Here is a 57,282-nt window from a genome sequence, read left to right as displayed (position 1 = left end):
GGGGCCGGGTTCCTTTCCGGCCTGCTGGGTGTGGGCGGGGGCTTCGTCATCGTGCCGGCGCTTCGCCGCGCGACCGATCTGCCGATGCAGACCATCGTCGCCACGTCGCTTGCCGTCATCGCGCTGGTGTCGACGGGGGGCGTGGTTGCCGCGGCGATCGGTGGGCATGTCGATTGGTCTGTCGCGCTGCCGTTTGCCGCCGGTGCGTTGACCGGCATGCTTGTCGGCCGGCGCTTTGCGCGCCATCTGGCCGGGCCCGCACTGCAGCGCGGGTTCGCCGCATTTGCGGGCGTGGTCGCGCTCGGATTGATCGCCAGGGCCTTTATTTGACCGGATTGTTGCGAAAGCGGTACAATCGCCGGTTCCGGAGCGTAGCGCAGCCTGGTAGCGCATCTGATTTGGGATCAGAGGGTCGTAGGTTCGAATCCTATCGCTCCGACCACAATAAGCAGTCAAGCAAAACGGCTTACGTTCATCGCGTAAGCCGTTTTGCTTCGTGCACGACAAGCCGTGTCATATGCGGGTGCTATAACGACAGCATCGCTGCACTGCCTGACACCTGCTCATGAACCTCATCCTGTGGCGCCACGCCGAAGCCGAAGACGTGGCCGCACCGCTGCGCATCCAGCGCAGCACCGATCTCCAGCGTGAACTCACCAAGCGCGGCCACAAGCAGGCCGAGAAAGTGGCCGCATGGCTGCGTCCTCGCCTGCCCGAAGACACGCTGGTGCTCGCCAGCCCCGCAGTGCGCACGCAGCAGACAGCGCGCGCGCTGACCGAGCACTACCAGGCCCTGCCCGCGCTTTCGCCGGGCGCGGACGTCAGCGCCATCCTCGACGCACTGGACTGGCCGTCGAATACGAATCTGCTGCTGGTCGGCCACCAACCGTGGATCGGGCGGCTGGCGAGCCTCCTCATCGCCGGCAACGAGATGGACTGGAGCGTCAAGAAGGCGGCCGTGTGGTGGCTATGCCGGCGCGTGCGCGAAGGCGAGGCGCAGACCGTGCTGCGCGCCGTGGTGAACCCCGATCTTGTGTGACACGACGTGCCTGTCACGCCAACGCCACGCAAAATTCACGCAACCGTCACGATTGACACCCTTTTGTCGCTGATCTGTCACGCAGCGTCTCTAGAATCGCCCCGAAATTCACCCATGGGGATGATGAATGCGAGACCTGCCGACGCCCACCCAGCCGTTGATCGACGCACTGCCGAGCCTGAGCCTGGCGAATATCGGGCAAGCCAACGCACGGAGGGGTCTTCCTCGCACACCGGACGCTGTTCCGACGCGTGACAAGCCTGTTCTGGCCGTTTCGTGGGCGCGCCACCAGGATGAAGTGACCGAGGCGCAGCGCCTGCGCTACAAGGTCTTTGCCGAAGAGATGGGCGCCCGCCTGGCCTCGGCCCACGCCGAGCTGGACGTCGACATGTTCGACGCCGTGTGCGACCACCTGATCGTGCGTGACCAGAAGACGCTGCGCGTGGTCGGCACCTACCGCGTGCTGCGCCCGGACGCCGCAAAGCAGATCGGCTGCCTGTACTCGGAGTCCGAGTTCGACCTCGTGCGCCTGGCTCACCTGCGCCCGAAGATGGTCGAGCTGGGTCGCTCGTGCGTGCACCGCGACTACCGTTCGGGCAGCGTCATCATGGCGCTGTGGGCGGGACTTGGCGAATACATGCAGCGCTACGGCTTTGAATCGATGCTGGGCTGCGCGAGCGTGTCGATGGGCGATGGCGGGCACTTTGCAGCAAGCCTGTACCGCAGCTTCGTGGAAGACGGCTCGCTCGCGCCCATCGAATACCACGCGTTTCCGCGTGTGGCGCTGCCCGTTGAGGAGCTGAACCAGACGCTTGAAGTAGAGCCGCCCGCGCTGGTGAAGGGGTACCTGCGCCTGGGTGCACGCATCTGCGGCGCACCGGCTTGGGATCCGGACTTCAACGTCGCCGATTTCCTCACCCTGCTGCGCCTGTCCGACATCAACCCGCGCTACGCACGGCATTTCCTGCGCGCCTGAGGCGCGTTCCCCATACAAGCAAAACGGCCCGGAGTCTTCCGGGCCGTTTGCATTGGGCCGCTGCCACCGCGCGGCGCTACACGTACACCACCTTGTATCGGCGGCCGATGCGCTGCCATTCGTCGGCCTCTTTCGCCAGGCTGTATTCGACCAGTGGATTCTGCTCGATCCAGCTCTTGGGCAGTTCCACCTCGAAGCCGCCTTCGTTGAGCTCGCCTTCGCTGTGGCGCACACGCAGGTCCGGCAACTGGATCGCCCCGCGGCGGCGGCACAGCACGAACGCCAGGCGCAGGCTGAACAGCATCCGCCAATCCAGGAACTTGCCGCCGCCCGACAGCTTGCCCAGCTTGCCCGCATGCCCGAGCAGCAGCGTCGCCAGGCGTGCCTGGTCGGTCTTGGAAAAGCCCGGCATATCCGCATGACTGGCGATGTATGCCGAGTGCTTGTGGTAGCCGCTGTGCGAGATGCTCATGCCGATCTCGTGCAGGCTCGCGGCCCAGCCCAGCAGGGCGAGGTTGTCTTCGCGGCGCTCGTCGGGCGGATCCGGGAACTGCGAGAGCAGCGCCGTCGCCGCATCCCGCACGCGTTGCGCCTGCGCGCGATCGACGTTGTAGCGGCGCATGAACTGCTCGATCGTCACCGTGCGCATGTCTTCATGGTGCGTGCGACCGAGCAGGTCGTACAGCACGCCCAGGCGCAGCGCGCCATCCGTCACGTCCATGCGATCGATGTCGAGCTCGGCAAACACGCCCAGCATGATCGACAGGCCGCCCGGCAACACCGGAATGCGGTCGGGCTTGAGGCCATTGAGCTTCAGGCGATTGGTGTTCTCGGCTTTCACGAGCGCGCGCTTGAGCCGCTCCAGCCCCTCGCGCGTGATGCCGTGCTCGGTGCTTTTCTCGTTGAAGCCGTTCAGCTCGATCAGCTCGGCCAGTGCGCGGGCGGTGCCCGACGAGCCCACCGCCTGGTTCCAGCCCGCGGTACGGTACTGCTGCACGAGCACCTGGATCTCGCGGCGCGCGGCCAGCTCGGCCTGCTTCATCGCGTACTCGTCGACATTGCCATTCGGAAAGAAATGGCGGCTGTGCGACACGCAGCCGATATACAGCGACTCCATCAGCCTGGGCTTGTATCCGTTGCCGATGATGAATTCGGTCGAGCCGCCGCCGATGTCGACGACAAGACGGTTGCCCTGGCACGCCGGCGCATCGTGCGACGCCCCGAGATAGATCAGGCGAGCCTCTTCGCGGCCTGCAATCACTTCAATGGGGAAGCCGAGCGCCGCCTCCGCTTCGATCAGGAATTCCTGCGCGTTCTTGGCCACGCGCAGTGTGTTGGTGGCCACAGCACGTACGTGGTCGGGCGCGAAATCGCGCAGGCGGTCGCCAAAGCGGCGCAGGGCGTCCACACCGCGCCGGCGCGCCGGCTGGTCGAGGTACTTGTCCTGCGTCAGGCCGGCAGCCAGACGCACCGGCTCGCGCAGCGCGTCAACCTGAAAGATCTGGGTGCTGCTGGCACCGTTGGGACCGATCGTTTCGTCGACGCGGCCGATCATCAGCCGAAAGCTGTTGGAGCCCATGTCGACAGCGGCCAGCAGACGGGGGGTGGGACTCATGAATGGGAACGGGTGAGGCGCGCCTTCGAAACGCGGAGTATTGTGGTTCGCAACGTCGGCCAACAAAATATGTCTTTATTGTGTCCCGAACGTGACAATTCCAATGTGTCACAAATTTGACACTTAACTATGAAAAAGTGGCTGGATCGTCATCCGTCTGAACGCAACATGTCGACTCTGCCCGCGGGCGACCTGCTCAATCGCGAACTGGGCATCCTGGAATTCAACGCCCGCGTGCTGGCCCAGGCGGCAGACCCCGGTGTGCCGCTGATGGAGCGGCTGAAGTTCATCTGCATCGTATCGAGCAATCTCGATGAGTTCTTTGAAATCCGCATTGCCGGGTTGAAGGAGCAGATGCGCGACAACCCGTCGTCGGTGACGCCCGACGGGCTGTCGGTGCAGCAGGCGTTTGGCGTGGTCACGGAGCGCGTGCGACAACTGGTCGCGCAACAGTATGCCATGTTGCAGGACGAGATCCTGCCACTGCTGGAGAAGGAAGGCGTCTTCTTCCACATGACCACCAACTGGAACGAGGCGCAGCGCGCGTGGTGCCGCAGCTTCTTCCAGCGCGAGCTGGTGCCGATCCTCACGCCGATGGCGCTGGACCCGGCGCACCCGTTCCCGCGGGTACTCAACAAGAGCCTGAACTTCATCATCGAGCTGTCCGGCAAGGACGCCTTTGGCCGCGAGGCCGAACTCGCCATCGTGCAGGCGCCGCGTGCCCTGCCCCGCCTCGTGCAGATGCCGCCCGAGCTGTCGGGTTACCCGTATGGGTTCGTGCTGCTGTCGTCGTTCATGCAGGGTTTCGTGCACGAGCTGTTCCCGCAGATCGATGTGCACGGCTGCTACCAGTTCCGCGTGACGCGCAATTCCGACCTGTTCGTGTCCGAAGACGAAATCACCGACTTGCGCGAAGCGCTGCAGGGTGAATTATCGACACGGCACTTTGGCGACGCGGTGCGCCTCGAACTTGCCCACGACACCTCGCCGGCACTCGTACGCCGGCTGCTGCAGGAATTTGGGCTGACCGAGGCCGACTGCTACCGCGTCAAGGGTCCCGTGAACCTGGTGCGCCTGCTGCAGGTGCCCGACATGGTCGACAAGCCGATCCTGAAATATCCCCCGCACGTGCCGGCCACCGTCAAGCAGGTGGCCAACAGCTCGAGCGTGTTCGACGCCATCCGCCAGGGCGACATCCTGCTGCACCACCCGTACGAGAGCTTCACGCCCGTGCTCGAGCTGCTGCAGCAGGCCGCGCGCGATCCGGATGTGGTGGCCATCAAGCAGACGGTGTACCGCACCGGCAATGAATCGCCGGTCATGGAAGCGCTCATCAAGGCGGCGCGCAACGGCAAGGAAGTCACCGTGGTCGTCGAGTTGCTGGCGCGCTTTGATGAAGAGACCAACATCAATTGGGCTGACCAGCTCGAATCGGCGGGGGCGCATGTCGTCTACGGGGTGGTCGGCCACAAGTGCCACGCAAAGATGCTGCTCGTGGTGCGCCGCGAGGCCGCCGGCAAGGGCAAGGCCGTCAAGCTGCGCCGCTATGCGCACCTGGGCACCGGCAACTATCACCCCAAGACCGCCCGCCTCTACACCGACTTTGGCCTCATGACGGCCAATGAGCAGATCTGCGAAGACGTGCATCACGTATTCCAGCTGCTGACCGGCACCGGCGCGCAGGTCAAGCTGCATCATCTGTGGCACTCGCCGTTCACGATGCACGACAACCTGATCGAGCATATCCGCGCCGAGGCGCGAGCCGCGCGCTCAGGCAAACGTGCGCGCATCATCGGCAAGATGAATGCGCTGCTGGAGCCCACCATCATCGACGAGCTGTACAAGGCCTCGCGTGCCGGCGTGAAGATCGACCTGATCGTGCGCGGCGTGTGTGCGCTCAAGCCCGGTGTGCCGGGGCTGTCGGAGAACATCAGCGTGCGCTCGATCGTGGGGCGCTTCCTGGAACACCATCGCGTGTACTACTTCCACGCCAGCGGCGAGGAAGTCGTCTACCTCTCGAGCGCCGACTGGATGGACCGCAACCTGTTCCGCCGCGTGGAGGTGGCCTTCCCCGTTCTCGATCGCAAGCTCAAGGCACGCGTCATCAAGGAAAGCCTGCAGGTGCATCTGCGCGACAACGCATCGGCATGGGTGATGCAGCCCGATGGGGTCTACGTGCAGCGCCGCACGCGCGGCAAGCACGTGCGTGTTAGTCAGCTCGAGCTGCTGAACCACTTCTCGCCCCAGGCCGCTGCAGCTGCCGAAACCGCAGCGGCGGTGGCGGCGGCAACAGCGGCTGAGCCGACCGTGCGTGCTCCGGTGGAGATTTCCGCTGGCTGAGAGCCGGTCCACCTCAACGAAAACGCACGCTCAATGGCGTGCGTTTTTCATGGGGCGCTCCGGAAGCTCGCAGGCGTTGGATCAGGCCGCGCGTTCATCGCCGATGGCCGCGGTGCGCACCACCGTCCGCTCAGGCGGGAACACCGCGCTGAACGTGCTGCCCTTGCCGTGTTCGCTCGTCACCTGCAGCTCGCCGCCATGGCGCGAGAGCACGTGCTTGACGATGGCCAGGCCGAGCCCCGTGCCACCGGTGTCACGCGAGCGGCTGCGGTCGACGCGGTAGAAGCGCTCTGTCAGGCGCGGGATGTGTTCCGGTGCGATACCGATGCCGGTGTCCGTCACGGAGTACACCGCGTGTCCGTCCTTCACACTCCAGTCGAGGCGGATCGCACCGCCGTCCGGCGTGTAGCGCACGGCATTGGACGCCAGATTGCTGAAGGCCGACAGCAGCTCGAGCTCCGCCCCGCACACGCTCACGCCTGGGTCGCATGTCATGCTGATGGTGTGACGGCCGGCGGATAGCGCTTCAACGTCGTGCTGGAGCTGCAGCATCATCCGCTGCATCGGCACCGGCGTGACTGCCGGCGGCTCGGAGTTGCCTTCCAGCGTGGCCAGAGCCAGCAGGTCTTCCACCAGATGCTGCATGCGCATGGCCTGCACGTGCATCATGTCCAGGTAGCGCTTCTTGTCTTCTTCGGGCAGCGGAATGTCGCGCACGGTTTCGAGAAAACCCGAGAGCACCGTCAGCGGCGTCTTGAGCTCATGCGAGACGTTGGCGACGAAGTCGCGGCGCATGGCCTCGGTGTTCTCGAGCTTGGTGATGTCCTGCGACACCAGCAGCTTGCGGTCTTCGCCATACGGCAGGACCTGGACAGAGACGATGCTTTGCTTGTGCGGGCCCACGTCATGCATGGTGAGCGGCTCCTCGAACTCGCCGCGCGCCAGGTAGCGCACGAACTCCGGTCGGCGGATCAGGTGGGTAATGCGTTGGCGCAGGTCACGCCGGGCAGACAGGCCGAAGTGCTCCTCGGCCACGGCGTTGCACCATTCGATCTGGTCTTCACCATCGAGCATCAGCACGCCGTTGGGCGACGCCTGGATGGCCTGGATGAAGCGGCTGTGCTGCTGCTCGACCTGCAGCACCTGCGTGCGCCAGCCTTTCATCAGCCGGTGCAGGCGATAGTAGACCTCGCCCCACAGGCCCAGCGCGCTGGGGATCTCGCCATAGGCCGGCGAGTCCAGCACACGCCACAGCCGCTGGATCTGGTAGACGTAATACAGCAGCGTCGCCAGCAGCATCGCACTGAGCGCAGCCAGTGCAACCGCATGGCCGACGAAGACATAGAGACATGCCGTGGCGATGCCCAGCAACGCGGCAAAGACGGCAAAGCGGGTCCAGAAGACGTTCATGAAGGCATTCTAAGCGCTGGACCGCGAAGATCGCGTGAATACGCGACCAGGCAACCTGCTCGCGTATCCGGTCGGGTGACGGTGTTACTGCCCCGGATTGCGGGCCAGGCGATATCCGCTGCCGCGCACGGTTTCGATCATGTTGCTGTAACCGCCGGGCGCGAGTGCCGCGCGCAGGCGCTTGATGTGCACGTCGACCGTGCGTTCTTCCACGAACACGTGGTCGCCCCACACCTGGTCGAGCAACTGCGAGCGGCTGTGCACGCGCTCGGGGTGCGTCATCAGGAAATGCAGCAGGCGGAATTCCGTCGGCCCCAGGTCGAGCTTGATCGGATTCTCCGATTCCGGCTGCGTGGCCGTGACACGGTGCGTGGCCGGATCCAGCTTCAGGCCGTTGATGGCGACCACGTCGTCGGTCAGCTGCGGCGCGCGGCGGCGCAGCACGGCCTTGATGCGGGCCAGCAGTTCCTTGGGAGAGAACGGCTTGGTCACGTAATCGTCCGCGCCGCTGTCCAGCCCCATGATCTTGTCCTGCTCTTCGCTGCGCGCGGTCAGCATGATGATCGGGATCTGCCGCGTGCGTTCGTTGGCGCGCAGCTCCTTGGCGAACATCACGCCCGACTTGCCCGGCAGCATCCAGTCGAGCAGGACGAGGTCGGGCAGCACGTCGCTCATCAGCGACAGTGCCTGTTCAGCGTTATACGCGCGGATCGGGTAATGCCCTGCGTGCTGCAGGTTCACGGCAATCAGCTCAGCGATTGCCGGCTCATCTTCCACGACCAGAATACTGCTCGGCATACTCACGTCTCCAATCCTGCCTTTTATTCGCCCTCGCCCAGGATCTCGCGCTGCAGCGCTTCGCGCGAGGCGTGACGGACGTCGGTTCCCTTGACGATGTAAATAATAAACTCGGCGATGTTCTTGGCATGATCGCCGATGCGCTCGATAGCCTTGGCAATGAACAGCAGATCCAGCGCCACCGAGATCGTGCGCGGGTTCTCCATCATGTACGTGATGAGTTCGCGCATGAAGCCCCGGAATTCCTCGTCGATCGCCTTGTCTTCCTGCAGGATCGACACCGCAGCCGCCGTATCCAGCCGCGCGAAGGCATCCAGCGCGTGACGCAGGATCGTCGCCGCCATTTCGCCCGAGCGCTCCACGCCGGCGTAGTTCAGCGCGTGTGCCGACGGGTCCTGCATGATGCGCTTGGTGCGCTTGGCGATCTTCTCGGCTTCGTCGCCGGCGCGCTCGAGGTTGGTGATGGTCTTGGAGATGGCCATCACCAGGCGCAGGTCGCGTGCGGTCGGCTGACGGCGGGCGATGATGTTGTTGCAGTCGCCGTCGATCTCGATCTCGAGCGCGTTGATCTCCAGCTCCACGGCCAGCACCTGGTCGCACATGGCCGTGTCGAAATTCGCGAGCGCACGCATGGCACGCGCGATCTGCGCTTCGACCAGGCCGCCCATCTGCAGCACCTTCGTGCTGATGGAGGTCAGGTCGGTATCGAATTGCGTCGACAGATGTTTGTCGGACATCGTGTTCTCCGGATCAGCCAAAACGGCCGGTGATGTAGTCTTCCGTTTCCTTGCGCTGGGGCTTGATGAAGATCTTCTCGGTCTCGCCGAATTCGATCAGCTCGCCCAGGTACATGTACGCCGTGTAGTCGGAGCAACGGGCAGCCTGTTGCATGTTATGCGTGACGATGACGACCGTGTAGTCATCCTTCAGCTCGGCGATCAGCTCTTCGATCTTGCCCGTGGAGATCGGGTCCAGCGCCGAGCATGGCTCATCCAGCAGCAGCACTTCGGGGCGGATGGCAATGCCGCGCGCGATGCACAGCCGCTGCTGCTGGCCGCCCGACAGGCCATAACCGGACTGGTTGAGCTTGTCCTTCACTTCGTTCCACAGCGCGGCCTTGGTCAGCGCCCATTCCACGCGGTCGTCCATCTCGGAGCGCGACAGGCGCTCGAACAGCTTCACGCCGAAGGCGATGTTGTCGTAGATCGACATCGGGAACGGCGTCGGTTTCTGGAACACCATGCCGACCTTGGCACGCAGCAGGGCGATGTCCATGCGCGAGGTCAGCAGGTTCTCGCCGTCCATGTTGATCTCGCCTTCGGCACGCTGCTCCGGATACAGCGCATACATCTTGTTGAACGTGCGCAGCAGCGTGGACTTCCCGCAGCCCGACGGGCCGATGAAGGCCGTCACCTGCTTCTCTGGAATCTGCAGCGAGATGTTCTTCAGCGCGTGGAACTTGCCGTAGTAGAAGTTCAGGTCGCGCACATCGATCTTCGGGCTTTGCGCGCGCACTTCAAGGGACGTAGCAGTCATGGTCATTTCTTGGTGAACAAGGCACGCGCGAGGACGTTCAGCCCCAGCACACCCAGCGTAATCAGGAACACCCCGGCCCAGGCCAATTGCTGCCACTCGGGGAACGGGCTCATCGCAAAGCGGAAGATCACCACCGGCATCGTCGCCACGGGCTGGTTCAGATCCAGGCTCCAGAACTGGTTGTTCAGCGCGGTGAAGAGCAGCGGCGCGGTCTCGCCGGCAATACGGGCGATCGCGAGCAGCACGCCGGTAATCACGCCGGCATACGACGCCTTGAGCGTGATCGACAACACCATCTTCCACTTGGGCGTACCGAGCGCCATCGCGGCTTCACGCATGGCATTCGGCACCAGGTTGAGCATGTTTTCCGTGGTGCGCACCACGATCGGAATCTGCAGCAGCGCCAGAGCGATCACGCCGGCGATCCCCGAGAAGTGCTGCACACGCGCTACCACCAGTGCGTACACGAACAGGCCGATCACGATGGACGGCGCCGACAGCAGAATGTCGTTGATGAAGCGAGTGCAGCTGGCCAGCGGCGAACCCTTGCCATACTCGGCCAGATAGATGCCGGCCAGGATGCCCAGCGGCGTGCCGATCAGCGTTGCCAGGCCCACCAGCAGGAACGAACCGGCGATGGCGTTGGCGAGACCGCCTCCGGGCGTATTGGGCGGCGGCGTCATCTCGGTAAAGAGCGACAGCGACAGACCACCCACGCCCAGCGACAGCGTGGTCCACAGAATCCAGGCGAGCCACACCAGGCCGAAGGCCATGGCCGCAAGCGACAGCGTGAGCGCCACACGATTGACGTTGCGGCGGCGGGCCTGCAGGCGCGACTTGATCTTCTCGGAGTCGGCGCGGACGGCAGGGATGGAAGGGGTACGCATGGTATTCGGTCTCATGGCTGGAGTCGGCACCTGAGGCAGATCGCGTTGGTTCACTTGCGGCCCTCGCCCTTCTGCAGGCGCAGCAGCAAGACCTTGGACGCCGCCAGCACGAAGAACGTGATGACGAAGAGGATCAGGCCGAGCTCCATCAGCGCCGCCGTGTGCAGGCCCTGCCCCGCTTCCGCAAACTCGTTGGCCAGCGCCGACGTGATGCTGTTGCCCGGCGAAAACAGCGAGACGTTATCCAGCAGGTTGGTGTTGCCGATCACGAACGTCACGGCCATGGTTTCGCCCAGCGCACGCCCCAGACCCAGCATCACGCCGCCGATCACACCGGCCTTCGTGTACGGCAGCACCACGTTCCACATGACTTCCCAGGTCGTGCAACCCACCCCGTAGGCCGATTCCTTGAGCAGCGTCGGCGTGATCTCGAACACGTCGCGCATGACGGCCGAGATGTACGGGATGATCATGATCGCCAGGATCACGCCGGCGCACAGCAGGCCGATGCCGATCGGCGCACCGTGGAACAACGCACCGATGAATGGAACCTTGCCGACCGTCGCCGCCAGCGGCTTTTGAAAGTACTCGCCGAAGATCGGCGCAAATACGAGCAGGCCCCACATGCCGTAGACGATGGACGGCACGGCGGCCAGCAGTTCGATGGCAGTACCGAGCGGCCGGCGCAGCCACGCCGGAGACAGCTCGGTCAGGAACAGCGCGATACCGAAGCTCACGGGCACGGCGATGATCAGCGCAATCAGCGACGTGACCAGCGTGCCGTAGATCGGCACCAGCGCGCCGTAGATGTCGGCGGGCGGATCCCACTCCGAATTCCACAGGAACGACAGACCAAACTTCTGGATCGACGGCCAGGCGCTGACGATCAGCGAGACGATGATGCCGCCCAGCAACAGGAGCGTGACGATGGCGGCAAGGCGGGTCAGGCCGCCGAACAGCAGATCGCCGATGCGGCTCGGGGCGCGCATGCTGGAAGCGGTAGAAGAATCAGAGAGCGTGGCCATTGTGGGAACCGGTCAGCCGTGAGTGAAGCTGTTGAATTGGCGCGGGCGGCCGTCTTTGCACCGCCGCCCGCACCTTGCACGCATCGCGTGCGATGCCGGGGCAACGTTCAGTAGACCGCCTTGCCCGACGCGTCCTTCACGTTCGACTTCCAGGTCGTGCGGATCTGGTTCTTGACCGAATCCGGCAGCGGCACGTAGTCCAGCGCCTTGGCAGCGTCGTCGCCACCCTTGTAGGCCCAGTCGAAGAACTTCATCACTTCCGCGCCTTGCGCCGGCTTGTCCTGCGTCTTGTGCAGCAGGATGAAGGTTGCGCCGGCGATCGGCCATGCGTCCTTGCCGGGCTGGTTCGTCAGGATCTGGTAGAACGACTTGTTCCACTCGGCGCCTGCTGCTGCAGCCTTGAAGGCTTCGGCGGTCGGTTGCACCACGGCGCCCGAGGCGTTCTGCAGGTTCACGTGGGTCATGTGGTTCTGCTTGGCGTAGGCGTATTCGACGTAGCCGATCGCGCCACCCAGGCGCTGCACGAACGCCGCCACGCCTTCGTTACCCTTGCCGCCCGTGCCGGTCGGCCAGTTCACGGTCGTGCCTTCGCCCACCTTGCTCTTCCACTCGGCGTTCACCTTCGAGAGGTAGTTCGTGAAGATGAACGACGTGCCCGAAGCATCTGCACGGCGCACCACCAGGATGTCCTGATCCGGCAGCTTGGCCTTGGGGTTCAGCTTGGCGATGGCCGGATCATTCCACTTCTTGATCTCGCCCAGGTAAATCTTGCCCAGCACTTCACCGGTCAGCATCAGCTCGCCAGCCTTCACGCCAGGTAGGTTGATCACGGGCACCACGCCGCCGATCACGGTCGGGAACTGCAGCAGGCCATCCTTGTTCAGGTCAGCGTCCTTGAGCGGCATGTCCGACGCACCGAAATCCACGGTCTTGGCGGTGATTTGCTTGATGCCGCCGCCCGAGCCGATGGCTTGGTAGTTCACCTTCGTGCCCGTCGCCTTCTGATAGGCATCGGCCCACTTGCTGTAGACGGGAGCAGGGAACGTCGCGCCAGCGCCGGTGATGTCGGCAGCGAACGCAACACCAACGAAAGCCAGCGAAGCCACGCCCGCGATCGCGGTTTTGACCAGTTTCATGTGTCCTCCAGAGGAGCGGTTGAGCGATGACAAATTTTTGACATCCGAACTTTAGGCCGCCCAAATGACAGTTCTGTGACAACACGAAAACTTCTCACAGCTCACGGTGCGTACGTGAAAGTGGACGCGCGCGCACGAAAAAAGCGACCCGTAGGTCGCTTTTGTGGTGAGGCAGGAAAGTGCGTCAGCGGAACGTGGCAGCCAGCCGTTCGGCGTGCTGGCTGGCCATATCGGCATCTTGCGCCTCCACCATCACACGCACTACGGGTTCGGTGCCGGAGGGACGGATCAACACGCGGCCCTTGCCGTTGAGCTCGGCCTCGCTCGCCTTCAGCGCGGCCTGCAGGCCGGCGTGGGCCCGCCAGTCGAAGCCCTTCTCCACCCGGACATTGATCAGCTTTTGCGGGAAGAGACGAACGCCGTCGAGCATCTCGTCCAGCGATTGGCCGCTGCGGCGCAATGCCGCAAGCACCTGCAGCGCCGAAATGATGCCGTCGCCGGTGCTGTGCTTGTCCAGGCACAGCAGGTGGCCGGAGCCTTCGCCGCCGAGCAGCCAGCCGTTCTTCTTCAGTTCTTCAAGCACGTAGCGGTCGCCCACCTTGGCGCGGACGAACTCCACGCCTTGCGCCTTCAGAGCCAGTTCCACCGCGAGGTTGGTCATCAGCGTGCCGACGGCGCCCGGCACCGGCAGCCCCGCAGCCCGGCGCGCCTGCACCATGACGTACAGCAGCTCGTCGCCGTTATAGAGACGACCGTTGCGATCGACGACTTGCAGGCGGTCGGCGTCACCGTCAAACGCCAGGCCGATGTCGGCGCCATGCTCGCGCGTGGCTTCGACGAGCTTGCCTGGCGCCGTCGCGCCATAGCCGTCGTTGATATTGCGGCCGTTCGGCTGGTTGCCGATGGAAATGACGTCCGCGCCCAGCTCGTGGAAGACGTGCGGCGCAATGTGGTAGGCCGCGCCGTGCGCGCTATCGAGCACGATCTTCATGCCGAACAGGTTCAGATCGCTCGGGAACGTGCTCTTGCAGAACTCGATGTAGCGGCCTGCGGCATCGTCGATGCGGCGCGCACGCCCTAGGGCGTCCGACGCCGCATACTCCATCGGCTTTTCCAGCTCGGCCTCGATCTCCGCCTCGGTTTCGTCGGGCAGCTTGTCGCCCGTGGCGGAAAAGAACTTGATGCCGTTGTCGTGATACGGGTTGTGAGAGGCTGAAATCACCACGCCCGCAGACAGCCGGAGTGCGCGTGTCAGATACGCCACGCCGGGCGTCGGCAGCGGGCCGCTCATCAGCACGTCCACACCCGCGGCCGTGAAACCGGCTTCCAGGGCGGCTTCAAGCATGTAGCCCGACAAGCGCGTGTCCTTGCCGATCAGCACGGTGGGCCGGCCGTGGCCATGGGCTTCGCCTCCATGCGCCAGCACCCGGCCGGCGGCATAACCGAGACGCAGCACGAAGTCCGGCGTGATTGGGCTCTCGCCGACACGCCCGCGAATGCCGTCGGTGCCGAAATACTTCCTGGACATGGGGAATCTCTCCTAAAGTGTTTGTTTTGTTTGTAAGGCGACGGCCCTGCTCCGACAATCGTCTGTTCGCCCGACCCCGACCGTGCGAGGTGCGGTCGCTGTCATTCCAGCGGCGGATCGACGCGTTCGTGACGCATCGCCCACCATGTCTGGAGCGCCTCCACGGTGGGTCGCACGTCGTGCACGCGGACGATGAAGGCGCCCCGCTCCGCGGCCAGCAGCGCGGCCGCTACACTGGCCGTGATGCGTTGGGCGGGCGGCTTGCCACCCAACACCGCCCCCAAGGTCGACTTACGCGACAGCCCGACCAGCAGCGGCAAGCCGATCTGCTGGAACTCCGCCAGTCGGTTGAGCATCGTCAGATTGTGGGCCGGCGTCTTGCCGAAGCCAAATCCAGGGTCCAGCGAGATGCGCTCCATCGCCACGCCGGCGGCAGCCAGCGCCTCGGTCTGCACGCGCAGGAACGCGGCGACCTCGCTCATCAGGTCCGTGTAACGGGGCGCCTCCTGCATCGTCTCCGGATCGCGCTGCATGTGCATGACGCATAGGCCCGCGTTGGTGCCTGCCACGGCCTCGATCGCGCCCGGCCGCCGGAATCCCCAGATGTCGTTGATCAAGTCCGCGCCGGCATCCAGCGTGGCACGCATCACCTCCGGCTTGTACGTATCGATCGACAGCGGCTTGCCGCACGCGTGCAGCGCCTCGACGATCGGCATCACCCGGTCCAGCTCTTCCTGGAGGGCCAGCGGCGCCGCACCTGGGCGGCTCGATTCACCGCCAATGTCGATCATGTCGACACCTTCGGCGATCAGCTGCTCGGCATGGCGCAGCGCTGCATCGCGCGTGGCATGCTGCCCGCCGTCGGAAAACGAGTCAGGTGTGACATTGAGAATACCCATGACCAGCGGGCGCCGGTCACGCGGATAACGGAAACGTCCGCACTGGAAGTGCGTGATCGGGGGAACGGAGGCAGGCACGGTAGACTGGTCAGGAAGCAGCGGCGGAAGCATGCCAAAAAAGGCGCCAACAAAAAAGCCGGTGCACGTGCACCGGCTCCTTTGCGTCGCCGCCGGGGCGGCAATTATGCCGTCGCCGGCACGTTGCCCGGATTCACACCGGCCGGCGTACCACCACCCGGCGGCGTGCTGCCGCCACCCGTGGAGCCGTAGCGCGGCGGACGCGGCGGCTTGCCGGCCATGATGTCGTTGACCTGATCGGCGTCGATGGTTTCCCACTCAAGCAGCGCGGCGGTCATCGCCTCGACCTTGTCGCGGTTGGCTTCGAGCAGGCCCTTGGCCAGGGCGTACTGCTCGTCGACGATCCGGCGGATTTCCGCGTCGACCTTCTGCTGCGTTGCCTCCGACACCGTCTTCGAAGCCATCCGGCCAAAGAAGCCGTCCTGCTCGGTATCGACATAGACCATCGTGCCGAGCGTATCGCTCATGCCGTAGCGCGTCACCATGTCGCGGGCCATCTTCGTCGCACGCTCGAAGTCGTTCGAAGCACCGGTGCTCATCGCGCCCAGGAAAACCTCTTCCGCTGCACGGCCGCCGAACAGGATGGCGATCTCTTCGAGCATCGTGTCCTTGTACGCGTAGTGCTTGTCGTGCTCAGGCAGCTGCCAGGTCAGGCCGCCAGCCCAGCCGCGCGGCATGATGGTCACCTTGTGCACCGGGTCGGCCTTGGGTAGCAGCTTGGCCACCACAGCGTGACCGGATTCATGGTACGCGGTGGCGCGGCGCTCTTCTTCACGGATGACAGCTGACTTGCGCTCCGGACCCATGTAGATCTTGTCCTTCGCGTCTTCAAAGTCCTGCATGTCGACCACGCGCTTGTTGCGGCGAGCGGCAAACAGCGCAGCCTCGTTGACGAGGTTGGCCAGGTCGGCCCCCGAGAAGCCCGGCGTACCGCGTGCCAGCACCGAGGCATCCACGTCGTTGCCGATCGGCACCTTGCGCATGTGGACCTTGAGGATTTGCTCGCGGCCGCGGATGTCGGGCAGGCCCACATAGACCTGGCGGTCGAAACGGCCCGGACGCAGCAGCGCCTTGTCCAGCACGTCAGCACGGTTGGTCGCCGCGATGACGATGACACCGGAGTTGGCCTCGAAACCGTCCATCTCGACCAGCATTTGGTTCAAGGTCTGCTCGCGCTCGTCGTTACCGCCGCCCATCCCCGCGCCACGATGACGGCCCACCGCATCGATTTCGTCGATGAAGACGATGCAGGGTGCCTGCTTCTTGGCGTTTTCGAACATGTCGCGCACGCGGGCCGCGCCCACGCCGACGAACATTTCAACGAAATCCGAGCCGGAGATGCTGAAGAACGGCACCTTGGCCTCGCCGGCAATGGCGCGCGCCAGCAGCGTCTTACCGGTACCCGGAGGGCCGACCAGCAGCACCCCGCGCGGGATGCGGCCGCCCAGCTTCTGGAATTTCTGAGGATCCTTCAGGAAATCGACCAGTTCGACGACTTCCTCCTTCGATTCGTCGCAACCTGCCACGTCAGCGAACGTGACACTGTTGTTGTTCTCATCGATGAGCCGCGCCCGGGATTTGCCGAACGAGAAGGCGCCGCCTTTCCCGCCCCCCTGCATCTGCCGCATCATGTAGAACCAGAACACGATGATCAGCAGCGTGGGGCCCAGGTAGTAGAGCGCGGTGAGAAGCACGCCCTGTTCTTCTTCCGCCTTGCCGGTCACCTGCACACCGTACTTCATCAGGTCGCCAACCATCCAGATGTCGCCCGGCGAGATGAGGGAATACTTGTTGCCTTCGTTGGGCGTGACCAACAGCGTGCGGCCCTGGACTTCGACGCGCTTGATCTTGCCGCCCTTCGCGTCGTCCATGAATTGCGAATACGTCACACCCTCTTGGGCGCGCGGCTTGTCGAACTGCTTGAAGACGGTGAACAGCACCAAGGCAATCACCAGCCAGATGGCCGCCTTCTGGAACCAGTTGTTATTCAAGGCGAGACTCCTTTAGAAATGCCTTGACGGGATGCTTGGCATTGTAATGCACGGACACCGCCGCGGGTTGATTGGCGGCAAACCGGAACTCCCGCCCTGTCGCCGGATGCTACCCCGTGTATCGTCCGTCAGCCCGCATGCTTGAGCTGCCGTCCCAGCAGGAACGTTTCGGAAGACTTGTCGCGGGAAGCCTTGGGCTTGCGCGGCGCCACGATCTTGAAATGGCGCTTGAACATCTCGACGATCTGACTGTAACCGCTGCCGTGAAAACATTTGATCAGCAAGGCGCCTTCGGGTTTCAGGTGTGCCATGGCAAATTCGACAGCCAGTTCGGCAATGTGCTCCATGCGCGCGGCGTCCGCCGACGCCACGCCTGAGAGATTGGGGGCCATATCCGACAAAACAAGGTCCACTTTGCCACCGCCTGTGGCATCCAGGACGATCTTTTCGAGCTGCTGGAAGACGTCCTCCTCGCGGAAATCCCCCTGGATGAACGTGACGTCGGCAATCGGCTCCATCGGCAGGATGTCGATGGCGACGATGGCACCGTCGATCCGGCCATCCTTGGCGCGCGGCGAGGCGGCCAACTTGTTGCGCACGTACTGGCTCCAGCTGCCCGGTGCGGCGCCGAGATCCACGATGACCTGGCCAGGCTTGATCAGCTTATCCTGCTCGTCGATCTCCTTGAGCTTGTAGGCCGCGCGCGCCCGGTAACCCTCGCGCTGCGCCAGCTTCACGTACGGATCGTTGATATGGTCGTGCAGCCACGACTGGTTGAACTTGTTCTTAGCCATCGAATTGGTTGCAATATCGCCCAAACGTCGCGCCAATCATGGCGGCTTGGACTGATTTTGGCGGATAATACGCGCCGTTTGTCCATTTGCGCGATCCCGCCCTCATTTATGCCCGCCCTTACCCTCACCCCTGCCCAGCGATCGGAACTGCGCTCGGAAGCACATGCGTTGAATCCGGTCGTCATCATCGGTGCGGAGGGCCTGACCAAGGCCGTTCTGGCCGAAATCGACCGCTCTCTGGCCGCACACACGCTGATCAAGGTGCGCGTGGCAGGCGATGACCGCGAAGCGCGTATCGAAATCTACGACACCATCTGCGCCCGCCTGCAGGCAGCGCCCGTGCAGCACATCGGCAAGCTGCTGGTGATCTGGCGAGAAGGTCCGGCCTATCTGAAGGAAAACCAGCCGAAGGACCTGAAGCCGCCCCGCAAGACTTCCGTCGGCGCCGGCCCGCGTTCCGTGGTGGTGCGCAAGCCCAACCCGAACAGCACGCGCCGCCCCAAGCCGATTCGCCTGAGCGTGCTCGGCAACGAGCGCGTCACCGCCGGTGGCAATGTGAAGCGCGCCAAGCCGCGGCAGTCCAGCCAGAAGAAAAAGGCGCTTTCCTGATTCGTTTCTGGCCTGCACAAAGATCGACCGGCTTTACGCCGGTCTTTTTTTGTCAACCGCCTTGCCGGATACCTGCCGCTTTCCAGACGAGCACCAGGCCGAGCAGGCTTTCCACGAGATAGAAGATGCTCGACACACCGTGGAACATGCCAAAGCGGGCGCGGTAAGGCGAATCGCCGACGGCCACGCCCAGCGTATCGGCCTGTTCCCGCAGCGACGCCATGAACGGTTGCAGCCCGAAGTAGCCGATCAGCACGCAGAGCAGCATGGCCAGCACGAGCCAGCGCACCGCCCTGTAGCGGACCTGCCCCCGCCGCACCAACGCCGTGGCGGTCAGCAGCAACAGACAGCCCGTCGCCAGGCCGATCCACGCCTGCGCGTGAAAAAGGCGGCCCGCGATCGAGCCGGCAAGCTGGCGGTCCTCCAACATGGCAAACAGCGTCGGCGCGACGATGTAGCCGATCGTCCAGAGCGAACCGCACCACACCGTGACAAGCAACTGGAAAAAGCGCTGCGGCATGGTGTTCGACTCCGAGTGTGCGTTAGAGGTACTTGACCGCGACGACTTCGTACTCGCGCTCGCCACCCGGGGCGACGACGGTAGCGACGTCGCCTTCGTACTTGCCGATCAAGGCGCGCGCAATCGGCGAACTGATCGAGATCTTGCCGGTTTCGAGGTCCGCTTCGTCGTCCCCGACGATCTGGTAGGTCACGGCCTTGCCGGAATCGAGGTCTTCCAGATCGATCGTGGCGCCAAAAACGATGCGGCCGTCAGCATCCAGCGCGGCCGGATCGATGATCTGCGCTGCGGCCAGCTTCGATTCGATCTCCATGATGCGGCCTTCGATGAAGCCCTGGCGCTCCTTGGCGGCATCGTAGTCGGCGTTTTCAGACAGATCGCCCTGGGCGCGAGCCTCGGCGATGGCGTTGACGACGGCCGGACGCTCCTTGGTCTTCAGACGCTGCAGTTCGTCTTTCAGCATCTCGGCACCGCGTTTGGTAATCGGAATGGTGCTCATCGTAAGTAATTCGGAATCACAAAAAAATCAGCCGCTGCGAAGCGGGAGGGCGCGTAGCGCACACCCGCCTGACGGCGGCTGTCGTTGTTTTGACACGGACGCTGTAGTGTAGGCGAACCGTTCGGAGGCGGCAACTGCCCCCCCGTGGGCGGCCCGCCGCGACGCGATGCCGCGCCGCGGGTTCTGACGAACGCCTTACAGGGCGGCGTGCAAGCCCTGGAGGTCGTACACGTCTAGATTCTGCATGTGCTTCAGGCCCTCCACCGCAGCGCGGGCGCCGGCAATGGTCGTGTAGTACGTCACGCGCTGGGCCAGGGCGGCCTGGCGGATCGAACGCGAGTCGGCAATCGCCGTGCGCGTCTCATCGACGGTCGTGAACACGAGCGCGATCTCGCCGTTCTTGATCATGTCGACGATGTGCGGACGGCCGTCCTTGACCTTGTTCACCACGCGCACGGGAATGCCCGCGGCTTCGATGGCCGAGGCCGTACCGCGCGTCGCGACGATCGGGTAGCCCAGCGTATGCAGCGCGCGGGCCACTTCCACGGCCTGCGGCTTGTCGCTGTCCTTGACCGTCATCAGCACGGTGCCCTTCTCGGGCAGGCGCGAACCGGCGGCAAGCTGGCTCTTGAAGAGCGCCTCGCCGAAGGTCTTGCCCACGCCCATCACCTCACCGGTGGAGCGCATTTCCGGTCCGAGCACCGGGTCGACGCCCGGGAACTTGTTGAACGGGAACACCGCTTCCTTGACGCTGTAGTACGCCGGCACGACTTCCGTCTCGACGCCCTGCGAATCCAGCGACTGCCCCGCCATGCAGCGAGCTGCAACCTTGGCCAAAGGGACACCGGTCGCCTTCGAAACGTACGGCACCGTGCGCGAAGCACGCGGGTTCACTTCCAGCACGTAGACGATGTCTTCGCCGCCCTTCTGCTGGATGGCAAACTGGACGTTCATCAGGCCGACGACGTTCAGCGCCTTCGCCATCGCGGCGGTCTGGCGCTTCAGTTCGTCGACGGTCGCCTGCGACAGCGAGTACGGCGGCAGCGAGCAAGCCGAGTCGCCCGAGTGCACGCCGGCCTGCTCGATGTGCTCCATCACGCCGCCGATGAACACGCGCTTGCCATCGGAGAGGCAATCGACGTCGCATTCGATGGCGTCGTTCAGGAAGCGGTCGAGCAGCACGGGGCTGTCGTTCGACACCTTCACGGCTTCGCGCATGTAGCGCTCGAGGTCGCGCGGCTCGTGCACGATCTCCATCGCACGGCCGCCCAGCACGTACGACGGACGCACCACCAGCGGGTAGCCGATCTCCTCGGCCAGCTTGAGCGCTTCGTCTTCGGCACGCGCAGTGCGGTTGGGCGGCTGACGCAGGCCGAGTTCGTGCAGCAGCTTCTGGAAGCGCTCACGGTCTTCGGCGGCGTCGATCATGTCCGGCGACGTACCGATGATCGGCACGCCGTTGGCTTCCAGGTCCAGCGCAAGCTTCAGCGGCGTCTGGCCGCCGTATTGCACGATCACGCCGACCGGCTTTTCCTTGTCGACGATCTCGAGCACGTCTTCCAGCGTCACCGGCTCGAAGTACAGGCGGTCGGACGTATCGTAGTCGGTCGAGACGGTTTCCGGGTTGCAGTTGACCATGATGGTCTCGTACCCGTCTTCGCGCAGCGCCAGCGCGGCGTGCACGCAGCAATAGTCGAACTCGATGCCTTGGCCGATGCGGTTCGGGCCACCGCCCAGGACCATGATCTTCCTGTTGCCGGTTGGCTCGGCTTCGCACTCGCCATGCTCGGCTTCGTACGTCGAGTACAGGTAGGCCGTGTTGGTCGCGAATTCAGCGGCGCAGGTATCCACGCGCTTGTAGACCGGGCGCACCTTCTCGGCGATCCGCTTTTCGCGCACGGCCTTGGCCGTCGTCTTCATCAGCTTGGCCAGGCGACGGTCCGAGAAGCCCTTCTGCTTGAGCAGACGCAGTTCAGCAGCCGACAGGCTGTCGAGCGTGCGGGCCTTCACCAGCGCTTCGGTCTTGACGATGTCTTCGATCTGCGCGAGGAACCACGGGTCGATGGACGTCTCGGCGTAGACCTCGTCGATCGACAGGCCCAGGCGGAATGCGTCGCCCACATACCAGATGCGGTCCGGACCGGCTTCGCCGATCTCTTCGATGATCTCGTCGCGGTCGGTGGACTTTTCATCCAGACCGTCCACGCCGACTTCCAGGCCGCGCAGCGCCTTCTGGAACGACTCCTGGAACGTACGGCCCATGGCCATCACTTCACCGACCGACTTCATCTGCGTGGTCAGGTGGCTGTCGGCCTGCGGGAATTTCTCGAACGCGAAGCGCGGCACCTTGGTGACCACGTAGTCGATCGACGGCTCGAACGACGCGGGCGTCACGCCGCCGGTGATCTCGTTCTTCAGCTCGTCCAGCGTGTAGCCCACCGCCAGCTTGGCAGCGACCTTGGCGATCGGGAAACCGGTGGCCTTCGACGCCAGCGCCGACGAACGCGACACACGCGGGTTCATTTCGATCACGATCATCCGGCCATCCTTCGGATTGATCGAGAACTGCACGTTCGAGCCGCCGGTATCGACGCCGATCTCGCGCAGCACGGCCAGCGAGGCATTACGCAGGATCTGGTATTCCTTGTCGGTCAGGGTCTGCGCCGGGGCCACGGTGATGGAATCACCGGTGTGGATGCCCATCGGGTCGAGGTTTTCGATCGAGCAGACGATGATGCAGTTGTCGGCCTTGTCGCGCACGACTTCCATCTCGTATTCCTTCCAGCCGAGCAGCGATTCTTCGATCAGCAGCTCGTTGGTCGGCGAGAGGTCGAGACCGCGTTTGCAGATCTCTTCGAATTCTTCGCGGTTGTAGGCGATGCCGCCGCCCGTGCCGCCCAGCGTGAACGACGGACGAATCACGATCGGGTAGCCGCTCGTGCCGGTTTCCTTGGCGATCTGCGACTGCACGGCCACGGCTTCGTCCATCGAATGTGCGATGCCCGACTTGGCCGAACCGAGACCGATCTTGGTCATCGCGTCCTTGAACTTCTGGCGGTCTTCGGCCTTGTCGATAGCCTCGGGCGATGCGCCGATCAGCTCGACGTTGTACTTCTTCAGCACGCCGTGGCGATGCAGGTCCAGCGCGCAGTTCAGCGCGGTCTGGCCGCCCATCGTCGGCAGGATCGCGTCGGGGCGTTCCTTGGCGATGATGCGCTCGACGACTTCCCAGGTGATCGGCTCGATGTAGGTCACGTCGGCCGTGTTGGGGTCGGTCATGATCGTGGCCGGGTTGCTGTTGACCAGGACCACCTTGAAACCTTCTTCACGGAGCGCCTTGCAAGCCTGCGCGCCGGAGTAATCGAATTCACACGCCTGGCCGATGATGATCGGACCCGCGCCGATGATCAGGATGGTTTTGATATCTGTACGTTTTGGCATAACCCGCTCGATTCGATTAATTCAGTGTGGCCGTCGCCAGCTTGGCGGAAAAGCCGATAAACATGGCGCCGACGCCGCTGCTCATACCGGCAGACAAACGTCGTCGCGCGCGGAACGCCGCGGCCAGCCGCGCGCCCACGAAGATGATGGTGGTCAGGTACAGGAAGCTGCAGATCTGGCAGACCAGCCCCAGCACGACGAACGACACCACCGGCAGCGCGTAGTGCGGATCGACGAACTGGATGAAGAACGAGATGAAGAACAGGATCGCCTTCGGGTTCAGCAGGCTGATGATCAGCGCCTTCTTGAACGGGTGCGACTCGTCAGCCGGCGCCGCGTCTTGTGGGACGGACTCGCCGGCCTTGCGCACGCGCCCATTGCGCACCGCGCCACGCAGCATCTGCAGGCCGATCCACGCCAGGTAGGCCGCACCGATGTACTTCACGACGTAGAACAGCGCCGGACTCGCTTTCAACAGCGAAGCCACGCCCGCTGCCGACAACACCATCAGGATGGCATCGCCCAGGAACACGCCGCACGCGCCCTGGTAGCCCGCGCGCACACCGCGGCGGGCCGCCACCGACAGCACGTACATCGAGTTCGGGCCCGGCAGCAGCACGATGAAGATCGTGCCGAGCAGGAAGGTCCAGAACTCGGTGATGCCGAAGTGCGCGAGCATGAAGGCGTTCATTGTGGATGCGCTCTCGTTGCCTTACTGCTTGGCTGCGTCCATCGCCGCGGTGAAGCGGTCGAACAGATAGCCGATGTCGTGTGGACCGGGCGACGCTTCCGGGTGGCCCTGGAAGCAGAATGCCGGACGATCCGTCAGTTCGAAGCCCTGCAGCGTGCCGTCAAACAGCGAAACGTGCGTCACGCGTGCGTTGGCCGGCAGCGATTCGGGGTCCACTGCAAAACCGTGGTTCTGCGAGGTGATGACCACGCGGCCGTCCTGCAGATCCTTGACCGGGTGGTTCGCGCCGTGGTGGCCGGTCTTCATCTTGAGCGTCTTGGCACCGACAGCCAGGCCCATGATCTGGTGACCCAGGCAGATGCCGAACGTCGGCAGGCGGCGCTCCAGGAATTCCTTGGCAGCGGCGATGGCGTAGTCGCACGGTTCCGGATCGCCGGGGCCGTTGGAGAGGAAGACACCGTCCGGGTTATGCGCCAGCACGTCGGCTGCGCTGGTTTGCGCCGGCACGACCGTCACGCGGCAGCCACGCTCGGCCAGCATGCGCAGGATGTTGAACTTGACGCCGAAGTCGTACGCGACCACGTGGTACTTCGGGGCTTCCTGCTTGCCGTAGCCGCGGCCCAGCGCCCATTCGGTCTGGGTCCACTCGTACGGTTCGGTCACGGACACGACCTTCGCCAGATCCATACCCGACAGGCCCGGGAACGAGCGCGCCAGGTCGATGGCCTTCTGCACGTTGTCTTCGCCCGCGAGAATGCAGCCGTTCTGGGCGCCCTTCTCCCGCAGGATTCGGGTCAGCTTGCGGGTATCGATGCCGGCAATGGCGACGACCTTCTCACCCTTGAGGTAGTGCGAGAGCGAGTGCTCCTTGCGGAAGTTCGACGCCAGGATCGGCAGATCCTTGACGATGAGACCGGCGGCATGGACTTTCGTGGCTTCGACATCCTCACGGTTCACACCGACGTTCCCGATATGCGGGTACGTGAGCGTGACGATCTGGCGCGAGTAGCTCGGATCGGTGAGGATTTCCTGGTAGCCGGTGATCGCGGTGTTGAACACCACTTCGCCGATCGTATGACCGGCCGCACCGATGGAATAGCCACGAAAGACCGTGCCGTCTGCAAGCGCGAGAATGGCGGGCGGGAAAGACGGCAACACGGGTAGCTCCTGCTGGATTCACCCTGTGCCGACCTGAACGTCTTGGCGCCAAAGCGGAATTCCGGCTGCGCGGAATCCGGGCCGTTTGCGCGCTGCACCCGGGGCGAATTCACCGGAAAGCAAGGCAGACGGGGCGGTTAGACGGGAGGTAGGAAGCGGTAGGCGCTAGGGTGAGGGGTTTCTGAACTCAAACCTGAAAAGTATACCCTGACGCCACAAAAAACTCAATAAAAGGAAGGACTTAACAGTGGACGGGCGCGGAACCGTGACCCCCGGGTGGCCCGTCCCGGCCGCACCAAAACCGCCGGAAGCGTCACTTGTTCGCGCCCTCTGCGCTTTGCATGGCAGCCTGCACCTGGGCCAGCGCCGTCGGGTCTTCGATGGTCGTCAGATCGCCCGGATCCCGGCCTTCGGCCACGGCCTGCATGGCTCTGCGCAGAAGCTTGCCGGAACGCGTCTTCGGCAACGCCCCCACGAAGAACACGCGCGCCGGCCGGGCCACGGCGCCAAGCTGCGCCTCGACGGTACGCATCAGTTCGCCCTCCAGCGCAAGGCGGTCCGCCGCTTCGGCCACACGCGAGGCATCGCGCACGATGGCAAACGCCATCGCGACCTGGCCCTTGAGCTGGTCGGCCACACCCACCACCGCCACTTCTGCAATCGCAGGATGCGACGACAGGCTCTCCTCGATCTCGCGCGTGCCGAGGCGATGGCCGGCCACGTTGATCACGTCGTCGGTCCGGCCGAGGATCGTGACGTAACCGTCCTCATCGCGCACACCCCAATCGAAGCTCGAATAGATGTGCTGGCCGGGGAAGGCCGACCAATACGTCTTCAGGAACCGCGCATCGTCGCCCCAGACCGTACTCATGCAGCCCGGCGGCAACGGCGCCGCCACGGCCAGCAGCCCTTTCTCGCCGGGGGCGCATGGCTGCCCGGTCGCCTCGTCCACGATATCGAGCTTGTAGCCATACACCGGAAAGCCAGGCGAGCCCAGCTTCTGCGTGGATGGCTCCACCCCTTGCGCAATGGCCAGCATTGGCCAGCCGGTTTCCGTCTGCCAGTAGTTGTCGACGATGGGCTTGTCCAGCGCCTGGCCGATCCAGCTGGCGGTCGGCTCATCCAGCGGCTCGCCGGCCAGAAACAGGCGGCGCAGGCTCGACACGTCGTGACGCTGCAGCAGCGCCGGGTCCTGCTTCTTGAGCACGCGAATGGCCGTCGGGGCCGTGAACATCACATTCACACGGTATTGCTCGACGATACGCCACCAGATCGCGCCATCGGGGCGAATCGGCGTGCCTTCGTACATGACCGTCGTCAGGCCGGCGAGCAGCGGCGCATACACAATGTAGCTGTGCCCCACGACCCATCCGACGTCCGACGCCGTGAACATCGTGTCGCCTGCCTGCGCCCCGAAGATCAGAGGAATCGATGCAGCCAGCGCCACCGCGTAACCGCCGGTGTCGCGCTGCACCCCCTTCGGTTTGCCCGTCGTGCCCGAGGTGTAGAGGATGTACGACGGCTCGCTTGATTCCATCCATTCGCAGGGCACCTCGGCATCGGCGTAGCGACCACTGAAGGACGCGTAATCCACATCGCGCGCATGGCGCTGCAGCGGCGCGAGCTTGCGATCGACGAGCAGCACGCGCTCGGGCTTGTGCGCGGCCATGTCGATGGCGGCATCGAGCAGCGGCTTGTATTCGACGATCTTGCCCGCGCGCGAGCCCGCGTCGGCGCTGACGATGACGCGCGGTGTGGCGTCGTCGATGCGCGTGGCGAGGCTGTTGGACGCAAAGCCGCCAAACACCACGGAGTGGATCGCGCCGATGCGCGCGCAGGCCAGCATGGCGAACGCGGCCTCCGGAATCATCGGCAGATAGATCAGCACGCGGTCACCGCGCTTGACGCCCAGCGCCTGCAGCGTGGCCGCCATGCGGTTCACTTCGCGGTGCAGCTGCCGGTACGTGTAGGTCGTCTCGATGCCCGTTTCGGTGGAAACGTACACCAGCCCCGGCTGCTCACCCCGCGTGGCCAGATGCCGGTCGATCGCGTTGTGGCAGAGATTGGTGCGCCCGCCCACGAACCACCGCGCAAACGGCAGGCGCGAATCATCGAGCACAGCGGAATACGGCGTCTGCCAGTCGATGCGCCGGGCCTGCTCGTCCCAGAAGCCGGCAGGATCGTCGATGGAGCGCTGATACAGCGCGCGGTATGCGGCGGACATGGGCATGACGTTGTCTCCTGGCCATCGTGTTCGACGGCTCGATATGGATGTGCGGGATCTGCCTACTGTGCAGCCCTCAACTTACGCGGGTCTTACCCGCGCCAAAAGCAAAACGGCGCCCCGCAGGACGCCGTCTCATCTTGCTGGCCTCAGCGCTTCTTGCGCTTGGCCGATGTGCTTGCCACCGGTTTGGCTTTGACGACCGGCTTGCCGGCCACCTTCGCCGTCGGTGCGCGTGTCGCAGCCGCGGTGGCATGCGCTCCCTTCGTCGACACGCGGATCGCGCGCACCTGCGAGGTGGCGCGTCCGCCGGCGCGCGCCTGCGGCAGCATGAGGACCACGTTGTGGCCACGCGGAATGGCGTCGCCCGGCAACTGGTTCCACGCGCGGATCTGGGCCACCGACACCCCGTAGCGCCGCGACAGCGCCGTCACCGTATCGCGCCGACCGGCACGCACGACCACGCGGCGCAGGTCCGGCATGTCGGGCTCCACGGCCATCGTCGCGTTCTCGGCCAGTTCCGGGCTGATGTCCGGCGCATCCGTCTTGGCACCATCCGCGCGCGGCACGACCACCGTGGATCCGGCCTTCAGGCGCATGCCCTTCGGGATCCGGTTGATCTCTCGGATGGTATCCGGGTCCACCTTCAGCCGCGCCGCCAGCGCTTCCACCCGCTCGCGGTTGCCAACCGTCACCGCGGTCCAGCTCGACAGGCCGCCACGATACGTGTTCAGGTTGTACTGGAACGTTTCAGCGTTGTCGTACGGCAGCAGGATCTGCGGGTTCGACGCACCCAGGATCACCGGGCGGTTGAACGAAGGGTTCAACGCCTTGAATTCGTCCATCGGCAGGTTGGCCAGCTTGGCCGCCAGAGCCACGTCGATGTCGCGCGACGTGGTGACGGTCACGAAATACGGATGGTTCGGAATCTCGGGCAGCGTGATGCCGTAACGCTCGGGGTTGGCGATGATGTTCTTCACCGCCTGGAGCTTCGGCACATACATGCGCGTCTCGGCCGGCATGTTGAGGTTGACGTAATCCGTCGACAGGCCGGCCGCCTGGTTGCGGGCGATCGCGCGCGCGACGGAACCCTCCCCCCAGTTGTACGCTGCCAGGGCGAGCTGCCAGTCGCCAAACTGGTCGTGCAGCTTAGAGAGATAGTCGAGGGCGGCGTCCGTCGAGGCGAGCACGTCGCGGCGCTCATCCTGGAAGACGTTCTGCTTGAGGTTGTAGGTTTTGCCGGTGCTCGGGATGAACTGCCACATCCCGGCCGCCTTGGCGGTGGAAACAGCCTGCGGATTGAACGCACTTTCCACGAACGGCAGCAGCGCCAGTTCGGTGGGCATGTTGCGCCGCTCCAGCTCTTCAACGATGTGATACAGGTAGCGGCTCGAGCGCTCCACCATGCGGCGGAACGCGTCGGGGCGCTGTGCATACCAGTCGGTACGGTCGTCCACGGCCGAGCTTTGCAGGTCGGGCATGGAGAAGCCCTGGCGAATGCGCGCCCAGAGATCCTTGGCGGGCCCCTTCAGGGACGCCACGGGCTGCTGATCGACATTGACGACCGGCGCAGCGGCCTGGCCGGTGGAGGTGAAAGCGCTTGTGCCGGCTGTGTCGGCATTCGGCCCGGGGGCCGTGGCACAGGCCGCGAGAAGCAGACTGAGCACAGATGCCGCAAGAAGTCGCACGGATCGCATCAAGTTCTGAGGGGTTGGACCTGAAAATTGCCCCCGATAGTATGAAAGGCATCCCGCCGCGTCAACCCGCGTTCACCCGCCATTCGGCCTCGGCACGCCCGCCGACACATCTTTTCAACGGAAACCGTTCTTCCATTCGCGCAGTGCGGCGAAGACCGACACCGGATCGTCGGCATCGACGCCGGCATGGCGCGCCACCGCCTGCGTCACATCGGGCTCATCCGACCGCATGAACGGGTTGGTCGCGCGCTCGTGGCCGACGGTGGTCGGCACGGTCGATCGGCCCTCGGCCCGCAGCGCGGCCACTTTGTCCTCCCAGGCAGCGAGCGCAGCGTTGCCCGGTTCGACGGCGCGCGCAAAGCGCACATTCGAGACAGTGTATTCGTGCGCGCAATAGACGCGTGTGTCGGGCTCCAGCGCCGCCAGCTTGCCGAGCGACGACCGCATCTGCGCGGGCGTCCCTTCGAACAGCCTGCCGCAACCCGTGGCGAACAGCGTGTCGCCGCAAAACAGGCTGGCGGGAGCCCCCTCGCCCTGCAGGCGACCGACATAGGCGACGTGGCCGCTGGTATGGCCGGGCACGTCAATCACACGGAATATCGCGGCTGGCTGCGCGAGCGTGACGACGTCGCCCTCTTGCACGGGCTGAGTGCAGCATGGAATCGATTCGCGCGCTGGGCCGATCACGGGCAGCGGCGTGCCCTCGGGCGTCTGCGGGTATGCCGCCACCAGTTCACGGACCCCGCCGACATGATCGCCGTGATGATGTGTGATTACAATGGCACCGAGCGCGAGCCCGCGTTCGCGCAGGAAGCGCAATACCGGCTGCGCATCGCCCGGATCGACGACAGCGGCCACGCGGCCATCGTGAAGTGCCCAAATATAATTGTCGGTAAACGCAGCGATCGCCTCGACCTCAAGCGCGACTACAGGCGGCACACCACCCTGGACCATGTCCGACTCCTCTAACGATCGTCGCATTATAGATTGGCACCACTGGCTCGCTTCGCCGCCTGGGCAATACGTCCTGCGCTGGGAGCAGGCCCAGTTCGATCGCACCGTGGCCGACATGTTCGGCTTTCATGCATTGCAGCTTGGCCACCCCGGCTTTGGCGCCTTGCGGGAAAACCGCATCCCGATGATCGCCCGCGTGGTGGACGACATCGACCCGAACGCGCCCATCGAGACACTGGACCCGATGGACGGCGACCCCGCCGAGCCCCCGAACAACCCTGCAGAAGGCGAAGCCGATCCCGCCGCACTCCCGCGCCAAGCCACACCGCGCGTCGTGTGCCGCTATGACGAGTTGCCGTTTGCCTCGCAGAGCATCGATCTGGTGGCCCTGCCGCACGTGCTGGAATTCACGGACGACCCGCACGAGGTCTTGCGTGAAGTCGCCCGCGTGCTGATGCCCGAAGGCCGGCTCGTCATCACCGGATTCAACCCGCTGAGCCTGTGGGGCATGCGCCAAGGCATGCGGCGGCTGGGCACCGAGTCGTTCCTGCCGGCGCAGAGCCAGATGATTGCCTTCACACGCCTGAAGGACTGGCTCAAGCTGCTCGGATTTGATATCGTGCGCGGCCGTTTTGGCTGCTACTGTCCACCCAACCGCACCGACAAATGGCTGCAGCGCACCGCCTTCATGGAAAAGGCCGGCGACCGCTGGTGGCCGATCTTCGGCGCGGTGTACATGCTGCAGGCGGTCAAGCGCGTGCGCGGCATGCGCTTGGTCGGGCCCGCATGGAAGGCCCGCAAGTCGCCAGCGCTGGTGCCCGCCGGGACGCCCGTCGCCACGCCGTCCGGTTCGCATTCGACGAAGACGCCGCCGGCTGCGGCATGCGACGGAAACTCCGGCGCCTGAGGCCGCCGGGCAGCCGCCCTCTCATCCCTTACCCATTGTTTTCATGCAGGAAGTCACCGTCTATTCCGATGGCGCATGCAAGGGCAATCCCGGCCTAGGCGGCTGGGGTACCGTGCTGGTCTCGGGCAATCACGAAAAAGAACTCTTCGGCGGCGAGGCGCTCACCACCAACAACCGCATGGAGCTGATGGCGGTGATCGAGGCCTTCCGCGCGCTCAAGCGCCCGTGCCGCGTGACGGTGTACACCGATTCGCAGTACGTGCAGAAAGGCATCAGCGAATGGCTGCCCGGCTGGAAGGCGCGCGGCTGGAAAACCGCCGACAAGAAGCCCGTGAAGAATGACGACCTGTGGCGCCTGCTCGATCAACTCATCGTCGGACACGACGTGAGCTGGCACTGGGTCAAGGGCCACGCCGGCCACCCCGGCAACGAGCGCGCCGATGCGCTGGCCAACAAGGGTGTGGAAATGGCGCGGCAGGCGGCGCAGGCCGGGGCCTAGCAAGCGGCAACGCATAACGGCATTGCATTCGCCCCGTTGCGCCATACACTGGAGGCAGGCGACGCGCGGGGCATCGCCGTTTTTTCATGGAGGCCGGCCATGAAATCCATCGAATTCCACGCCAGCCCGCCGCGCTATTGCGCAGCGGACCTCACACTCACCTGCACCGCCAGTGTCGACGGCACGCCCGCCTGCTATGCGGTGACGGCCGAAGCACTCGAGGAGCACTTCGGCGCCCGTTCATGGCGCCAGGAAGACCTGCTGCAGGCCATGGAAACACACCGCGGCACCATCGAAGACATGGCGCGGTCGCTTTTCAAATTGACCGACTCGCACAACATCGTGCTGCGCAGCGGACATTTCCGTTTCGGCATGTAGCTATCCGGGCGGCGGCCCGCGCCGGAACAGTCAATCCGGCTTGCATTCGTATTTCATCTCGCGCCGCCCATCTTCGTAGACCACCTCGAGCCGGCACGTGAAGCCCCACAGGCGAACGACGTGCCGGAGCATCTCTTCGTAATTCGAGGCCAGCGGGCGGCGGCCGCTCTGCAGGTGGCGCAGCGTCAGCGAGCGGTCTCCGCCGATGTCGACATGGGTCACCTGGATGTTGGGCTCCATGTTGGACAGGTCGTACTGGCTGGCGAGCAATTCGCGCAGCATGCGGTAGCCGTCCTCGTCGTGGATGGCGGTCACGCGCAACTTGGCGTCGCGGTCGTCGTCGAGCACGGAGAAGAGCTTCAGCTCGCGGATCACCCGTGGCGAGAGGAACTGCAGCAGGAAGCTCTCGTCCTTGAAGTTGCGCATGGCGAAGTCGAGCGTCTCGCGCCAGTCGCTGCCGGCGATCTCGGGCGCCCAGCGGTAATCCTCGTCGTCGGGCGTCTCGCAGATGCGACGGATGTCCTGGAACATGAGAAAGCCGAGCGTATACGGGTTCAGGCCGTTGTAGTACGGGCTGTTGAACGGCGGCTGGTAGATCACATTCGTATGCGCCTGCAGCAGTTCCAGCATGAAGGCATCGTTGACGAGCTTCTCGTCGTAGAGCTTGTGCAGGATGGTGTAGTGCCAGAACGTCGCCCAACCCTCGTTCATCACCTTGGTCTGGCGCTGCGGGTAGAAGTATTGGGCGATCTTCCGCACGATCCGCACGATCTCGCGCTGCCACGGCTGCAACTTGGGCGCGTTCTTCTCGATGAAGTACAGCAGGTTCTCCTCCGGCTCGGGCGGGAACTGCGGCTCGGGTTCGCGCGTTTCGTCTTCCGCCGTGAGCGCGTGCGAGCGATGCGTCGGCAAGGTGCGCCACAGATCGTTGACCTGCGCCTCGAGGTACTTCTCGCGCTCGGCCTGGCGCGCCTGCTCTTCATTGATCGATAGCTTCTTGGGCCGCCGGTAGCGATCCACGCCGTAGTTCTGCAATGCGTGGCAGGAGTCGAGCAGCAGTTCGACTTCCTGCTCGCCGTAGCGCTGCTCGCATTCGGCCACGTAATTCTTGGCGAAGAGCAGGTAGTCGACGATGGCGTCCGCGTTCGTCCATGTGCGGAACAGGTAGTTGCCCTTGAAGAACGAGTTGTGGCCATAGCAGGCATGCGCGATCGTCAGCGCCTGCATCGGCATCGTGTTCTCCTCCATGAGGTAGGCGATGCAGGGGTTCGAGTTGATGACGATCTCGTAGGCCAGGCCCATCAGCCCACGCTGGTAGCCGCGCTCGGAGGCGAGGAAGTGCTTGCCGTATGACCAGTGGTTGTAGCCCAGCGGCAGCCCGGAGGACGCGTACGCGTCCAGCATCTGCTCGGCGGTGATGATCTCGATCTGGTTCGGGTAGGTGTCCAGCCCGAACTCGGCTGCGATGTGGGCGATGCTTTGGTCGTAGCGCCTGATCAGATCGAAGGTCCACTCCGAGCCCGTAGAAAGATAGGCCATGCTCGTTCCCGTTGGTCCATCACACACGCGGCATGATTGCCGGGGTGGGGCGCGTTGCCGTGGCGGCGCGATTGGCCGCGCTCAGGCGGCGCGCTTCTGAAACAGATCGTGCAGCACCGGATAGATTTCGTCGGCCTTGAGAATGCGCTGCATTGCAAAGTTGTCGTGCCCGGCTTTCACCGTAAGATACTCCTCCCACAGGTTCTGCGGTTCTGTGGACACCACCTCCACGTAGGCGTAGTACTGCGTCACCGGAAGGATCGTCTCGCGCAGCAGCTTGGCGCACAGCTCCGAATCGCCCGCCCAGTTGTCGCCGTCCGAGGCCTGTGCGCAATAGATGTTCCATTGGCTTGGCGAATAGCGCTCCTGAATCACTTCCGCCATGAGCTTGAGCGCACTCGACACCACCGTGCCGCCCGATTCGCGCGAGTGGAAAAAGTCCTCTTCGTTTACCTCTTTGGCCACCGTGTGGTGGCGGATGAACACCACGTCGATGCGCTCGTAGTTCCGCTTCAGGAAGAGGTACAGCAGCATGAAGAAGCGCTTGGCGAGATCCTTGCGCGTTTCGTCCATCGAGCCCGACACGTCCATCACGCAGAACATCACGGCCTGGGCCTGCGGGCGCTTGCGCATCACGCGATTGTTGTAGCGCAGGTCCAGTTTTTCGATGAACGGCACGCGGTCCAGGCACGCGCGCAGATGCCGCATTTCCTTCATCAGCGCCTGGGCATGCGGGCTGTAGGGGCCGTCCCTTTCCAGTTCTTCGTTGTATTCCTGCTCGAGCTCGTGCAGACGGCGCTGGTAGGGGCTGGACAGCGCGATGCGCCGCCCGATCGAGCTGCGCATCGTGCGCAGGATCGACAGGTTCGATGGCGTGCCGTCGAGCGAGAAACCGGCGCGCACCTTTCGCACCTCCGCGATCTTGGCCAGGCTGCGCTTGGCCAGATCCGGCAGCGCCATGTCTTCGAAGAAGAAGTTGAGGAAATCCTCGCGCGAGAGCGTGAAGATGAAGTCGTCTTCGCCTTCGCCCGAGTCGCTGGCCTGCGAGCCCGTTCCGCCGCTGCCCTGCTGGGGGCGGTCGAAGCTGTCGCCGCGGATGAACTCCTTGTTGCCCGGGTGAACGCCCTCGCGGCGCCCGCCCGGGCCATGGTGGAACATGGGCTCGGAGATGTCCTTCACCGGAATGGACACCTGGCCGCTCTGCTCGATGTCCATGATCTTCCGGCCCGAGACCGCCTTGGCCACCGCGCGACGGATCTGGTCTCGGTAACGCTTGATGAAGCGTTGCTTGTTGACGGCACTCTTGCCGCCGCCGTTTTCCCGCCGATCGATGATCGTGCCCATGTGACTGCCCTCTGTTGAAAGTGGTCTGCCCGGTGCGCTTTCCTCCTAAGACGACTTTCTCACGCGCAGATACCACTCCACCAGCAGGCGCACCTGCTTCTGGGTGTAGCCCTTCTCGACCATCCGGTTGACGAAGTTCTCGTGCTTTTCCTTGTCGTCATGCGACGACTTGGCGTTGAACGAGATCACGGGCAGCAGATCTTCCGTCGTCGAGAACATCCGTTTTTCGATCACCATGCGCAGCTTCTCGTAGCTCGTCCAGTTCGGGTTCTTGCCCCCGTTCTTGGCACGTGCGCGCAGCACGAAATTGACGATCTCGTTGCGGAAGTCCTTCGGATTGGAAATGCCCGCAGGCTTCTCGACCTTTTCCAGCTCGTCGTTCAGTGCACTGCGGTCGAGAATCTCACCGGTGTTCGGGTCGCGGTACTCCTGATCCTGGATCCACAGGTCGGCGAACACGACGTACCGGTCGAAGATGTTCTGCCCGTACTCCGAATACGACTCCAGATACGCAGTCTGGATCTCCTTGCCGATGAACTCCACATAAGGCGTCGTCAGGTACTCCTTGATGTACGACATCAGCTTGGCTTCCGTCTCGGGTGGGAACTGCTCGCGCTCGATCTGCTGTTCGAGCACGTACAGCAGGTGCACCGGATTGGCCGCCACCTCGGACCCGTCGAAGTTGAACACCTTGGACAGCACCTTGAAGGCGAAGCGCGTCGACAAACCCGTCATGCCCTCGTCGATGCCGGCAAAGTCGCGGTACTCCTGATACGACTTCGCTTTCGGGTCGACATCCTTCAGGCTCTCGCCGTCGTACACGCGCATCTTCGAGAAGATGTTCGAGTTCTCGGGCTCCTTGATGCGGGTGAGCACCGCGAACTGCGCCATCATCTTGAGCGTGTTCGGCGCGCACGGCGCGGCCGCCAGCGAGCTGTTGCGCAAGAGCTTGTCGTAGATCTTGACCTCGTCCGACACGCGCAGGCAGTACGGCACCTTGACGATGTAAATGCGATCCAGGAACGCCTCGTTGTTGCGGTCGGACTTGAAGCTCTGCCACTCCGCCTCGTTCGAGTGGGCGAGGATGACGCCATCGAACGGGATTGCGCCAAAGCCCTCGGTGCCCTTGTAGTTGCCCTCCTGCGTGGCCGTCAGCAACGGGTGCAAGACCTTGATCGGCGCCTTGAACATCTCGACGAATTCAAGCAGGCCGCGGTTGGCCAGGCACAGGCCGCCCGAATACGAATATGCGTCGGGATCGTCCTGCGGATAGTCCTCCAGCTTGCGGATGTCGACCTTGCCCACCAGCGACGAAATGTCCTGATTGTTCTCGTCGCCGGGCTCCGTTTTGGAAATGGCAATCTGCGACAGCACCGACGGATGCAGCTTCACCACCCGGAAACGCGTGATATCGCCATTGAACTCGTGCAGCCGCTTGACCGCCCACGGCGAAGCGATCGAGTTCAGATAGCGTTTCGGGATGCCATAGTCCTCCTCCAGAATCTTGCCGTCTTCCTCGGGCGAGAACAGCCCGAGTGGCGACTCGTGTATCGGCGAGCCCTTGAGCGCGTAGATGGGAATCTGCTCCATCAACGACTTCAGCTTCTCGGCAAGCGAGGATTTGCCGCCGCCCGGGGGCCCGAGCAGGTAAAGAATCTGCTTGCGCTCTTCCAGGCCCTGCGCGGCATGCTTGAAGAAGGAGACGATCTGCTCGATCGTATCCTCCATGCCGTAGAACTCCCGGAAGGCCGGATAGATCTTGATGACCTTGTTGAAGAACAGCCGCGACAACCGGGGATCATGATGCGTGTCCACCAGTTCGGGCTGGCCGATCGCGGCCAGCATGCGTTCGGCTGCGGTCGCATAAGCGGTCGGGTCTTTCTTACAGATGTCCAGGTACTCCTGGATGCTGTATTCGTCCTCTTTGCGAGCTTCGAAACGCGTTGCGTAGTGGCGGAAAATATCCATATCTCCCCCGTAGATTTCTTCCCGGGTTCGCCGTCGAGCGAGCGCCAGGCTAGTTCTTGCGTGCGTTGAATCCGGTGTTGCTGAATTCCACTGTAGACGAATCGCCCGTGAGCACAAGAACGGTTGAGAACCCAAAGCGGTGCACAGCCAATCGTTGCCGCGTTAGCGCTCTGCACCCTGCAGTGCCAAATCCCTCTGCATGGCCTATCGGCGCCAACGCCACAGCGGACAGGCACCCCGAGTCCAGCAGAAACCATACCCACGATGTCTTCGGTGCGCCCCGTGCAATTGGTACGTAACCGGTCTGCGCGAGTTCCCAGTCTGGGGGGCCGGCCCGCATGGGGATATCCCTGCGTTCGTTGTTCGACGCCGTCGTGATATGGCCAGGGTGGGCGGCGGGCTTTCCCCGTTGCGGCGAAAGCCTTCTCGCCGTCGCGCAACAGCGCATTGTTCAAAACAGAGCGCGCAGGATTGAACCGGCTGGAGCGAGCCGGCAACCGTCGAGACGGCCGACACCGGCATGGCGGGGTTGTCGTTTTTTTGCGCAGGAAAGGAAGTTTTGCCACGCAAGGCGTTGGGCAATTCCGGTGCGGACACAAAGAAAAAGGCCCTCGGCGATTGCCTGAGGGCCTTTTAGGGCGATTTCTCGCCAATTTGGTGGGTGGTACAGGGATTGAACCTGTGACCCCTGCCGTGTGAAGGCAGTGCTCTACCGCTGAGCTAACCACCCGAATGCGGTGAAAACGAGATTATGGCGAAAAGCCGCGATCGTGTAAAGACCCCGACCGCACTTTTTTCGAGCATCACGCGGCAGGCGCCGCGTCTTGCATCTCCCGCGCCCACACCGTCTTGCCGCCGCTGGCCTTGTCGATGTCCTTGAGCACCCCGGCGTGGGCTTCCATCTCGGCTTCCGTGGCGAGCAGCACGGGCAGCTGCAGCGCGCTCAGGTCGACGGCCACCGCCTCGGCCAGGGCGCCCTCGCCCGTCTCGAGCATGTCGATGACGAGCGTGTTCTGGCCGCGCGTCATCGCCAGATAGACCTCGGCCAGCAGCTCGGCATCGAGCAAGGCGCCGTGCAAGGTGCGGTGCGCGTTGCTCACGCCAAGCCGGTCGCACAGGGCGTCGAGCGAGTTGCGCTTGCCGGGAAACATCCGGCGCGCTTCGAGCAGGGTGTCGATATGGCCCGACAGGTGCTCGCGGAACGTCGGCAGGCCCAGGCGCTGGAATTCCATGTCGAGGAAGCCCAGGTCGAACGCGGCGTTGTGGATGATGGCCTCGGCGCCCTGCACGTAATCGCGGATCTCGTCGACGACTTCTGCAAACTTCGGCTTGTCGGCCACGAACTCGTTGGTGATGCCGTGCACCGCCATCGCCCCGGCGTCGATTTCGCGCTCCGGGTTGATGTAGAAGTGCAGATTGCGGCCGGTGAGGCGCCGGTTGACCATTTCCACGCAGCCGATTTCGATCACGCGGTCGCCGGTGGCGGCGTTCAGGCCGGTGGTTTCGGTATCGAGAACGATCTGTCGCATCGCGCTTCCCTACTGAGGCTGGATTACTTGAAGACGACGGTCTTGTGGCCGTTGAGCAGGATGCGATGTTCCGCATGCCACTTGACGGCGCGCGCCAGCGCCACGCATTCCACGTCGCGGCCGACGGCGGTGAGCTGCTCCGGGTCCATGCTGTGGTCCACGCGCTCGATCTCCTGCTCGATGATCGGGCCTTCGTCCAGGTCGGCCGTGACGTAGTGCGCCGTCGCGCCGATCAGCTTCACGCCACGTTCGTGCGCCTGGTAATACGGCTTGGCACCCTTGAAGCTGGGGAGGAACGAGTGGTGGATGTTGATGGCGCGGCCTTCGAGCTTGCGGCACAGATCGTCCGAGAGGATCTGCATGTAGCGCGCAAGCACAACCAGGTCGATCTGCTGCTCCTGGGCGATTTCCCAGATGCGGGCTTCCTGCTGCGCCTTCTGGGCGTCAGTGGCCTTGAGCAGCGGCAGGTGCATGAACGGCACGTCGTACGACGCGGCGAGCTGGTAGAAATCGCGGTGGTTCGAGACGATGGCGGCGATCTCGATCGGCAGCTGGCCGGCCCGCGCCCGGAACAGCAGGTCGTTCAGGCAGTGGCCGATCTTCGAGACGAGGATCATCACGCGCGGCTTGATGGCGGCGTCGAACATGCCCCACTGCATCGAGAAGCGGTCGCCGATGGGCGCAAAGCGCTCGCGCAGCGTCGCGAGGTCGAGCGGCTGGCCCTGCGGAGCGAAATGGACGCGCATGAAAAAGCGGCCCGTGAACTCGTCGCCGAACTGGTCCGAATCGAGAATATTGCAGCCCTGCTCGAACAGCAGGCCCGATACGGCGTGGACGATGCCAGGCTGGTCCGGGCAAGACAGGGTGAGAATGAAACCGGAGTGACTCATCAATCGTCTTACGTATTGTTGTCGGGCGCGAACCGTTGCGGTTCCAGGCGCGCCAGGGCGTCGAGGGTGACGAGCGTGGCGTCCACCGTCATCGCGCAGTCCGCCATGATATCAAGCGCCGCGTCGGGGCTGGCGCGCAGGTGGCCCGCGACCTCGCCGTCCTGGTTGGCGGGGATGAAGTCGGGGGGCAACGTCAGGTCAAAAGCGAACAGCGTTTCGTTCTGGATGCCTTCCGGCACTTCGCGCAACACGTCGAGCGTGCCGCGCGCAACGAGCCGCGCCGACAGTTGGGCGCCGATGCCGGCCTCTTCCCAGCACTCCTTCTCCAGCGCGCCGCGTGCGTCGAAACCGTAGCCGATGCCACCGGCGACGAGGTTGTCCCACATGCCGGGGTCGATCGGCTTGGTGTCGGCGCGGCGCGCCAGCCAGAACATCGCCTGCGCGCCGTCGATCAGGCCATTCATGTGCGCCGCGTACGTGCGTATCCCAAAGAATCGCGCTGCGGCCCGCTCCATCAGCGCGAGCGCGGGCGTTCCCCAGCCCGTGTCCACGGGGAAGCGCTCGTCGCGCCAGCCGCGCACGTGGCCATCTTCGGCCAAGCGCCTGATGACCTCGTCCAGGGCGGCAGTACGGGCGGGTTCGCTCGCCAGGGAGTCCGCCAGGTCGACGCGCGATGCGCCCACCTCGAACCATCGCGGCCAGCGCGCAAGCAGCGCGGCACGTTCGCGGCTGAGCCAGCCGACCGGTTGGCCAGCCACCATCCACGGGACCAGCGCATCGGCGTCAAAAGCGCTGCGGACGGCCAGCCCTTCGGCCACGCGCCTCACGCGCGGGTCGCGCGCGTGCATTGCACGCTCTGCGCCGCGCCATAATGTGTTGTTCCTGCGCGATAATGCGCCGTTCATACAAGCCGTCATCAGACTGGAGAAACAAGGATGGATGAAATCGACGAGCTGTCGGATCTGCCGACCCCGCGCTTTATCTGGGGGTTCGCCATTGCCGTCACACCGTCCGGCGAAGTGTCGCACGATGAGTTCGAATACCTGACCCACACCCGCGCGCCGCGCTTTACGTGCCGCGTGGTCGAACTCGAAGACGCCCCCGCCGAGCCGGAAGACGACGCCGGTATCGACGGCCGGATCGTCCACTTCGACAACCCGAAGCGCATGTTCTACATCACCGATCTGGGCCTGGCGCTGATGAACTTCACGCTGTTCGACAAGGTGGACAGCAAGGCCAAGCTGAAGAAAGCCTGCGACGAGGCGATCGCCGACTGGCTGGCCCGCCGCGAATTCCTCGACTCCGAGCCGGACGACGACGAGGAATGACGCCTAGGCCTGGCCGTCTGCGCTGTCGTCTTCGGCAAAGCGCAGATCGGTCAGGCGCACATCGGCGTAGGAGCGCCCGGCGTCGAGCAACGCCGCAACCCGCGCCTTCACCCGCTCCTTCTGCGCCCGCAACGCGCGAGGCGGCACCGCCGGATCCTGTCCGGTGTAATGCAGATACAGCATCTTGTAGGTGAGCTGGCTCACCATCCACTGCCGCAGCACGCGGCGCCGGCCGGCCTGGTCGGCCTCCAGCGCATCGATCTGCCCAAGCAACGTGGAAAATGCCCGCGCCAGTTGCGCGGCGTCCTGCGGCTCGCCCGCCATGCACCGCTCGGCCACGGCGCGCGCCTCGGCGGGCTGCATGGCGTCGGCCTCGATGAAGCGCTCGGCGGCGGGACCAGCGGCGGGCCCTCGGCTCGCCAGCCGTGCGGACACGGCAGACAGCACTTCCTGCGCACGGCGGATGGACGCCTCCAGCGAATCCGCGCCGCCCGCTGCAATGCCAGCGCGCGGCATTTCAGTGGGTGCTTCCGAGCATTTCTTCGCGTCCATGGCTGCCTCCGGTATCCGCCCCAGCCTTTGGATGGATGGGGTGCGTGCCGGATTGTAGAACGCGGCGCACATTTGTCGACAAATCTACACACTAACTTCCTATTGCGAAGACCGCGCAAACGGTAAGGCTGCGTCACAAAACCGGGCACCAGTGTTGGCCGCCATCCACGCGAAGGCGGCGCGCCGCGGGTAAAATGGCGGATTGCGCAGCCAGCGCCTGCATTTCAATTGCTGACCGCCTTTTGCGCGGCAAGGAAACCGTCTTGATCAAGTGGATGATCGTGGCCCTCTACCTGGGCTCCATTCTGTATGTGCATTTTCGCGGCAAGGTGCGCCTGAAGTTCTGGCGCCAGATGTTCGACCACTCGGCCGTGGTCGCGCCGGTCAACTGCTTCATGTATGCGTTCTCGGGCGTGCCCCAGACGCCGTACGTGCCGGTGGAACGTTTTCCGGATCTGGAAAGGCTGCAAGCCGCATGGCCGCAGATCCGCGATGAGGGTCTCGCGCTCATCAACCTGCGCAAGATCAAGGCGGCCGAAAAGAACGACGACGCAGGCTTCAACTCGTTTTTCAAGAATGGCTGGAAGCGCTTCTACCTGAAGTGGTACGAGGCGAGCCACCCATCGGCCGAGCAACTGTGCCCCAAGACGGTCGCCCTGCTGCGCGAGCTGCCGAGCGTGAAGGCCGCGATGTTTGCCGAGTTGCCCCCCGGCGGCAAGCTGAACCCGCACCGCGACCCGTTTGCCGGCTCACTGCGCTATCACCTCGGCCTCGCCACGCCCAACGACGACCGCTGCTTCATCGAGGTGGATGGCCAGCGCCACAGCTGGCGCGACGGCCAGGGCGTGGTCTTCGACGAGACCTTCCTCCACTGGGCGGAGAACGGCTCCGACAAGGACCGCCTGATCCTCTTCTGCGACATCGAACGGCCGATGAAGTACGGCTGGGCGCAGCGCATCAACAAGTGGCTGGGCCGCAAGGTCATGACAGCCGCCAGCTCGCCCAACGACGAGGGCGACCAGACCGGCGGCATCAACAAGCTGTTCCGTTACGTCTGGGTGATGGGCCAATACCGCCGCCGCTTCAAGGCGTGGAACCGCAAGGTCTACTACGTGGTGAAGTTCGGCCTCATCATTGGCGTGGCAGCGTTGATCATCTGGCTCTGACCGATCCCGCAGCGGCAAAACCCAGGAACCGGCCTCGCGCCGGTTTTTTGTTGGCGCTCGCCTCTGCGCGGCTTTCTTGTTGGCGCAAGCCTGTACGAAAAAAGCGCTACCGGCGGCACAAATCTCGCCTAATGTCAGGAACTGAGCGCCCCGGTATTGATCCGATATGGCGGGCACGCCGCTTGCTCCCTCGTGGTTGACACCGTTGCCCATGGCTTGGGCCCCGGTTATCGCCGGGATGCGCGTGGCTGTATCCCCTCCTTCAACTGAGACAGAGAGAACGATCGCCATGAAAAAGAACTTCATCAGCCGCCGTACCGCTGCCACTCTCGCTGCCGCCGCCCTGCTGGGCACCCAGATCGCGGCCTGTACCACCACGAGCCCGAATGCGCAGGGCTCTGACGTCATGACGTCGACGAACAAACACGCCACCACCAACTCGCAGGCAGATTCGGTGCTCTCGCGCCTGTACACCACAGCCAATGGCTCGCGCGACCTGGTTTCGCGCGCCAAGGGCGTGCTCGTGTTCCCGTCGGTGCTCAACGCCGGCTTCGTGGTCGGCGGCCAGTACGGCGAAGGCGTACTGCGCACGAGCGGCGGCCGTCCGCTGGGCTACTACAACATCGCCTCGGCGTCCGTCGGCTTCCAGGCCGGTGCCCAGTCGCGCGCGCTCATCATCCTCTTCATGACGGACGAGGCGCTGCGCAAATTCCAGGAAAGCAATGGCTGGACGGCCGGCGTGGACGCGACCGTGGCGCTGGCCAAGATCGGCGCTAATGGCGCGGTGGACACCAACACGGTTCAGCAGCCGGTCATCGGCTTCAACCTGACCAATGCCGGCCTGATGGCAGGTGCGTCCATCGAGGGTACGAAGATCACCAAGCAGAACAACTGATCTGCGACTGTCTTGCTGCACAAGCCGCCGTCTTGCACGGCGGTTTTTTTTGCCCTCCCGGGGGGGACGGCTCTCTCTGGGATGGCACACACCCTGGGGCAACCGGGCCGCCCGCCAGGTATAGCGGCCGCCACGCAAAACGCATGAGTACATAAGAAAATACTATTTGGAATCCGCATACTGCCTCTACCAGAATGCACAGACCACATGCATGACGGCGATCAACCCGGCACATGGAACTCCGACAACTCGAGGCATTTGCGGCCGTCATGTCGACGGGTAGCGTGACGGCGGCCGGCAGACTGCTGGGCCGATCGCAGCCCGCCATCAGCCGGCTCATCCAGGATCTGGAAGCCGAGATCGGCTACGCCCTTTTCACCCGCGCTGGGCCGCGCGTGTCGCCGACCGAGGAGGGCTTCCTGCTGTACGAAGACGTTGAGCACACGCTCATCAGCCTGCGGCAGATCCGCACCCGCGCCGAAGAGATCGCCCGCGGCGAGCCCCGCCCGCTACGGCTGGCGGCCACCTCTGCGCTGGCGGCGGGCTTGCTGCCTGCGGCGCTGGCGGACGACCGTGAGCTGGCCCAGCATGTCCAGATCCGCAGCGCCTCGCCGGAACAGGTGGTGCACGCGGTGCTGACCGGCGCGGCGGATCTCGGCATCAGCAGCCTGCCGCTGGAGCATCGCGGTGTCACCGTGCATTGGATTGGCGAAGCCGCCTGCGTTGCCGCCCTCCATCAGACCGACCCGCTTGCCCAGGCACAGCGCGTGGCGCTGGCGGATTGCGCGGGCCGCCGCATTGTGACCATGCACAACCCGTACCGGCTGCGCCGCCGGCTCGATCAGGCGCTGGCGCAGGCCGGCGTGGTACCGGCTTCGCTGATTGAAACCAATGCCTCGCTCAACGCCCTGACTGCCGTCCGCGCGGGGCTGGGCGTGGGGCTGCTGGAACCTGTCACGGCGTATGGCGTGCCCGTCGAAGGCGTGACGGTCCGCCCCATCGATGCCGATATCCCGTTCTTCTTCGGCGTGATCACACCCGAGGCGAAGCGCCCCATGCCCGCCGTCACGTGGCTGATCGACGCCCTCTCACGCGCCGCGCAGCGGCTGCTGCCGGATTGCAAGCTGCACGACCCCGCACGCCACGCCAGCATGCTGCAGGTGCTGTACGGGGAACCCCTTAACGAAACCGAAGGCGCGTCCGCATGACCGCTCTGCAACCCGACAACGCGCCGCACGCCCCCGGGCTGGCGGCGCTGGAAGCCCGTTTGCGCCAGGACCTCGCCTGGCTTGAACTGCCTGCAAAGGCGTGGACCCTGCCACATACCGTCAATGGCGAGCCGGTGCTCGATGTCGCCGTCATCGGGGGCGGCATGGCCGGCCTCGCGGCGGCGGCATCGCTCAAGCACCTTGGCGTGGGCGCGGTGGTGTTCGACCGCTCCCCTGCCGGCTTTGAAGGCCCGTGGGCGACCACAGCGCGCATGGAGACACTGCGCTCACCGAAGCAGCTGACCGGCCCGGCGCTCGGCTTGCCCGCGTTGACCTTCCGCGCGTGGTTCGAAGCGCAGTTCGGTACCGACGCATGGGAAGCGCTCGACAAGATCCCGCGCCTGCAGTGGATGGACTACCTGCGCTGGTACCGCCGCGTGCTGCAGCTCGAGGTTCGCAACGCGCACCACGTCAAGGCGATTCATCCGCGCGAGGACGCCGTCGAGCTGCTCATCGACGCGCCCGACCAGCCGACGCAGCGCATCTATGCGCGCCGCGTGGTCCTGGCGACAGGCCGTGATGGCCTCGGCGGCCCGTCGGTGCCGGAATTCGCGCGTGCGCTGCCGCGCCACCGGTGGGCGCACTCGTCCGACGAGATGGATTACGGCACGCTGGCCGGCAAGCGCGTCGGCGTCGTCGGCGCAGGGGCCTCGGCCATGGACTCGGCCGCGACGGCGCTCGAAGCGGGCGCGGCCAGTGTCGACCTGCTCATCCGGCGTCCCGACCTGCCCCGCGTCAACAAGGGCAAGGGCGCGGGCAGCCCCGGCCTGGTGCACGGGCATCTGCACCTGCCCGACGCCTGGAAATGGCGCATCCGCCATTACATCAACGTGGAGCAGGTGCCGCCGCCGCGCGGCAGCACGCTGCGCGTGTCGCGACACCCGAATGCGCGTTTCAACCTCGGTTGCGGCATCCTTCGTGTGGAGGAGCGCGATGGCGCGCTCCACGTGATGACGAGCAAAGGCATGTTCGAACTGGATTTCCTGATCTTTTCGACGGGTTTTCGCACGGACTGGGCGGCCCGGCCCGAATTCAGCACCCTCGCGCCGCACGTGCGCCAGTGGCGCGATCGCTACACGCCGCAGCCCGGCGAGGAGGACGCAGAGCTGGCCGACTCGCCTGACCTGGGCCACGCCTTCGAATTCCTCGAGAAAACGCCCGGCGCGCTGCCCGGCCTGTCGCGGGTGCATTGCTTCTGCTATCCGGCATCCGTCACGCACGGCAGCGTCTCGGGCGACATCCCGGCCATCAGCGAGGGCGCGAAACGGCTGGCGCAGGGCATTGCCGGCCTGCTCTACCGCGAAGACATCGAAGCCCATTACGCCGCCATCCAGGCTTATGCCGAACCCGAGATCTTTGGCGATGAATGGACGCCTGCCCCACCGCCCGGCGTGCAGGCCCAGGCTGCATCCACCCAGGAGGCCGCACGATGACCGCCTGGCTGATCCGCCGCATCGGTCAGGCGCTGGTGGTCGTGCTGGTGATGACGGTGATCGTCTTCATCGGCCTGCACGCCATCGGCAACCCGGTCGACATCCTGATCGGCCAGGACGTGGACCAGATCGACCGCGCCCGCATCATTGCCGAGCTGGGTCTGGACAAGCCGCTATGGGAGCAGTACCTCGCGTTCCTGAACGGCGCGCTGCACGGCAACCTGGGCAAGAGCTTCGTCTACAACGAACCGGCCATCCAGCTGATCCTGCAACGCCTGCCGGCCACGCTGGAGCTGGCGTTTTCTGCACTGATCATCGCGGTGGTGGTCGGCGTGCCGCTGGGGCTGTTCGCGGGGCTGTACCCGCGCCATCCGGTGTCGCGCCTGCTCATGACGGGCAGCGTGGTGGGATTCTCATTGCCGACGTTCTGGGTGGGCCTGATGCTGATCATGGCCTTCAGTGTGAGCCTGGGCTGGCTGCCCGCCAGCGGACGCGGCGAAACCGCGCGCCTGTTCGGCATCGAATGGTCGTGGCTGACGGTCGATGGCCTGCGGCATCTCGTGCTGCCGGCGGTCAACCTGTCACTGTTCAAGCTCTCGCTGGTGCTGCGGCTGACGTCTGCGGGCGTGCGCGAGGTGCTGCCGCAGGACTTTGTGAAGTTCGCGCGGGCCAAGGGCCTGTCGCCGCTGCGTGTGGTGCTCGCGCACGTGCTGCGCAACACGCTGATCCCCCTGGTGACGGTGCTGGGGCTGGAGCTCGGCTCGACCATCGCCTTTGCGGTGGTGACGGAAAGCATCTTCGCGTGGCCCGGCGCGGGCAAGCTGATCCTCGATAGCATCAACTCGCTGGACCGGCCGGTCATCGTTTCCTACCTCATCGTCGTGGTGTGCCTGTTCGTGTCGCTCAACCTGATCGTCGACATCCTGTATCGGCTGCTGGACCCGCGCGTGCGTGCGGCGGACAGCGCGGAGGCTGCATGATGAATACAACTCCGCAACCCACCACCGCAGCGGCGGTTGCCGCCCCGCGCAAGCAATCGCCGTGGCGCCGCGTGGTGTCCGATTTTCTGGCATCCAAGACCGCCGTCTTTGGGCTCGTGGTGGTCGTGATCCTGATGCTCGCCGCGCTGGCCGCACCGTGGATCACCCCGCAGAACCCGTACGACCTGATGCAGCTCGACGTGCTGGACTCGCGCCTGCCGCCAGGTTCGCCGAATGGCCTCGGGACATTTACGTACTGGCTCGGCACCGATGGCCAGGGGCGTGATCTGTATTCCGGCATCCTCTATGGCCTGCGCATCAGCCTGGGCGTGGGGATCGGTTCGGCAGCCGTGGCGGCGGTGATCGGCACGCTGCTCGGCCTGATTGCAGCGTATGCCGGCGGCCGCGTCGACAGCATCATCATGCGCACGGTCGATCTGCTGCTGTCGTTCCCGTCGGTGCTGGTGGCGATGATGATCCTCGCTTATCTCGGCAAGAGCATCACGAATGTCGTGCTGACCCTCGTGCTGCTGGAGTGGGCGTATTACGCGCGGACGGTGCGCGGCCAAGCGCTCGTTGAGCGTCGGCGCGAATACGTGGAAGCCGCCCGCTCGCTAGCCCTGCCCGGCTGGCGCATTGCGCTCAGGCACATCCTGCCGAACTGCCTGCCGCCGCTGATCGTCGTGGGCACGCTGCAGGTGGCGCGCGCGATCACGCTGGAGGCAACGCTGTCCTTCCTGGGCCTGGGCGTGCCGATTACCGAGCCGTCTCTGGGCCTGCTGATTTCCAACGGATACCAATACATGCTGTCTGGCCAGTACTGGATCAGTTTCTATCCGGGCATCGCGCTGTTGCTGGCGCTGGTGGCCATCAACCTGGTGGGCGACCGCCTGCGTGAAGTGCTGAACCCGAGGACGCAACGATGACGTCCACCAACGCGACCACCCTCGAAGTCCGCAACCTCCGCACGCATTTCTTCACGCGCGAAGGCGTGCTGCCGGCCGTGGACGACGTGTCGTTCTCGCTCGCGCGCGGGCGCATCCTCGGGCTGGTGGGCGAATCCGGCTCAGGCAAGTCCGTCACCGGGTTCTCGATCATGGGTCTGGTGGACCCGCCCGGCCGCGTCGTCGGCGGGGAGATCCTCTACCAGGGCCGCGACCTCACCAAGTTGCCCCCGCGTGAATTGCGCAAGCTGCAGGGCAACCGCATCGCCATGGTCTTCCAGGACCCGATGATGACGCTCAACCCCGTGCTGCGCATCGATGCCCAGATGATCGAAGCCGTGCGCGCGCACAGCAGCATGAGCCACAAACAGGCGTGGGACCATGCGCGGGACACGCTCGGTCTGATGGGCATTCCGAGCCCCGAAGAACGGCTGCGTGCCTATCCGCATCAGCTTTCGGGCGGCATGCGCCAGCGCGTGGCGATTGCCATTGCGATGCTGCATCGGCCGGACCTGATCATTGCCGACGAACCGACCACGGCGCTGGACGTGACCATCCAGGCGCAGATCCTGTCCGAAGTGCAGAAGCTCGCGCGCATGCACGGCACGGCGCTGATCTGGATCACGCATGACCTGTCTGTCGTGGCCGGGCTGGCCGACGAGGTGGCCGTGATGTACGCCGGCCGCATCGTCGAACACGGCCCGGTTGATGCGGTGCTCGATGCCCCGCTGCACCCCTACACCATGGGCCTGATCGACAGCCTGCCCAGCGAGAACCGTCGCGGCCAGCGCCTGCGCCAGATTCCCGGCATGACACCGAACCTGCTGTCGTTGCCCGCGGGCTGCGCGTTTGCGGCGCGCTGCCCGCGTGCCACCGAGGTCTGCGGCGTACGCCCCGACATCACGCAGCCAATACCCGACCGCCTCGTGCGTTGCTTCCACCCGGGCGCGCAGCACGCTTCCTCGCGGGAGGTCGCATGAGCACGCCGCTCGTCGAACTCAAACAGGTCAGCAAACGCTTTGGCGACCGTAAAGTCGGCGTGGCCGATCGCGTTCTGCAGCGCGCCGGCCTGGCGCATCCGCCTGCGATCGTTCGTGCGGTCGATGGCGTCGACCTCGCGATCCAGCCCGGTGAAGTCGTCGGCCTCGTCGGCGAATCGGGCTGCGGCAAATCCACGCTCGGCCGGATTGCTGCGGGCCTGATGCCGCCCTCGGCCGGCGAGGTGCGCGTGGACGGAAAGGCTGTGGACACGCTCTCCGCCGAGGAAGCCCGCGCGGCCCGCCTGAAGATCCAGATGATCTTCCAGGACCCGTATGCGAGCCTCAACCCGCGCCTGCGCGTGGAAGAGATCGTCGGCGAGGCGGCACGCGTGCACGGCCTGACCGACCGCGCCAACTTTGCCGATTACGTGGCTGCGCAGATGCAGCGCGCGGGCCTGGACCCCGCTCTGCGCGACCGCTATCCGCATCAGTTCAGCGGCGGCCAGCGGCAGCGCATCGGCATTGCGCGCGCGCTGGCGGTGCAGCCGTCGATGCTCGTCTGCGACGAGGCGGTGGCCGCGCTGGACGTGTCGATCCAGGCGCAGATCCTGAACCTGTTCATGGACCTGCGCGAGCAACTCAACCTGACCTACCTGTTCATCAGCCACGACCTGGGCGTGGTGGAACACCTGTCGGACAGGGTGGTGATCATGTACCTCGGCCGCGTGGTGGAATCGGCCCCCGCGGAGGAAGTCTTCCGCCGCCCAAATCATCCTTACACGCAGACCTTGCTGGCGGAAATCCCGCGCCTGTCGGCCCGGCACAAGACGTTTACCGCCATTCAAGGCGAGATGCCGAGCCCGCTGCACCCGCCGACCGGCTGCCATTTCCATCCGCGCTGCCCGCACGCCATGCCCCGCTGCAAGACCGAAACGCCGACGCTGCGCGGCATTGCGGTCAACCACGTCAGCGCGTGCCATCTGAACGACGCGACCTGAACGATATTCAATAAGCCAACGATTCCAAAAACAGGAAAAGGGAACCCACGTGAAACGCCTCCTAGCCTCGTCGCTTGCTGTAGCGCTGTTTGCCGCTGCCGGCGCTGTCAGCGCGCAGACGCTGAACATCGCCTTTGCCGATCCGCTGTCGTCGCTCGACCCGCAGTTGAACAACCACGCCGGCGACCGCTCCGTCGACGTGCATTTCTGGGATCTGCTCGTCGAAAACAAGTGGAACAAGCTGCAGCCCGGCCTGGCGCTGTCGTGGAAGACGCTGGATCCGAAGACGTGGGAATTCAAGCTGCGCCCGAACGTGAAATGGCACGACGGCCAGCCGTTCACGGCCGATGACGTCATCTTCTCGTACCAGCGCGCGCGCAGCGTTCCGGGCAGCGTGGCAACGTTCGCGGGCTATCTGCGCACGGTGGAGTCGGTCACGGCCAAGGACCCGCTGACGCTCATCATCAAGACGAACATCCCCAACCCCGACCTGCCGCTGAACCTCGCATCCGTGCACATCGTCAGCAAGCATGTGGGCGAAAAATCGTCCACCGAGGACTACAACGCCGGCCGCGCCGTGGTGGGTACGGGCCCGTACAAGTTTGTCTCGTATGTGCCGGGCGACCGCGTGGTGATGGCGCGCAACGACAACTACTGGGGCGGCAAGCAGCTCTGGGAGAAGGTCAACTACCGCTACATAAACAATGCTGCCGCGCGTACGGCCAACCTGCTCTCGGGCGAGGTGGATGTGATCGACAAGGTGTCTGTGTCGGACCTGGCGCGCCTGCGCCAGTCGCCCAACGTGAAGGTGTTCGCCTACCCCGGCCTGCGCGTGATGCTGCTGCAGCCGAGCTTCCGCAAGGGACCGAACGAGTACATCACCGGCAACGACGGCAAGCCGCTGCCGAACAATCCGCTGCTTGACGTGCGCGTGCGCCGCGCGCTGTCGCTGGCGATCGACCGCAAGGCCATCGTCGATCGCATCCTGCAAGGTGCCGCCACCGTCGCCAACCAGTGGATGCCGTCGGACACGTACGGCTATAACCCCGACGTGAAGGACATTCCGTATGACCCCGCACAGGCGAAGAAGCTGCTGGCCGAGGCGGGCTTTCCGCAGGGCTTCAACCTCGTGATGCACGTGCCGAACGACCGCTACCCGCAAGGCCCGGAAACCGCGCAGGCGGTGGCGCAGTTCTGGACGCGCATCGGCGTGAAGGCGCGCGTGGAGGTGGTGCCCTGGTCGGTCTACTCGGGCCGCGCCAACAAGAATGAGTACGCGATGAGCATGCTGGCATGGGGCAACGGCACCGGGGAGGCAAGCTATGCGCTGGTCAACGTGCTGGCCACCGTCGACACCAAGAAAGGCCTGGGCGCCTCCAACTGGGGCCACTACAGCAACCCGGCCGTCGACAACGCACTGAACGCCTCCACCGAGGAATTCAACGTCGAGAAGCGCGCGGCCATCCTGCGCCACTCGGTCAAGCTGGTGTCCGACGACGTGGGCGTGGTGCCGCTGTACCACTACCAGAATGTCTGGGCCGCCAGGAAGGGCCTGAAAGTGACGCCGATGACGAGCGACCGCACCGCGGCGCAGATGGTCACCAAGGACGGCAAGTAAGCGCCATGGGAACCTTCGCGCTCAGCGTGACGCCGGCGGATGACCTGATCGACGTGTCGCGCCAGATCGTCGTGACGGGGCTGGCGCCGGGCGCGCAGGTCGGCATCGTCGCGCAGACAGCCCGCGGCAACGGCGTGCTGTGGCATGCCCGCGCCGCATTCGTCGCCGATGCGCAGGGCGCGGTCGACCTCACGCGCGACGCGCCCGTCTCCGGCGATTACACCGGCATCAGCGCCATGGGGTTGGTGTGGAGCCAGCGCCCGGAGGACGGCAAGGCGCGTGAGGTGTTTCCGCCGCTGTGCGCCACAGGCTTCGAGCCGCTGACCACCACGCTCACGGCAACGGCCGGTGGCGAGTCGGTCCACACCCGCTTCGTGCAGCGGCTGGCCGCGCCGGGCGTGACACGCCACGAGGTGCGTGCGGCCGACAACGGGGAAGGCCTGGTCGGCACGCTGTACCTGCCCGACCCGTATGCGCATCCGGGCCCGCGCCCCGCCGTGCTGATTCTCAACGGCTCGGGCGGCGGCATGAACGAACCACGTGCGGCGCTGTATGCCTCGCACGGCTACGCAGCCTTCGCGCTGGCGTACTTCAAAGCGCCGGGGCTGTCGGACTACATCTCGAACACGCCGCTGGAGTATTTCGAGCGCGCGCTCGCCTGGCTGCGCAGGCGCGTGCAGCCGCTGCACGACTTCGTTGCCGTGAGCGGCCAGTCGCGCGGCGGCGAGTTGGCATTGCTGCTTGGCGCGACCTTCCCCGAGGCCGTGTCCGCGGTGATCGGCTACGTGCCGGGCGCCGTGGTGCACAGCGGGCAGAACGCCGCCGACCCCGCCGTCGGCCGCGAAGGCCCGACGTGGCTGTATCGCGGCCAGCCGCTGCCGCATCTCTGGGAAGGCAATCGCACCGCCACCTGGGCGCCGTTCGACGAAGGCCCTGCGCCGCATCGGCATGAACGGGCGATCCGCACCGCGCTGCAGGACGCCGATGCCGTGGCACGCGCACGCATCCGCGTCGAACGCACGCGTGGCCCGGTGCTGCTGCTGTCTGCCACCGACGATGGTTCGTGGCCGTCGAGCGACTACTCGCGCATGGTCACCGCCAAGCTCGCCGAGGTACGCCACCCCTACCCCGTCGAGCATTTCGACTACGAAGGCGCGGGCCACGCCATCGTCTTCCCGTACGTGCCGACCACGCAGCTCGTCTATGCGCACCCGGTGTCGGGCCGCATCAGCACGGGTGGCGGCGAGCCGCGTGCCAATGCCCGCGCCGATGCCCAGTCGTGGGCGGCAGTGCTTCGCTTCCTCGCCAGCGCGGTGGCCGCGCGCGGCGCGTCCGTACCTGATTCCCGGAGCCTTTCATCGATGGATTTCACGCCCGATCAAGATGTGGTGGACCAGGTTGCCGGCCTGAACGACGGCAGCGCCACGCACGCGCTGCGCCACACCCGAGAGAAAGTCGCGGCTGCCACGCAAGGCAGCTACGACGCACTGTTCGATGCGGCCTTGCCCGGCCTCACGCTGAGCGAACGGCTGCTCGTGGCGCTCTACGCGTGCCGCCTCACGCCCGCCCCCGAACTGGGCGCCCACTACCGGGCGCGCCTGGCCGATACACCGGTCGACGCAAACGCACTGCAGGCCGTGGACCACGGCGATGTCGACGCGCTTGCCGACACACGTCTGCGTGCGCTCCTCACGTTCACCCGCACTTTGATCGAGCGCCCGATCGAAGGCGATCGCGATGCACTGCTGCGCTTGCCCGCCGCGGGCCTTGCCACCGCAGACGTCGTGACGCTGGCGCAGCTCATCGCCTTCCTGTCGTATCAGACACGGCTGGTCGCCGGCCTGCGCGCGCTGCAGGCACTGAACGGCGCCAGCACCTCCCCCGCTTCCACGGAGACCGCAGCATGACCGAGATCATTCGCGCCCACGGCTTCACCAACGAATCGCTGGAGTGGAAGGCGTGGCTCGATGTGGTCGACCTCGACCGCGCCACGCCCGAGCAGATCGCCGTGCTGGAAGAGAGCCACCCGAAGGCGAAGACGTCGGACTACTACCGGTTTCTCGTTCACCAGCCTGAGATCCTGCGTCAGCGTTCGGCCGCATTCAACGCGATCATGTATGCGCCGGGCGGCCTGTCGCGCGCCGAGCGCGAACTCGCCAGCGCGGTGGTGTCGCGCGTCAACGGCTGCGTGTATTGCGCATCGGTTCACGCGCAGCGCTTCGAGCAGCTTGCCAAGCGCAACGACGTGATCAAGCAGGTCTTTGAAGACCCGCACACCGCCGGCACGAATGCGCGCGAACGGGCCATCGCGCTGTTCTCGATCGATCTGACGCTGCGCCCCGGCGACGTCCGAGCGGAAGACCTGCAGCCGCTCAAGGCCGCCGGGCTGACCGATGCGGAGATTCTCGACCTGATCCACGCCGTCGCCATCTTTGCGTGGGCCAACCGGCTGATGCTGAACCTGGGCGAGCCGGTGTTTCCGGACGCGGCCTGAGCGGTTTCGGCCGCCGCACAAGAAAAAGCCGCAGGTTCGCGCCCGCGGCTTTTTCGTTTTACCGCAGCGGCATCACGCCATTGGCAGTTGCCGCACAGGCTTGCCCGTCAATTGCGCCACGGCGTGCGCCACAGCGGGCGCGATGGGCGGCACGCCGATCTCGCCGACGCCGGTGGGCGCGGCCGCGCTCGGCACGATGTGCGTTTCGATCACGGGCGTCTCGGCCATCTTGAGCACGGGATAGTCTGGGAAGTTCGACTGCACGACCTGCCCGTCCTTGATGTCGATGCGCCCGTACAGCGCCGCCGTCAGGCCGAAGATGACGGCGCTCTCCATCTGCTGCTCGACGATGCGCGGGTTGACCACGGTGCCGCAGTCCACGGCGCACACCACGCGGTGCACGCGCGGCTTGCCGTCCTTGAGCGACACCTCCGCGACCTGCGCCACCACGGAGCCGAAGCTCGGGTGCAGCGCGATGCCGCGTGCTCGCGGGGCACCATCGGCACCCGGCGCGAGCGGCTGCCCCCAACCCGCCGCCTGCGCCGCGGCCTCAAGCACCTTCAACTCGCGCGGATGCGCACGCAGCAGGTCCCGCCGCATCGCCAGCGGATCGAGCCTGGCCACCGCCGCGACCTCGTTGAGGAAGCCCTCCAGGAAGAAGCCGGCATACGAGTGGCCAACGCTGCGCCAGAACCCGATCGGGACCGGCAGATCGACGCTCACGTGCGCGATGTGCTCATGCTCGATCTCGTAGGGCAGATCGAACAGACCCTCGACGGTGTAGCGGTCAATGCCCGCCGATGGCGCACCGAACAGGCGGTCCAGCTCGCCGGCCAGGATGGACTGGCCCGCACTGCGCGAGGCGATCGCCGTGACCTTGCCGTGCTCCACACGGGCCTTGAGCCGTGCGATGGCCTGCGGCCGATAGAAATCATGCCGGATATCGTCCTCGCGCGACCAGATGACCTGCACGGGACGGCCTTCCGTCCTGGTTGCGATGGTCACGGCCTGGCCGACGAAATCCGACTCCAGCCGCCGTCCGAAACCACCACCGATGAACGGGATGTCGATGTGGACCTTGTCGCGGTCCACGCCCGCAGCCCGTGCAGCCACCACCTGCGCAAGCGTCGCGACCTGCGTGGGCGCCCAGAGCTGCACGCCGTCCTTCGTGACCTGGGCGGTGCAGTTCATCGGCTCCATGGTGGCGTGGGCGAGATACGGCGCCGTGTATTCCGCCTCGACGATGATGCCGCCGCCGGTGTTGTCGAAGGCGTTCAGCCCGTCGCCCATTGAGCGATAGGTGAACCCGCCCTTGTCGCTGTTCAGCGCGTTGACGAGTTGCTGCCGGATGCCGGCTGAATCGAGCGCGGCGTGCGGGCCGTTGTCCCACACGGGCTCGACCGCCGCCAGCGCCTGACGCGCCTGCCAGTAGTGGTCGGCCACCACGGCCACCCCCGGCGCCCCGCCCGCCGAGCCTTCGAACGGCATCACATAACGCACGCCCGGCATGGACAAGGCGGCCTTCGATTGAAACGTCTTCAGCTTGCCGCCAAACACCGGGCACATCACGACCGCGGCGTACAGCATGCCGGGTGGCCGCACGTCGATGGAAAAGCGCGCGCTGCCATCGGTCTTCGCCGCAAGGTCGTTGCGCGGCGCCGGCTTGCCGATCCACTGGTATTGCGAAGCAGGTTTCAGCCTGACGCTGGACGGCGCAGAGATGCCCTGCGCCGTCTGTGCCATGCTGCCGAACGTCGCCTGCCTGCCGCCCGGGCCAATGAGTCGGCCATCGCGGATGCTGACCTGTGCAGCCGGCACATTCCATTCGCGTGCAGCCGCTTCGACCAGCGCGGCGCGCGCCGTGGCGGCCGCTTCGCGCACCGGCTGCCAGCCGTCGGCTACGCTGCTGCTGCCGCCGGTGATGATGAGGCCAATCTCCCGCGCAACCTTCGACATCATCCAGGCCAGTGCCCGCGCCCAGGTCTTGTCCTCGCTATCGGGGTGCACCGGCAGCGAGCCGATGCCCATGGCGACCACATTGCCGTAGATGCGCTCCACCGGGGGGCTCTCGATGCTCACGCGCGAGAGCGGAATGTCCAGTTCTTCGGCCGCCAGCATCGACAGTGCGGTGTGGATGCCTTGGCCCATCTCCACGCGCGGCATGGCAAGCACGACGCTGCCGTCCGGCGTGATCTTGATCCAGCCGTTCAGCGCAATTTCGCCGTTGTGCTCGGGGAAGATGCCCGCACCGCCCACGCGGCTGCGCGGTGGCATCACCCCCCAGCCCACCACCAACGCCCCGCCTATGCCCAGCGCACCGAGCAGGAAACGACGGCGCCCTCTGCGCGGCTTCGTTGCGTTGGCGTTCATGCGTGCCCGTCCCGCAACGCCTTGGCGGCACGCTTGATGGCCGCGCGCACGCGCGGGTATGTGCCGCAGCGGCAGATGTTCGTCATGGCGGCGTCGATATCCGCATCGCTGGGGTCGGGCTGGCGCCCAAGCAAGTCAGCCGCGGCCATCAGCATGCCGGACTGGCAGTAGCCGCACTGGGGCACCTGCTCATCCACCCAGGCCTGCTGCAGGGCGTGGCGCTTGCCCTCGCCGCCGGCCAGGCCTTCGATGGTGGTGATTCGCTTGCCGGCCACCGCCGTCACGGGCAAGACGCAGGAGCGCACCGCCGCGCCATCCACATGAACCGTGCAAGCGCCGCAGGCCGCAACGCCGCAGCCGAACTTCGTGCCGGTCAGGTTCAGGTGGTCGCGCAGTACCCATAACAGCGGTGTGGCCGGGTCGCAGTCGACGTTGACCGGCTTGTGGTTGATGTCCAGCTCCATGTGGCGGTGGTCTCCTTGCCTTGGCGTTTTTTTGGCGAAGCGTACGTTCAAACGGCTGGGAGCGGCAATAGTGGTCACCCTCGGTTGCTTGCTGCGCCGGAGAACCGACAGCCTCGTCCAGACCGAGGCATCAGGGGTTGGCTGGCTCGCCCGGTGTGCTACAATCGCGGGCTTCCGGAGAGATGGATGAGTGGTTTAAGTCGCACGCCTGGAAAGCGTGTATAGGTTAATAGCCTATCGGGGGTTCGAATCCCCCTCTCTCCGCCAGGATTCATTCTCAGCGACTCTCGCTGACTCTCAGACGCTCTCGCAATCCCCGCTAAACAGTGGGTTTCGTGGGTAATAGCGTTCTTGCCTCGTCCCAGGGCCTCCCAAATAATCCCACCCTCAATTGTGGGTAGGATTGTGGGTATGGCTTCCTCCAGACAGATACACCGCCTCAATGCTCTGCGCGTCGCCAAATTGCTGACGCCCGGCTACCACGCCGACGGCGGCGGCCTGTATCTCCAGATTTCCCAAAGTGGCTCGCGGTCGTGGATCTACCGCTACTCGCTGGCCAAGCGTGCGCGCGAAATGGGTCTCGGCCCGCTGTCCGCCATCTCCTTGGCCGAAGCCCGGGCCGAGGCCGCCCGCTGCCGCAAGCTGGTGGCATGCGGCATCGACCCCATCGAAGAGCGCAAAGAGCGCCAGCGAGCCGCTGAAGCTACCCCCAATTCCATGCCCTTCCGCGAGGCTGCTCGCACCTACATCGAGTCGCAGCGTGAAGGCTGGAAGAACGCTAAGGAAGGTCTGAACAACCCGCTCTGCCGCCCGGATTGCGGCATCGTGGCGCCGGCCTGGCGTCGCTTTCGAGCCGGATTTCGCCCGTGCAGGGCGGTTTTTGGCGGGTTTCC

50 protein-coding genes and 3 tRNA genes (1 of these 53 only partly in view) are annotated in these 57,282 nt (G+C 65.0%); 23 read left to right on the top strand and 30 right to left on the bottom strand.

Annotated features, from left to right (window positions below; all coding sequences use genetic code 11):
• The 4 genes from KHN96_RS19155 to KHN96_RS19140 all read left to right on the top strand — a co-directional run.
• Positions 1-330 carry the 3' end of a sulfite exporter TauE/SafE family protein gene (locus KHN96_RS19155; RefSeq protein WP_045787069.1) on the top strand. It extends 492 nt beyond the left edge of the window, so 330 of the gene's 822 nt are visible here — the last part of the coding sequence; its start codon lies beyond the left edge, outside the window; its stop codon occupies positions 328-330.
• 35 nt (positions 331-365) lie between these two features.
• A tRNA-Pro gene (locus KHN96_RS19150) sits at positions 366-442 on the top strand.
• 123 nt (positions 443-565) lie between these two features.
• Positions 566-1,039, top strand: a complete 474-nt coding sequence (sixA, locus tag KHN96_RS19145; protein ID WP_062738437.1) for a phosphohistidine phosphatase SixA — start codon at positions 566-568, stop codon at positions 1,037-1,039.
• A gap of 127 nt (positions 1,040-1,166) precedes the next feature.
• A complete protein-coding gene (locus tag KHN96_RS19140; protein WP_045787083.1) occupies positions 1,167-2,015 on the top strand; it encodes a GNAT family N-acetyltransferase in 849 nt (282 codons plus the stop codon).
• A 76-nt stretch (positions 2,016-2,091) separates the two neighbouring features.
• Here the strand turns inward: KHN96_RS19140 and ppx are convergent, their stop codons facing one another.
• On the bottom strand, positions 2,092-3,630 hold the full coding sequence (gene ppx, locus KHN96_RS19135) for an exopolyphosphatase (protein ID WP_062738436.1): 1,539 nt from the start codon (positions 3,628-3,630) through the stop codon (positions 2,092-2,094).
• A gap of 168 nt (positions 3,631-3,798) precedes the next feature.
• Here ppx and ppk1 point away from each other — a divergent pair, with 168 nt between their 5' ends.
• Positions 3,799-5,970: a polyphosphate kinase 1 gene (gene ppk1, locus KHN96_RS19130; RefSeq protein ID WP_045787085.1), complete on the top strand. Its 2,172-nt coding sequence runs from the start codon at positions 3,799-3,801 to the stop codon at positions 5,968-5,970.
• Between the two features lie 81 nt (positions 5,971-6,051).
• Here ppk1 and phoR read toward each other — a convergent pair whose 3' ends face one another.
• From phoR to KHN96_RS19075, 11 genes are all read right to left on the bottom strand, one after another.
• Entirely contained in the window at positions 6,052-7,380 is a 1,329-nt protein-coding gene (gene phoR, locus KHN96_RS19125) for a phosphate regulon sensor histidine kinase PhoR (protein WP_062738435.1), read from the bottom strand.
• An 84-nt stretch (positions 7,381-7,464) separates the two neighbouring features.
• Positions 7,465-8,178: a phosphate regulon transcriptional regulator PhoB gene (gene phoB, locus KHN96_RS19120; RefSeq protein WP_045787087.1), complete on the bottom strand. Its 714-nt coding sequence runs from the start codon at positions 8,176-8,178 to the stop codon at positions 7,465-7,467.
• 23 nt (positions 8,179-8,201) lie between these two features.
• Positions 8,202-8,915: a phosphate signaling complex protein PhoU gene (gene phoU / locus KHN96_RS19115; RefSeq protein WP_045787088.1), complete on the bottom strand. Its 714-nt coding sequence runs from the start codon at positions 8,913-8,915 to the stop codon at positions 8,202-8,204.
• Between the two features lie 13 nt (positions 8,916-8,928).
• Positions 8,929-9,720 (bottom strand): phosphate ABC transporter ATP-binding protein PstB, encoded by a 792-nt coding sequence (pstB, locus tag KHN96_RS19110; protein WP_045787089.1) that lies wholly within the window; start codon positions 9,718-9,720, stop codon positions 8,929-8,931.
• A complete protein-coding gene (gene pstA, locus KHN96_RS19105) occupies positions 9,717-10,601 on the bottom strand; it encodes a phosphate ABC transporter permease PstA (protein WP_045787090.1) in 885 nt (294 codons plus the stop codon). The genes pstB and pstA overlap by 4 nt, the downstream gene beginning before the upstream one ends.
• A 50-nt stretch (positions 10,602-10,651) precedes the next feature.
• On the bottom strand, positions 10,652-11,626 hold the full coding sequence (gene pstC, locus KHN96_RS19100; RefSeq protein WP_045787091.1) for a phosphate ABC transporter permease PstC: 975 nt from the start codon (positions 11,624-11,626) through the stop codon (positions 10,652-10,654).
• A 107-nt stretch (positions 11,627-11,733) separates the two neighbouring features.
• Positions 11,734-12,762, bottom strand: a complete 1,029-nt coding sequence (gene pstS / locus KHN96_RS19095; RefSeq protein WP_045787092.1) for a phosphate ABC transporter substrate-binding protein PstS — start codon at positions 12,760-12,762, stop codon at positions 11,734-11,736.
• A 184-nt stretch (positions 12,763-12,946) separates the two neighbouring features.
• On the bottom strand, positions 12,947-14,290 hold the full coding sequence (gene glmM, locus KHN96_RS19090) for a phosphoglucosamine mutase (protein WP_062738434.1): 1,344 nt from the start codon (positions 14,288-14,290) through the stop codon (positions 12,947-12,949).
• A gap of 101 nt (positions 14,291-14,391) precedes the next feature.
• Complete coding sequence (folP, locus tag KHN96_RS19085) at positions 14,392-15,300, bottom strand: dihydropteroate synthase (RefSeq protein ID WP_147282530.1); 909 nt, start codon at positions 15,298-15,300, stop codon at positions 14,392-14,394.
• A gap of 71 nt (positions 15,301-15,371) precedes the next feature.
• Positions 15,372-17,258: an ATP-dependent zinc metalloprotease FtsH gene (gene ftsH / locus KHN96_RS19080; RefSeq protein ID WP_062738432.1), complete on the bottom strand. Its 1,887-nt coding sequence runs from the start codon at positions 17,256-17,258 to the stop codon at positions 15,372-15,374.
• A 128-nt stretch (positions 17,259-17,386) separates the two neighbouring features.
• Entirely contained in the window at positions 17,387-18,052 is a 666-nt protein-coding gene (locus KHN96_RS19075) for an RlmE family RNA methyltransferase (protein ID WP_045787887.1), read from the bottom strand.
• Between the two features lie 108 nt (positions 18,053-18,160).
• On the opposite strand from KHN96_RS19075, the gene KHN96_RS19070 reads away from it, so the two are divergent.
• Positions 18,161-18,661, top strand: a complete 501-nt coding sequence (locus KHN96_RS19070) for a YhbY family RNA-binding protein (RefSeq protein ID WP_045787096.1) — start codon at positions 18,161-18,163, stop codon at positions 18,659-18,661.
• A gap of 52 nt (positions 18,662-18,713) precedes the next feature.
• Here the strand turns inward: KHN96_RS19070 and KHN96_RS19065 are convergent, their stop codons facing one another.
• The 8 genes from KHN96_RS19065 to gloB all read right to left on the bottom strand — a co-directional run bounded on the left by KHN96_RS19065 (position 18,714) and on the right by gloB (position 29,845).
• Entirely contained in the window at positions 18,714-19,181 is a 468-nt protein-coding gene (locus tag KHN96_RS19065; protein ID WP_062738431.1) for a DUF4149 domain-containing protein, read from the bottom strand.
• 22 nt (positions 19,182-19,203) lie between these two features.
• A complete protein-coding gene (greA, locus tag KHN96_RS19060) occupies positions 19,204-19,680 on the bottom strand; it encodes a transcription elongation factor GreA (protein WP_045787098.1) in 477 nt (158 codons plus the stop codon).
• A gap of 195 nt (positions 19,681-19,875) precedes the next feature.
• A complete protein-coding gene (gene carB / locus KHN96_RS19055) occupies positions 19,876-23,121 on the bottom strand; it encodes a carbamoyl-phosphate synthase large subunit (protein WP_045787099.1) in 3,246 nt (1,081 codons plus the stop codon).
• Positions 23,122-23,137: 16 nt separating this feature from the next.
• Complete coding sequence (gene leuE, locus KHN96_RS19050; RefSeq protein ID WP_062738430.1) at positions 23,138-23,812, bottom strand: leucine efflux protein LeuE; 675 nt, start codon at positions 23,810-23,812, stop codon at positions 23,138-23,140.
• 21 nt (positions 23,813-23,833) lie between these two features.
• The gene (gene carA / locus KHN96_RS19045) at positions 23,834-24,970 is read right to left on the bottom strand and encodes a glutamine-hydrolyzing carbamoyl-phosphate synthase small subunit (protein ID WP_062738429.1); all 1,137 of its coding nucleotides are present in this window, start codon (positions 24,968-24,970) and stop codon (positions 23,834-23,836) included.
• 313 nt (positions 24,971-25,283) lie between these two features.
• Entirely contained in the window at positions 25,284-27,200 is a 1,917-nt protein-coding gene (gene prpE, locus KHN96_RS19040; protein WP_062738428.1) for a propionate--CoA ligase, read from the bottom strand.
• Between the two features lie 143 nt (positions 27,201-27,343).
• Positions 27,344-28,891 carry a transglycosylase SLT domain-containing protein gene (locus tag KHN96_RS19035; RefSeq protein WP_062738427.1) on the bottom strand — a complete coding sequence of 516 codons (1,548 nt, stop codon included), beginning with the start codon at positions 28,889-28,891 and terminating at the stop codon, positions 27,344-27,346.
• 114 nt (positions 28,892-29,005) lie between these two features.
• Positions 29,006-29,845 (bottom strand): hydroxyacylglutathione hydrolase, encoded by an 840-nt coding sequence (gene gloB / locus KHN96_RS19030; RefSeq protein WP_062738426.1) that lies wholly within the window; start codon positions 29,843-29,845, stop codon positions 29,006-29,008.
• Here gloB and KHN96_RS19025 point away from each other — a divergent pair.
• The 3 genes from KHN96_RS19025 (at position 29,844) to KHN96_RS19015 (ending at position 31,629) form a co-directional block, all read left to right on the top strand.
• Positions 29,844-30,752, top strand: coding sequence for a class I SAM-dependent methyltransferase (locus tag KHN96_RS19025; RefSeq protein ID WP_181817395.1), 909 nt, complete (start codon positions 29,844-29,846; stop codon positions 30,750-30,752). The genes gloB and KHN96_RS19025 overlap by 2 nt on opposite strands.
• A gap of 43 nt (positions 30,753-30,795) precedes the next feature.
• Entirely contained in the window at positions 30,796-31,251 is a 456-nt protein-coding gene (gene rnhA, locus KHN96_RS19020) for a ribonuclease HI (protein WP_045787105.1), read from the top strand.
• Positions 31,252-31,350: 99 nt separating this feature from the next.
• Entirely contained in the window at positions 31,351-31,629 is a 279-nt protein-coding gene (locus tag KHN96_RS19015) for a DUF1488 family protein (RefSeq protein WP_045787106.1), read from the top strand.
• A 30-nt stretch (positions 31,630-31,659) separates the two neighbouring features.
• Here the strand turns inward: KHN96_RS19015 and KHN96_RS19010 are convergent, their stop codons facing one another.
• The 7 genes from KHN96_RS19010 to KHN96_RS18980 all read right to left on the bottom strand — a co-directional run bounded on the left by KHN96_RS19010 (position 31,660) and on the right by KHN96_RS18980 (position 39,747).
• Positions 31,660-33,168 (bottom strand): SpoVR family protein, encoded by a 1,509-nt coding sequence (locus KHN96_RS19010; RefSeq protein ID WP_045787107.1) that lies wholly within the window; start codon positions 33,166-33,168, stop codon positions 31,660-31,662.
• Positions 33,169-33,249: 81 nt separating this feature from the next.
• Positions 33,250-34,512: a YeaH/YhbH family protein gene (locus KHN96_RS19005; protein WP_045787108.1), complete on the bottom strand. Its 1,263-nt coding sequence runs from the start codon at positions 34,510-34,512 to the stop codon at positions 33,250-33,252.
• Between the two features lie 45 nt (positions 34,513-34,557).
• Entirely contained in the window at positions 34,558-36,480 is a 1,923-nt protein-coding gene (locus KHN96_RS19000; protein WP_045787109.1) for a PrkA family serine protein kinase, read from the bottom strand.
• A gap of 655 nt (positions 36,481-37,135) precedes the next feature.
• A tRNA-Val gene (locus tag KHN96_RS18995) sits at positions 37,136-37,210 on the bottom strand.
• 73 nt (positions 37,211-37,283) lie between these two features.
• Complete coding sequence (gene dnaQ, locus KHN96_RS18990; protein ID WP_045787122.1) at positions 37,284-38,009, bottom strand: DNA polymerase III subunit epsilon; 726 nt, start codon at positions 38,007-38,009, stop codon at positions 37,284-37,286.
• Positions 38,010-38,032: 23 nt separating this feature from the next.
• Complete coding sequence (gene purU / locus KHN96_RS18985) at positions 38,033-38,899, bottom strand: formyltetrahydrofolate deformylase (RefSeq protein WP_045787123.1); 867 nt, start codon at positions 38,897-38,899, stop codon at positions 38,033-38,035.
• Between the two features lie 8 nt (positions 38,900-38,907).
• Positions 38,908-39,747 (bottom strand): NUDIX hydrolase, encoded by an 840-nt coding sequence (locus KHN96_RS18980; RefSeq protein ID WP_062738424.1) that lies wholly within the window; start codon positions 39,745-39,747, stop codon positions 38,908-38,910.
• A gap of 87 nt (positions 39,748-39,834) precedes the next feature.
• On the opposite strand from KHN96_RS18980, the gene KHN96_RS18975 reads away from it, so the two are divergent.
• Positions 39,835-40,227 carry a hypothetical protein gene (locus KHN96_RS18975; protein ID WP_045787125.1) on the top strand — a complete coding sequence of 131 codons (393 nt, stop codon included), beginning with the start codon at positions 39,835-39,837 and terminating at the stop codon, positions 40,225-40,227.
• Positions 40,228-40,230: 3 nt separating this feature from the next.
• Here KHN96_RS18975 and KHN96_RS18970 read toward each other — a convergent pair whose 3' ends face one another.
• Positions 40,231-40,779, bottom strand: coding sequence for a hypothetical protein (locus KHN96_RS18970; protein ID WP_062738423.1), 549 nt, complete (start codon positions 40,777-40,779; stop codon positions 40,231-40,233).
• Positions 40,780-41,042: 263 nt separating this feature from the next.
• Here KHN96_RS18970 and lpxO point away from each other — a divergent pair, with 263 nt between their 5' ends.
• From lpxO to KHN96_RS18915, 11 genes are all read left to right on the top strand, one after another.
• Entirely contained in the window at positions 41,043-41,945 is a 903-nt protein-coding gene (gene lpxO, locus KHN96_RS18965; protein ID WP_045787127.1) for a lipid A hydroxylase LpxO, read from the top strand.
• Between the two features lie 289 nt (positions 41,946-42,234).
• Positions 42,235-42,840: a BPSL1445 family SYLF domain-containing lipoprotein gene (locus KHN96_RS18960; protein ID WP_045787128.1), complete on the top strand. Its 606-nt coding sequence runs from the start codon at positions 42,235-42,237 to the stop codon at positions 42,838-42,840.
• A 233-nt stretch (positions 42,841-43,073) separates the two neighbouring features.
• Entirely contained in the window at positions 43,074-44,048 is a 975-nt protein-coding gene (locus tag KHN96_RS18955) for a LysR family transcriptional regulator (protein WP_045787129.1), read from the top strand.
• On the top strand, positions 44,045-45,541 hold the full coding sequence (locus KHN96_RS18950) for a flavin-containing monooxygenase (protein ID WP_062738422.1): 1,497 nt from the start codon (positions 44,045-44,047) through the stop codon (positions 45,539-45,541). The genes KHN96_RS18955 and KHN96_RS18950 overlap by 4 nt, the downstream gene beginning before the upstream one ends.
• A complete protein-coding gene (locus KHN96_RS18945) occupies positions 45,538-46,521 on the top strand; it encodes an ABC transporter permease (RefSeq protein WP_062738421.1) in 984 nt (327 codons plus the stop codon). The genes KHN96_RS18950 and KHN96_RS18945 overlap by 4 nt, the downstream gene beginning before the upstream one ends.
• Positions 46,518-47,447: an ABC transporter permease gene (locus KHN96_RS18940; RefSeq protein ID WP_037027188.1), complete on the top strand. Its 930-nt coding sequence runs from the start codon at positions 46,518-46,520 to the stop codon at positions 47,445-47,447. Before KHN96_RS18945 ends, KHN96_RS18940 begins: the two co-directional genes overlap by 4 nt.
• Positions 47,444-48,445, top strand: a complete 1,002-nt coding sequence (locus KHN96_RS18935; protein WP_062738420.1) for an ABC transporter ATP-binding protein — start codon at positions 47,444-47,446, stop codon at positions 48,443-48,445. The genes KHN96_RS18940 and KHN96_RS18935 overlap by 4 nt, the downstream gene beginning before the upstream one ends.
• Entirely contained in the window at positions 48,442-49,443 is a 1,002-nt protein-coding gene (locus KHN96_RS18930; RefSeq protein WP_045787134.1) for an ABC transporter ATP-binding protein, read from the top strand. Before KHN96_RS18935 ends, KHN96_RS18930 begins: the two co-directional genes overlap by 4 nt.
• A 49-nt stretch (positions 49,444-49,492) precedes the next feature.
• The gene (locus tag KHN96_RS18925) at positions 49,493-51,061 is read left to right on the top strand and encodes an ABC transporter substrate-binding protein (RefSeq protein WP_062738419.1); all 1,569 of its coding nucleotides are present in this window, start codon (positions 49,493-49,495) and stop codon (positions 51,059-51,061) included.
• A gap of 5 nt (positions 51,062-51,066) precedes the next feature.
• Positions 51,067-52,968 carry an acyl-CoA thioester hydrolase/BAAT C-terminal domain-containing protein gene (locus KHN96_RS18920; RefSeq protein WP_062738418.1) on the top strand — a complete coding sequence of 634 codons (1,902 nt, stop codon included), beginning with the start codon at positions 51,067-51,069 and terminating at the stop codon, positions 52,966-52,968.
• Positions 52,965-53,555 (top strand): peroxidase-related enzyme, encoded by a 591-nt coding sequence (locus tag KHN96_RS18915; RefSeq protein ID WP_045787137.1) that lies wholly within the window; start codon positions 52,965-52,967, stop codon positions 53,553-53,555. The genes KHN96_RS18920 and KHN96_RS18915 overlap by 4 nt, the downstream gene beginning before the upstream one ends.
• A gap of 72 nt (positions 53,556-53,627) precedes the next feature.
• On the opposite strand, the gene KHN96_RS18910 is transcribed toward KHN96_RS18915, so the two are convergent.
• Together KHN96_RS18910 and KHN96_RS18905 are read right to left on the bottom strand one after the other, a co-directional pair.
• On the bottom strand, positions 53,628-55,925 hold the full coding sequence (locus KHN96_RS18910; protein ID WP_062738417.1) for a xanthine dehydrogenase family protein molybdopterin-binding subunit: 2,298 nt from the start codon (positions 55,923-55,925) through the stop codon (positions 53,628-53,630).
• Complete coding sequence (locus KHN96_RS18905; protein ID WP_045787139.1) at positions 55,922-56,389, bottom strand: (2Fe-2S)-binding protein; 468 nt, start codon at positions 56,387-56,389, stop codon at positions 55,922-55,924. The genes KHN96_RS18910 and KHN96_RS18905 overlap by 4 nt, the downstream gene beginning before the upstream one ends.
• Positions 56,390-56,565: 176 nt before the next feature.
• On the opposite strand from KHN96_RS18905, the gene KHN96_RS18900 reads away from it, so the two are divergent.
• Together KHN96_RS18900 and KHN96_RS18895 are read left to right on the top strand one after the other, a co-directional pair.
• Positions 56,566-56,656: transfer RNA gene (locus KHN96_RS18900), tRNA-Ser, on the top strand.
• 144 nt (positions 56,657-56,800) lie between these two features.
• A partial coding sequence (locus KHN96_RS18895; RefSeq protein WP_211888731.1) for an Arm DNA-binding domain-containing protein occupies positions 56,801-57,282 on the top strand: 482 nt, incomplete at its 3' end.

It is taken from the genome of Ralstonia mannitolilytica, from assembly GCF_905397375.1.
Lineage (GTDB): Bacteria > Pseudomonadota > Gammaproteobacteria > Burkholderiales > Burkholderiaceae > Ralstonia > Ralstonia mannitolilytica.
The sequence above is the reverse complement of the archived record's forward strand: the minus strand, read 5'-3'. Positions and strand labels throughout refer to the sequence as shown.

Bases quoted from the DNA above. Each gene is read 5' to 3' on its own strand.
- KHN96_RS18980 (WP_062738424.1), bottom strand. From the start codon at position 39,747: ATGCACGCGCGCGACCCGCGCGTGAGGCGCGTGGCCGAAGGGCTGGCC.
- KHN96_RS19005 (WP_045787108.1), bottom strand. From the start codon at position 34,512: ATGGGCACGATCATCGATCGGCGGGAAAACGGCGGCGGCAAGAGTGCC.
- phoR (WP_062738435.1), bottom strand. From the start codon at position 7,380: ATGAACGTCTTCTGGACCCGCTTTGCCGTCTTTGCCGCGTTGCTGGGC.
- KHN96_RS19065 (WP_062738431.1), bottom strand. From the start codon at position 19,181: ATGCCGCAGCGCTTTTTCCAGTTGCTTGTCACGGTGTGGTGCGGTTCG.
- KHN96_RS18930 (WP_045787134.1), top strand. From the start codon at position 48,442: ATGAGCACGCCGCTCGTCGAACTCAAACAGGTCAGCAAACGCTTTGGC.
- ppx (WP_062738436.1), bottom strand. From the start codon at position 3,630: ATGAGTCCCACCCCCCGTCTGCTGGCCGCTGTCGACATGGGCTCCAAC.
- KHN96_RS18960 (WP_045787128.1), top strand. From the start codon at position 42,235: ATGAAAAAGAACTTCATCAGCCGCCGTACCGCTGCCACTCTCGCTGCC.
- KHN96_RS19070 (WP_045787096.1), top strand. From the start codon at position 18,161: ATGCCCGCCCTTACCCTCACCCCTGCCCAGCGATCGGAACTGCGCTCG.
- carB (WP_045787099.1), bottom strand. From the start codon at position 23,121: ATGCCAAAACGTACAGATATCAAAACCATCCTGATCATCGGCGCGGGT.
- ppk1 (WP_045787085.1), top strand. From the start codon at position 3,799: ATGTCGACTCTGCCCGCGGGCGACCTGCTCAATCGCGAACTGGGCATC.
- phoB (WP_045787087.1), bottom strand. From the start codon at position 8,178: ATGCCGAGCAGTATTCTGGTCGTGGAAGATGAGCCGGCAATCGCTGAG.
- KHN96_RS19035 (WP_062738427.1), bottom strand. From the start codon at position 28,891: ATGCGATCCGTGCGACTTCTTGCGGCATCTGTGCTCAGTCTGCTTCTC.
- pstA (WP_045787090.1), bottom strand. From the start codon at position 10,601: ATGCGTACCCCTTCCATCCCTGCCGTCCGCGCCGACTCCGAGAAGATC.
- phoU (WP_045787088.1), bottom strand. From the start codon at position 8,915: ATGTCCGACAAACATCTGTCGACGCAATTCGATACCGACCTGACCTCC.
- prpE (WP_062738428.1), bottom strand. From the start codon at position 27,200: ATGCCCATGTCCGCCGCATACCGCGCGCTGTATCAGCGCTCCATCGAC.
- gloB (WP_062738426.1), bottom strand. From the start codon at position 29,845: ATGGTCCAGGGTGGTGTGCCGCCTGTAGTCGCGCTTGAGGTCGAGGCG.
- KHN96_RS18920 (WP_062738418.1), top strand. From the start codon at position 51,067: ATGGGAACCTTCGCGCTCAGCGTGACGCCGGCGGATGACCTGATCGAC.
- greA (WP_045787098.1), bottom strand. From the start codon at position 19,680: ATGAGCACCATTCCGATTACCAAACGCGGTGCCGAGATGCTGAAAGAC.
- KHN96_RS19000 (WP_045787109.1), bottom strand. From the start codon at position 36,480: ATGGATATTTTCCGCCACTACGCAACGCGTTTCGAAGCTCGCAAAGAG.
- KHN96_RS19015 (WP_045787106.1), top strand. From the start codon at position 31,351: ATGAAATCCATCGAATTCCACGCCAGCCCGCCGCGCTATTGCGCAGCG.
- KHN96_RS18970 (WP_062738423.1), bottom strand. From the start codon at position 40,779: ATGGACGCGAAGAAATGCTCGGAAGCACCCACTGAAATGCCGCGCGCT.
- KHN96_RS18910 (WP_062738417.1), bottom strand. From the start codon at position 55,925: ATGAACGCCAACGCAACGAAGCCGCGCAGAGGGCGCCGTCGTTTCCTG.
- dnaQ (WP_045787122.1), bottom strand. From the start codon at position 38,009: ATGCGACAGATCGTTCTCGATACCGAAACCACCGGCCTGAACGCCGCC.
- KHN96_RS18975 (WP_045787125.1), top strand. From the start codon at position 39,835: ATGGATGAAATCGACGAGCTGTCGGATCTGCCGACCCCGCGCTTTATC.
- KHN96_RS18915 (WP_045787137.1), top strand. From the start codon at position 52,965: ATGACCGAGATCATTCGCGCCCACGGCTTCACCAACGAATCGCTGGAG.
- KHN96_RS18945 (WP_062738421.1), top strand. From the start codon at position 45,538: ATGACCGCCTGGCTGATCCGCCGCATCGGTCAGGCGCTGGTGGTCGTG.
- pstB (WP_045787089.1), bottom strand. From the start codon at position 9,720: ATGACCATGACTGCTACGTCCCTTGAAGTGCGCGCGCAAAGCCCGAAG.
- KHN96_RS18955 (WP_045787129.1), top strand. From the start codon at position 43,074: ATGGAACTCCGACAACTCGAGGCATTTGCGGCCGTCATGTCGACGGGT.
- sixA (WP_062738437.1), top strand. From the start codon at position 566: ATGAACCTCATCCTGTGGCGCCACGCCGAAGCCGAAGACGTGGCCGCA.
- KHN96_RS19010 (WP_045787107.1), bottom strand. From the start codon at position 33,168: ATGGCCTATCTTTCTACGGGCTCGGAGTGGACCTTCGATCTGATCAGG.
- KHN96_RS19075 (WP_045787887.1), bottom strand. From the start codon at position 18,052: ATGGCTAAGAACAAGTTCAACCAGTCGTGGCTGCACGACCATATCAAC.
- pstC (WP_045787091.1), bottom strand. From the start codon at position 11,626: ATGGCCACGCTCTCTGATTCTTCTACCGCTTCCAGCATGCGCGCCCCG.
- KHN96_RS19025 (WP_181817395.1), top strand. From the start codon at position 29,844: ATGTCCGACTCCTCTAACGATCGTCGCATTATAGATTGGCACCACTGG.
- KHN96_RS18905 (WP_045787139.1), bottom strand. From the start codon at position 56,389: ATGGAGCTGGACATCAACCACAAGCCGGTCAACGTCGACTGCGACCCG.
- KHN96_RS18940 (WP_037027188.1), top strand. From the start codon at position 46,518: ATGATGAATACAACTCCGCAACCCACCACCGCAGCGGCGGTTGCCGCC.
- KHN96_RS18950 (WP_062738422.1), top strand. From the start codon at position 44,045: ATGACCGCTCTGCAACCCGACAACGCGCCGCACGCCCCCGGGCTGGCG.
- rnhA (WP_045787105.1), top strand. From the start codon at position 30,796: ATGCAGGAAGTCACCGTCTATTCCGATGGCGCATGCAAGGGCAATCCC.
- folP (WP_147282530.1), bottom strand. From the start codon at position 15,300: ATGCTTCCGCCGCTGCTTCCTGACCAGTCTACCGTGCCTGCCTCCGTT.
- pstS (WP_045787092.1), bottom strand. From the start codon at position 12,762: ATGAAACTGGTCAAAACCGCGATCGCGGGCGTGGCTTCGCTGGCTTTC.
- purU (WP_045787123.1), bottom strand. From the start codon at position 38,899: ATGAGTCACTCCGGTTTCATTCTCACCCTGTCTTGCCCGGACCAGCCT.
- leuE (WP_062738430.1), bottom strand. From the start codon at position 23,812: ATGAACGCCTTCATGCTCGCGCACTTCGGCATCACCGAGTTCTGGACC.
- glmM (WP_062738434.1), bottom strand. From the start codon at position 14,290: ATGTCCAGGAAGTATTTCGGCACCGACGGCATTCGCGGGCGTGTCGGC.
- KHN96_RS18935 (WP_062738420.1), top strand. From the start codon at position 47,444: ATGACGTCCACCAACGCGACCACCCTCGAAGTCCGCAACCTCCGCACG.
- KHN96_RS19140 (WP_045787083.1), top strand. From the start codon at position 1,167: ATGCGAGACCTGCCGACGCCCACCCAGCCGTTGATCGACGCACTGCCG.